The 57,671-nt window shown below is 43.9% G+C and carries 52 protein-coding genes (2 of these 52 running past the window's edge); 43 read left to right on the top strand and 9 right to left on the bottom strand.

The genetic code is table 11. The annotated features are described in order from the left end of the window. On the top strand, positions 1-1,120 hold the 3' portion of the coding sequence (locus EWE74_RS16545) for a RagB/SusD family nutrient uptake outer membrane protein (protein ID WP_165384749.1). It extends 251 nt beyond the left edge of the window; only the last 1,120 of its 1,371 coding nucleotides appear in the window; the start codon falls outside the window, past its left edge; its stop codon occupies positions 1,118-1,120. Positions 1,121-1,195: 75 nt separating this feature from the next. Here the strand turns inward: EWE74_RS16545 and EWE74_RS16540 are convergent, their stop codons facing one another. Further along, a complete protein-coding gene (locus tag EWE74_RS16540; protein ID WP_130142761.1) occupies positions 1,196-1,612 on the bottom strand; it encodes a hypothetical protein in 417 nt (138 codons plus the stop codon). A 372-nt stretch (positions 1,613-1,984) separates the two neighbouring features. Next, positions 1,985-2,977 carry a helix-turn-helix transcriptional regulator gene (locus EWE74_RS16535; protein ID WP_130142760.1) on the bottom strand — a complete coding sequence of 331 codons (993 nt, stop codon included), beginning with the start codon at positions 2,975-2,977 and terminating at the stop codon, positions 1,985-1,987. A gap of 435 nt (positions 2,978-3,412) precedes the next feature. Between EWE74_RS16535 and EWE74_RS16530 the strand changes: the two genes are divergently transcribed. The 7 genes from EWE74_RS16530 (at position 3,413) to EWE74_RS16500 (ending at position 8,499) form a co-directional block, all read left to right on the top strand. Beyond that, positions 3,413-4,519 (top strand): LytS family sensor histidine kinase, encoded by a 1,107-nt coding sequence (locus EWE74_RS16530; protein ID WP_130142759.1) that lies wholly within the window; start codon positions 3,413-3,415, stop codon positions 4,517-4,519. After that, positions 4,467-5,285: a LytR/AlgR family response regulator transcription factor gene (locus tag EWE74_RS16525; RefSeq protein WP_165384748.1), complete on the top strand. Its 819-nt coding sequence runs from the start codon at positions 4,467-4,469 to the stop codon at positions 5,283-5,285. The genes EWE74_RS16530 and EWE74_RS16525 overlap by 53 nt, the downstream gene beginning before the upstream one ends. A gap of 3 nt (positions 5,286-5,288) precedes the next feature. After that, positions 5,289-5,639, top strand: a complete 351-nt coding sequence (locus EWE74_RS16520) for a hypothetical protein (protein ID WP_130142757.1) — start codon at positions 5,289-5,291, stop codon at positions 5,637-5,639. Between the two features lie 783 nt (positions 5,640-6,422). Beyond that, positions 6,423-7,058 carry a fibronectin type III domain-containing protein gene (locus EWE74_RS16515; RefSeq protein WP_130142756.1) on the top strand — a complete coding sequence of 212 codons (636 nt, stop codon included), beginning with the start codon at positions 6,423-6,425 and terminating at the stop codon, positions 7,056-7,058. Positions 7,059-7,133: 75 nt separating this feature from the next. Continuing rightward, positions 7,134-7,520 (top strand): hypothetical protein, encoded by a 387-nt coding sequence (locus EWE74_RS16510; protein WP_130142755.1) that lies wholly within the window; start codon positions 7,134-7,136, stop codon positions 7,518-7,520. After that, positions 7,439-8,026 carry a CHAP domain-containing protein gene (locus EWE74_RS16505; protein ID WP_130142754.1) on the top strand — a complete coding sequence of 196 codons (588 nt, stop codon included), beginning with the start codon at positions 7,439-7,441 and terminating at the stop codon, positions 8,024-8,026. Before EWE74_RS16510 ends, EWE74_RS16505 begins: the two co-directional genes overlap by 82 nt. A 2-nt stretch (positions 8,027-8,028) precedes the next feature. Then, a complete protein-coding gene (locus tag EWE74_RS16500) occupies positions 8,029-8,499 on the top strand; it encodes a hypothetical protein (RefSeq protein ID WP_130142753.1) in 471 nt (156 codons plus the stop codon). Positions 8,500-8,842: 343 nt separating this feature from the next. Here the strand turns inward: EWE74_RS16500 and EWE74_RS16495 are convergent, their stop codons facing one another. Together EWE74_RS16495 and EWE74_RS16490 are read right to left on the bottom strand one after the other, a co-directional pair. Continuing rightward, positions 8,843-10,090, bottom strand: a complete 1,248-nt coding sequence (locus EWE74_RS16495; protein ID WP_130142752.1) for an ATP-binding protein — start codon at positions 10,088-10,090, stop codon at positions 8,843-8,845. 101 nt (positions 10,091-10,191) lie between these two features. Beyond that, entirely contained in the window at positions 10,192-10,341 is a 150-nt protein-coding gene (locus tag EWE74_RS16490) for a hypothetical protein (protein ID WP_206365283.1), read from the bottom strand. Between the two features lie 132 nt (positions 10,342-10,473). On the opposite strand from EWE74_RS16490, the gene EWE74_RS16485 reads away from it, so the two are divergent. Genes EWE74_RS16485 through EWE74_RS16475 form a run of 3 tightly spaced genes read left to right on the top strand, consistent with a single transcriptional unit; the run spans position 10,474 to position 14,926 of the window. Beyond that, the gene (locus tag EWE74_RS16485; RefSeq protein WP_130142751.1) at positions 10,474-13,431 is read left to right on the top strand and encodes a sensor histidine kinase; all 2,958 of its coding nucleotides are present in this window, start codon (positions 10,474-10,476) and stop codon (positions 13,429-13,431) included. Continuing rightward, on the top strand, positions 13,428-14,264 hold the full coding sequence (locus EWE74_RS16480; protein ID WP_130142750.1) for a hypothetical protein: 837 nt from the start codon (positions 13,428-13,430) through the stop codon (positions 14,262-14,264). The genes EWE74_RS16485 and EWE74_RS16480 overlap by 4 nt, the downstream gene beginning before the upstream one ends. Further along, entirely contained in the window at positions 14,264-14,926 is a 663-nt protein-coding gene (locus EWE74_RS16475; protein WP_130142749.1) for a response regulator, read from the top strand. Before EWE74_RS16480 ends, EWE74_RS16475 begins: the two co-directional genes overlap by 1 nt. A gap of 5 nt (positions 14,927-14,931) precedes the next feature. On the opposite strand, the gene EWE74_RS16470 is transcribed toward EWE74_RS16475, so the two are convergent. Next, entirely contained in the window at positions 14,932-15,609 is a 678-nt protein-coding gene (locus EWE74_RS16470; protein ID WP_130142748.1) for a hypothetical protein, read from the bottom strand. A gap of 185 nt (positions 15,610-15,794) precedes the next feature. Between EWE74_RS16470 and EWE74_RS16465 the strand changes: the two genes are divergently transcribed. The 4 genes from EWE74_RS16465 (at position 15,795) to EWE74_RS16450 (ending at position 21,026) form a co-directional block, all read left to right on the top strand. Beyond that, a complete protein-coding gene (locus EWE74_RS16465; protein WP_130142746.1) occupies positions 15,795-16,595 on the top strand; it encodes a tyrosine-protein phosphatase in 801 nt (266 codons plus the stop codon). Next, positions 16,588-17,040: a hypothetical protein gene (locus tag EWE74_RS16460; RefSeq protein WP_130142744.1), complete on the top strand. Its 453-nt coding sequence runs from the start codon at positions 16,588-16,590 to the stop codon at positions 17,038-17,040. The genes EWE74_RS16465 and EWE74_RS16460 overlap by 8 nt, the downstream gene beginning before the upstream one ends. Before the next feature lie 281 nt (positions 17,041-17,321). Continuing rightward, complete coding sequence (locus EWE74_RS16455) at positions 17,322-19,808, top strand: TonB-dependent receptor (RefSeq protein WP_130142742.1); 2,487 nt, start codon at positions 17,322-17,324, stop codon at positions 19,806-19,808. Positions 19,809-19,823: 15 nt separating this feature from the next. Continuing rightward, entirely contained in the window at positions 19,824-21,026 is a 1,203-nt protein-coding gene (locus tag EWE74_RS16450; RefSeq protein WP_130142740.1) for a hypothetical protein, read from the top strand. 69 nt (positions 21,027-21,095) lie between these two features. Here the strand turns inward: EWE74_RS16450 and EWE74_RS16445 are convergent, their stop codons facing one another. The 4 genes from EWE74_RS16445 to EWE74_RS16430 form a co-directional block, all read right to left on the bottom strand. Further along, positions 21,096-22,793: a PepSY-associated TM helix domain-containing protein gene (locus EWE74_RS16445; protein WP_130142738.1), complete on the bottom strand. Its 1,698-nt coding sequence runs from the start codon at positions 22,791-22,793 to the stop codon at positions 21,096-21,098. Positions 22,794-22,798: 5 nt separating this feature from the next. After that, the gene (locus EWE74_RS16440) at positions 22,799-23,080 is read right to left on the bottom strand and encodes a hypothetical protein (RefSeq protein WP_130142736.1); all 282 of its coding nucleotides are present in this window, start codon (positions 23,078-23,080) and stop codon (positions 22,799-22,801) included. 11 nt (positions 23,081-23,091) lie between these two features. After that, positions 23,092-23,424 carry a hypothetical protein gene (locus EWE74_RS16435; protein WP_130142734.1) on the bottom strand — a complete coding sequence of 111 codons (333 nt, stop codon included), beginning with the start codon at positions 23,422-23,424 and terminating at the stop codon, positions 23,092-23,094. A 66-nt stretch (positions 23,425-23,490) separates the two neighbouring features. Next, positions 23,491-27,453 carry a hybrid sensor histidine kinase/response regulator transcription factor gene (locus tag EWE74_RS16430; RefSeq protein ID WP_130142732.1) on the bottom strand — a complete coding sequence of 1,321 codons (3,963 nt, stop codon included), beginning with the start codon at positions 27,451-27,453 and terminating at the stop codon, positions 23,491-23,493. A gap of 155 nt (positions 27,454-27,608) precedes the next feature. On the opposite strand from EWE74_RS16430, the gene EWE74_RS16425 reads away from it, so the two are divergent. From EWE74_RS16425 to EWE74_RS16290, 28 genes are all read left to right on the top strand, one after another. Next, positions 27,609-30,578 (top strand): SusC/RagA family TonB-linked outer membrane protein, encoded by a 2,970-nt coding sequence (locus EWE74_RS16425; RefSeq protein ID WP_206365282.1) that lies wholly within the window; start codon positions 27,609-27,611, stop codon positions 30,576-30,578. A 1-nt stretch (position 30,579) separates the two neighbouring features. Then, positions 30,580-32,109, top strand: a complete 1,530-nt coding sequence (locus EWE74_RS16420; RefSeq protein WP_239018688.1) for a RagB/SusD family nutrient uptake outer membrane protein — start codon at positions 30,580-30,582, stop codon at positions 32,107-32,109. 18 nt (positions 32,110-32,127) lie between these two features. Continuing rightward, entirely contained in the window at positions 32,128-33,327 is a 1,200-nt protein-coding gene (locus EWE74_RS16415) for a sialidase family protein (RefSeq protein WP_130142730.1), read from the top strand. 17 nt (positions 33,328-33,344) lie between these two features. Beyond that, positions 33,345-34,484 carry a cellulase family glycosylhydrolase gene (locus EWE74_RS16410; RefSeq protein WP_130142728.1) on the top strand — a complete coding sequence of 380 codons (1,140 nt, stop codon included), beginning with the start codon at positions 33,345-33,347 and terminating at the stop codon, positions 34,482-34,484. A gap of 13 nt (positions 34,485-34,497) precedes the next feature. Further along, positions 34,498-36,303, top strand: coding sequence for a tetratricopeptide repeat protein (locus EWE74_RS16405; protein WP_130142726.1), 1,806 nt, complete (start codon positions 34,498-34,500; stop codon positions 36,301-36,303). Between the two features lie 65 nt (positions 36,304-36,368). After that, complete coding sequence (locus EWE74_RS16400; RefSeq protein ID WP_130142725.1) at positions 36,369-36,893, top strand: winged helix-turn-helix domain-containing protein; 525 nt, start codon at positions 36,369-36,371, stop codon at positions 36,891-36,893. 78 nt (positions 36,894-36,971) lie between these two features. Continuing rightward, positions 36,972-37,448, top strand: coding sequence for an adenylyltransferase/cytidyltransferase family protein (locus tag EWE74_RS16395; RefSeq protein ID WP_130142723.1), 477 nt, complete (start codon positions 36,972-36,974; stop codon positions 37,446-37,448). A 14-nt stretch (positions 37,449-37,462) separates the two neighbouring features. Continuing rightward, positions 37,463-38,869 (top strand): nucleotide sugar dehydrogenase, encoded by a 1,407-nt coding sequence (locus EWE74_RS16390; RefSeq protein WP_130142721.1) that lies wholly within the window; start codon positions 37,463-37,465, stop codon positions 38,867-38,869. Positions 38,870-38,891: 22 nt separating this feature from the next. Next, the gene (locus EWE74_RS16385) at positions 38,892-40,274 is read left to right on the top strand and encodes a nucleotide sugar dehydrogenase (RefSeq protein WP_130142719.1); all 1,383 of its coding nucleotides are present in this window, start codon (positions 38,892-38,894) and stop codon (positions 40,272-40,274) included. Positions 40,275-40,290: 16 nt separating this feature from the next. Continuing rightward, positions 40,291-41,469 carry a GHMP family kinase ATP-binding protein gene (locus EWE74_RS16380; RefSeq protein WP_130142717.1) on the top strand — a complete coding sequence of 393 codons (1,179 nt, stop codon included), beginning with the start codon at positions 40,291-40,293 and terminating at the stop codon, positions 41,467-41,469. A 15-nt stretch (positions 41,470-41,484) separates the two neighbouring features. Then, positions 41,485-42,222, top strand: a complete 738-nt coding sequence (locus EWE74_RS16375; RefSeq protein ID WP_130142716.1) for a nucleotidyltransferase family protein — start codon at positions 41,485-41,487, stop codon at positions 42,220-42,222. 26 nt (positions 42,223-42,248) lie between these two features. Beyond that, the gene (locus EWE74_RS16370; protein ID WP_130142714.1) at positions 42,249-43,277 is read left to right on the top strand and encodes an NAD-dependent epimerase; all 1,029 of its coding nucleotides are present in this window, start codon (positions 42,249-42,251) and stop codon (positions 43,275-43,277) included. A gap of 3 nt (positions 43,278-43,280) precedes the next feature. Then, positions 43,281-44,516: an MATE family efflux transporter gene (locus EWE74_RS16365; RefSeq protein ID WP_130142712.1), complete on the top strand. Its 1,236-nt coding sequence runs from the start codon at positions 43,281-43,283 to the stop codon at positions 44,514-44,516. Beyond that, positions 44,509-45,048, top strand: a complete 540-nt coding sequence (locus tag EWE74_RS21500) for an acyltransferase (RefSeq protein WP_130142710.1) — start codon at positions 44,509-44,511, stop codon at positions 45,046-45,048. The genes EWE74_RS16365 and EWE74_RS21500 overlap by 8 nt, the downstream gene beginning before the upstream one ends. Beyond that, on the top strand, positions 45,045-46,193 hold the full coding sequence (locus EWE74_RS16355; protein ID WP_130142709.1) for a glycosyltransferase: 1,149 nt from the start codon (positions 45,045-45,047) through the stop codon (positions 46,191-46,193). The genes EWE74_RS21500 and EWE74_RS16355 overlap by 4 nt, the downstream gene beginning before the upstream one ends. Beyond that, positions 46,183-47,289 carry an acyltransferase family protein gene (locus tag EWE74_RS16350; RefSeq protein WP_130142707.1) on the top strand — a complete coding sequence of 369 codons (1,107 nt, stop codon included), beginning with the start codon at positions 46,183-46,185 and terminating at the stop codon, positions 47,287-47,289. The genes EWE74_RS16355 and EWE74_RS16350 overlap by 11 nt, the downstream gene beginning before the upstream one ends. A 4-nt stretch (positions 47,290-47,293) precedes the next feature. Next, positions 47,294-48,685: a glycosyltransferase family 39 protein gene (locus EWE74_RS16345; protein ID WP_130142705.1), complete on the top strand. Its 1,392-nt coding sequence runs from the start codon at positions 47,294-47,296 to the stop codon at positions 48,683-48,685. A gap of 6 nt (positions 48,686-48,691) precedes the next feature. Continuing rightward, the gene (locus tag EWE74_RS16340; protein WP_130142703.1) at positions 48,692-49,807 is read left to right on the top strand and encodes a right-handed parallel beta-helix repeat-containing protein; all 1,116 of its coding nucleotides are present in this window, start codon (positions 48,692-48,694) and stop codon (positions 49,805-49,807) included. A gap of 52 nt (positions 49,808-49,859) precedes the next feature. Beyond that, complete coding sequence (locus tag EWE74_RS16335; protein ID WP_206365281.1) at positions 49,860-50,426, top strand: acyltransferase; 567 nt, start codon at positions 49,860-49,862, stop codon at positions 50,424-50,426. Continuing rightward, a complete protein-coding gene (locus tag EWE74_RS16330; protein ID WP_130142701.1) occupies positions 50,423-51,634 on the top strand; it encodes a glycosyltransferase family 4 protein in 1,212 nt (403 codons plus the stop codon). The genes EWE74_RS16335 and EWE74_RS16330 overlap by 4 nt, the downstream gene beginning before the upstream one ends. Then, positions 51,631-52,755, top strand: coding sequence for a glycosyltransferase family 4 protein (locus EWE74_RS16325; RefSeq protein WP_130142700.1), 1,125 nt, complete (start codon positions 51,631-51,633; stop codon positions 52,753-52,755). Before EWE74_RS16330 ends, EWE74_RS16325 begins: the two co-directional genes overlap by 4 nt. 1 nt (position 52,756) lies before the next feature. Next, positions 52,757-53,365, top strand: coding sequence for a sugar transferase (locus EWE74_RS16320; protein ID WP_130142699.1), 609 nt, complete (start codon positions 52,757-52,759; stop codon positions 53,363-53,365). A 65-nt stretch (positions 53,366-53,430) separates the two neighbouring features. After that, entirely contained in the window at positions 53,431-54,441 is a 1,011-nt protein-coding gene (locus tag EWE74_RS16315; RefSeq protein WP_130142698.1) for a 3-oxoacyl-ACP synthase III family protein, read from the top strand. Positions 54,442-54,445: 4 nt separating this feature from the next. Then, a complete protein-coding gene (locus tag EWE74_RS16310; RefSeq protein ID WP_130142697.1) occupies positions 54,446-54,676 on the top strand; it encodes an acyl carrier protein in 231 nt (76 codons plus the stop codon). A gap of 1 nt (position 54,677) precedes the next feature. Then, positions 54,678-55,421 carry an SDR family NAD(P)-dependent oxidoreductase gene (locus EWE74_RS16305; protein WP_130142695.1) on the top strand — a complete coding sequence of 248 codons (744 nt, stop codon included), beginning with the start codon at positions 54,678-54,680 and terminating at the stop codon, positions 55,419-55,421. Further along, positions 55,399-56,043, top strand: coding sequence for an acetyltransferase (locus EWE74_RS16300; protein ID WP_130142693.1), 645 nt, complete (start codon positions 55,399-55,401; stop codon positions 56,041-56,043). Before EWE74_RS16305 ends, EWE74_RS16300 begins: the two co-directional genes overlap by 23 nt. A gap of 97 nt (positions 56,044-56,140) precedes the next feature. Then, entirely contained in the window at positions 56,141-57,280 is a 1,140-nt protein-coding gene (locus EWE74_RS16295) for an aminotransferase class I/II-fold pyridoxal phosphate-dependent enzyme (protein ID WP_130142692.1), read from the top strand. A 196-nt stretch (positions 57,281-57,476) separates the two neighbouring features. Beyond that, positions 57,477-57,671: the beginning of a polysaccharide biosynthesis/export family protein gene (locus tag EWE74_RS16290; RefSeq protein WP_239018687.1), read on the top strand. Its footprint extends 501 nt past the window's final position; only the first 195 of its 696 coding nucleotides appear in the window; it begins with the start codon at positions 57,477-57,479; the stop codon falls past the right edge of the window.

Genomic DNA, 57,671 nt, shown 5'->3' with positions numbered 1-57,671 from the left:
ATGGTACCGGGAAAACCTCTTCCAGGGTGAACAGTCTAATGACTGGAACAGAGCATTTCAGCGGATATTATATTGTAACCAAGTGCTGGATGGGCTGGCAGGGCTTACACCGTCAGAAGGAGATACCGAAGCATGGAACAATGTAAAGGGAAGCGCACTTTTTTACAGGGCTTATGCCTATTATCAACTGGCACAATTGTTCTGTGAAGTTTATGATGCGGAAACGGCCGTAAATTCATTGGGACTTCCACTACGTAAGGAAGCCGATATAACGGTTACGGTTGGGCGGAGTAATTTACAGGATACGTATGATTTTATGCTGAATGATCTCAAAACGGCCTATGATCTTCTTCCTTTAGAACCCCTAGTATACGAGCGACCATCCCGATTGGCCGTACAGTCTTTGCTGGCAAGGATCTATTGGAATCTAGGAAAATATGACGAGGCTTTAGATGAAAGTGTACAGGTATTGCAGACTAAAAACATCTTAATTGACTATAATTCTGTGGAACCTAATCCGGCGCCTGTCAGTATATTTTTACCTATTGCCAAAAACAATCCTGAGATTATTTTTGATGCGACGATGTCCATGCCCCAGATAGCATCTATCGGAGCCGTCGCGGTGAATGAAACACAGATAGAATTGTACGAAGAAGGCGATTTACGAAAAAATATATACTTTAAGGAGTTTAACGGATTCACTATTTATCTGGGATCCTATTCGTCCCGAGGAGCTCCATTCAGTGGGTTTTCAGTTGGGGAATTGCTATTGGTAGCAGCCGAATGTGAGGCAAGAAAAGGCAATCTCGAAAGGGCCTTGCTATATCTAAACAGGTTGCGAAGCCATAGGTTCGGGTCGAGTTCTTTTACGGAATTAATCTCGGACGATCAAACGGAAATACTGGAGTGGATTTTATTGGAACGAAGACGGGAACTGGTGTTTAGAGGTGTCCGTTGGGAAGATATCAGACGTTTGAATAAGGAAATGCGCTTCCCCGTTACCATTGTTAAAACTTTTCTGGATGAAAAGATAGAAATTTTTCCGGGAGATAGTAGGTATGTGTTTCCATTGCCAGATAATGCGGTAGATTTAGGTGGGTTAGAACAGAATAATAGGTAATTAAGCGGATATCAATTTGGTGCCCCAAAAACGCATTGGCTTTTTGGGGCACCATGAAACAGTTCCGTTCATTCACTAAGGGTTACTGGGATTTCTAGCGTGTCCGGATGCTGTAGCCGATAGTGAAGCCATGGCGCTTTGCACGTCCAGGTCGATAACATCTTCCAGTTCTTCAGAATCTATATCGGCATCAAACTCCAGTTGGTAAGCGCAGAACTGTCCGCTTGTATTCTGTTGAGCACAAGCTCCCAGATCAGCAGGTTCGGGAGGGGTTGACGTCGATACTTGGACAATTCGGTAGTTCGAAGGCGTGTCTCCACCCGAAGAACTTATTTTCGCAACGTCAAACCAGACCTTTTGAGTCACAACTTTAGAGGAGATCTCTTTGTTTTTAGATTCCTTCTCCATTCCATTCACGAACAAACCAATCCCTAATACTAATGTTAATATTGCTGCACTGGCACGTAACCAGTAATTTTTTAAAATGCTCATAAGGCAATTTGTTTTAATGTTTTAACTAATTTATGTTTAATCTTGGCTAAACGGCATGCCCTTGCCACAAAATAGCACCCGTAGTGCCCTAGGCATTCATTTTCGCTCCCGCCTACCGGGGAATACCGCAAATTTTCTTCTGTAATGTGTTGTGCTCATGATTCTATCCTTACCTAAATTACATTTCAAAAGTAAAGGGTATAATCAAGTGCGTGTTAGGCAAAAGTTGACATCAGTAAAAGGCAAAAGTTGACATCAAGGCTTCATATTTCGCAGATGGAAGTCTCCTTTGAGTGAAGGATTTTTGATCCAGCGTACACCCAGTAAACCACGATGAATAGTAAAGGAAATCGTGTCACCGACCTCAACTTTCTACCGCCGTCGGTACTGTGCCGGCGTCATCCCCGTTTTTCGTTTAAAGAAGCGGTTCAATTCGCTGACGCCCGGAAATCCACAGAGATGGCTGACCTCTTGCGGCGAATACCGTTCGTCCAACAAGCCGCGTATTTTCTCCGTAACAAGGGCATCGCGGTAGTCGTTCAATTTTTGCTGATAATACTGCTGATGCAACCGGCTAAGGTATTCGTGGCGCACATGCAGCTGCCCAGCGACGTCCCGGATGCGTACTGCGTTGCCGTGCTCGGCAATACGGCCCGCCAGTAGGTCGCGGCAGCGTTGTATAAGCAATTCGGGATCGGAGGTACGTTCATAGGCATCATATATTTTTTCTTTTGCGAGTTTCAACAAGCCGATCAGCTCCTGGAGAACAAACTTTTCATTTTCGATATCGCCCTTTTTGATATGTTGGCAAAAGCGCCTGATCTGATTAAGCGTGGGCTCACCGGCAGGGAAATCGATGCTCCCTACCGCTTCGGGAAGATTTGCCCGATAGGCTTCGAGGACATCGTGCAGAAAGCTGAAAGGGCGCTCGTTACCGTCGCGGAACAGGCCGCCGTCAAAATAGAAGCCGAAAAGACAATAGGTTCCCGCCTCAAATTGGAGCTGATACCGACCGCCGGGCAAATAAGCGCAGCGGCCATGCTCTGGTGGAAGCTCGGTGTAGATTTCGCCTGTATCGTTGCACAGGGCGACCGCTGCATCACCTTGAAGGAGATAAAACACGTGTAGGTCTGCCATGTCCGCCCGGACAGGAATAGTCCGTTTTTTCAGCAGGGAAAAGTCGTAACTGTATAGGTAGCAGTCTTTGGCATCGAATTCTTGCTCGACGGCATAATCAGCTTCTCCCCGATAGTGATACACGGTTGCATGACGCATGCTGATCATCGGGTCGGGAGCATCGCTTGGTGCCACGCGCCCCGGCATGCCAAAATGGGTAAATAGGTTCAAGTATAGGCTTTTCAGCATGGTTTATCTATCCGTTTTTCTAGGGCTAGAGTACTAAAAATTGTGTTCTTGGAACGAAAAAAACCGTGAAACCGCCCGAAAGGGGGGGTGAAACTGCCGGAAAGGGGTGAAAATAAAATTTATCTGCTTAAAATGGCCTCCACGCGACCGCTTGGACTATTCACGGTTTTTTTTGACGTTACTGCCTAAAATAATTCAGATTTGCCTTCGTGATCACACGCCTAAGGGCATAGCGATCTATCTGGGAACGATAGATGCTTTTGATAAACCATAAAGACAAAAAATGGATCCGAGGACGTTTTCTTGCAAATAAAGGAAGATTTTGCTAAGTTTAAGGTAAATTAATCTACAGATCGTATAGTAATACGTTCTACACGTGATAGCCTAATAGATAATCGATAGCAGTTTGACGATTACTTTCATTTAGCGGTGCTTATGGCAATAGCTCACTTTTTAAGACCATTTCCAGTAATTATTCATGTTATTTTATGGATTGTATATCTTCTATGGATTGGTTCTGTAAACGTCTTGTGTCATGGAGTTGGTCATATATGGGTTATGTTGGGTATGTTGCCGGTTATGTTGGGAATTTTCTACCTGAATTGGTATGGTTTAAGACGTTTCTTTTTGAAAGGTGCCAGGTGGAAAGATGTCGTCTTCTCGGGGTTATATTTACTTGCGCTACTCTTTGTTGGCTACCAGATATTGTATGGCTATCCAAATGAATTTGCAAGGAAGATACGGAAGGATCCAGATACGCAGACCTTCAGTTTAACAATGTATGTTATAGAAGTGGTAAGTTTTTATTGGACGTTTGCCTATAAAGGGCTAGGAATGGCTGCCATAGAAATATTGTTTAATCTGGCGCGTGCCCGGATCGCGTATCTCCAGGGCAAACACAAGGATAGATCCAACCACAGAAAAAAGGTACGGATGAAAAAATGGATATCCCACTTTTTAGGCAATATGACGCAAAGCTTGGTAAGGTCTGCAAAACAGGGAAAGGCGACTGCCAGCATGTTGGAATCTTACGCGATCATCTGGGCTTTTGGGATTCGGATGATGGCGCGTGAAACGAAGTTCTTCATTCCCTTGGATACCGAATTGTATCATCTAAGACGTTTAAAGGTTATATATCCCATAAGCTCGTTGGACATGAAGCTCCGGGGGGATATCAAGACAATCGATGTGCTACCGATGCTCCTGCTAAATATCTATAAAAATATGTACAAACATGGTGAATTTGGAGATAATTCCGGAACGCTTTTCCACGTGAGCTGTCATGCAGACCGTCTGACGATTCGCACGGAGAATAGGGTGGCGGCCCGCTCGAGGTGGATATTTGAGCGTGGAGGTACGGGACTTGTGCAGCTGGAGGGTATCCTGCAACAGCATTATGGCACCGCAGCCACGATGATGCACAAACAGCAGGAAGATATATTTTATTTACAAATCGAAATTTTATTTACATATGGACGTGTACAAAGTGATGTCAAACCTAGCGGACAAAAAGAAGAAACTGCGGGTAGTGGTATTGGATGATGAACCGGAATCTGTTGAGCATATGGTTAGCTTAATAGAAGTAACGGATGGATTTGAGTTGGCTTTTGTCTCGAACAGTCCATGGGAAGTGCTGGGTCGGCTCAAAGAGGATGCTGTCCACGTTTTGTTCCTGGATATGGAAATGCCGACAATGCATGGCCTGCAGCTTATGCAGCAGCTCGATTTTATAAAGAAGATAAATCCCCTGGTCGCTCATCTTCAGGTGGTGGTCTGTACCGCTCATGAGCATTTTGCCCGCGAGGCTTTTGACAACAGGGCGACCGATTACCTGACAAAGCCGGTCACTTTTTCCAGATATATGCAGGCCGTGAATGTAGTGAAAGAAAGATTGCTCCCGATGAGCCCGAACGTCTTGGACCGTGCGAATGAATGCCTGATCATGTTCAGTGAAAGGGGTAAAGCCGTCGCGCGGGTCAACTTTAATGAGATTATAGTTGTGGAAGCACAAGACGACAAAAGCTGGGTCTGGATAAATTCCACGGACTACTACGAGACCTCTGAGGGACTGGGTGATGTGTTACTACGGCTACCAAAGTCCAATTTTATAAAGGTGCACCGAAGCTATGCGATTTCCCTTTCCCATTTTCAAGGCATTGTTGGTGAATCGGGGAGTAAACACAAGTTCGTTGTCCTGAAAGGTACGGATGCTAAAATTCCGTTGGGCGAACAGGGCAACCATCCTTTATTTGAAATGTGGTTAGGTGAAAATGCCGTCCGTGGTAAGAAAATCTCGAAAAAGCGTTAAGGTATGCTGATCCAGCTGTTACAGGAAATAGCGACCACGCTGAACCGCATAGAGATGCATTTGCGCTCCTCCGATCCCAAAACCGAGGAGACGCCCGTTACGCCCCCAACAGTGGAAATGCCTGAACATGTCAGCATTGCCTGGATTATTAAGTACTTGGACGTGGCGCGCTCCACCTTCTATCGGAACATCAAAGACCAACTGTTATTTCACGTGCGCAAAATAGGTAACCGTCCATTTTATCTCAAAGCTGACGTAAAAGCGCTTATGGTAAAGCACGAAAAGAGCGCATGGACGTTTTCTAAATTAGCCAAAGAAGCTAAAAAGACTCCCCTAGACGGAAACGGAAGTTGATCATTCGGTTCCCCTTATTGTAAAAACGTGAGCACGTTTTTGTCTTACGTGTCCTCTTTTTATAAATAAGTGATCCCGTTTGGAAAAAATGTTTTCCGTTATCGTAGAAACCTACTCCCGTTTCTGGGAAAAGGGGACACATTTGGCTGAAATGTAATCCCTTTTCCGTATAAAGTGTCCCCGTTTGTGGTAGATGTGTCTCCTTATTGTATTTTTGTTTACCCTTTCTGGAAAATCGTGTAACCCTTTTTAGTACATGTGCTCACGTTTTTTGAAAAACCATCTCCGATAGTAAAATACGTAATCCCTTATGTAAAATAAGGGATTCCCTTTAGACCATAGGTGATCCCCTTTCGATGAAAGGTGTGCCCTTTTGCCTACAACGTGAACACCTGTTGCAGATCCGTTTTCCCATATGCCGAACAGGTGTTCCCTTTTCTCCAACATGTGATCCCTTTTCTCCAACATGTGATCCCTTTTTTCAAAGATGTGATCCCTTTTCTCGAAAAGGTGTTCCCTTTCTTGTGTTTTGTGTTCCCTTTTCGTAAACAAGGGAAATCGAAATGCAAAAAAGGTTTCTGTTTAACGGCCGTTTTAGGAGTGGACTGTCTCATTTTGACATTTGGACTGTCTCAGTTTGTCTCAAAAACATATTGCCTGTTCCACTTTGTCCCAGTTCTGGTTTGGTATGCGGTATCAGGCTATGTTTGCTCCAAGATGATATCCGGAGATCATCGAAATAAAAAAATGTTGAACCGGGGGAAACCCCTTAAAGAAAAAAAAATGAGAACAAAGAGAGTATTATTGGATTATTCCGAACTGTATGACCACGAGTTGAATACCTTGGCCGGCAGAGTGTTGGATTGTTTGGATGGGCATCCCGTGCTTACCGAACCGCCGGTAACCGTGGGGATACTCGAGGAACAAGCAGCTGATTTTCGGACGAAATGGCAAATAGCGTCTAATGGAGGAAGCTCGTTACAACGCGCGGAAAAAAACGATGCTAAGGCCGTATTATCACGAAGCCTGAAGGACATTGCGTTTTATGTAAACAAAGTGGCGGCGGGTTCCCGATCGGTGTTGTTGAGCTCTGGGCTTTTGCTGGAAGCGGATCCTAAGCCATCGCGAGCACCGCAGCAGGTTACGGGAGTAACATTGGCTGACGGAAGGCAAAAAAACCAGTTGTTGTTAGGATTCCAGTCTTTACGCGGTAAAGCCCTGTTTTATGAGTATGAGTTTGCTGAAGAGCTGGATGGGGATGGTATGCCAGATTGGAGACCCGCATTCCTAACGAGCGACAGCCGGGGAAATGTCTACGCGCCTACAATTCCCGGAAGAACTTACTATGTCCGTGTGCGTGCGCGCAATAAAAAAGGGATTGGCGATTGGAGCGAAACCGTATCCATATTGGCAAGATAGAGCCGCTGTACACTAGTTAGAAATGATAAGAGCCCCCCGAAAGGGGGCCTTTTAAGAAAGAAAACACTTTTTAAAATGAAAACACTACAAACAAAAACACCATGGCTTATCGAGGATATAGCCTTGGAACTTTCGGTAAAACACAAGATAGGGCTGGCAATGCTTGCGCTCGTGGGCATATTTATTTTTGCCGGCACCATATTGCAGGTCATCGATCCGACGGCAGCGGTACTGGATATCGGTATCCTATCGGTGCTGTTGATGGGACTGCTTGGCGGAATGGCAGCCGTGTTCTGCAGTCTTTGGCTACAGGAAATCCTCTGGCAGCGGTTCAAATTCTTCCGTAAAAAACTCTTCTATCACCTTGAACAACTAACATCATGGCAACAATGTATCCTTTATTTCTCGGTATTCTTTTTATTGCTGTATGCAGCCATCTGGATGCTGTCGATCGTACTGTAAACCCGCCAGCTTCTTTGCACCAGGAAGTTGTCAGTCGTCTGCGGCGTTCGCGGATTATCGAAATCGCTGCAGCCGAGATTGGGGTGCGGGAGGCCACCGGCAATAACGATGGGGGGCGTGTGGAGGCGTATCTGGCCTACACCGGCTTACGCAAGGGGCATGCCTGGTGCGCGGCGTTTGTCTCCTGGTGCTATGGGCGGGCAGGTTTCGCCGAACCCCGCAACCCCTGGAGCCCGGCACTGTTTCCCAATGCAAGGACATATTGTAGGGGTGGTGCCTGCGACGATCTGAAAATAAGTGCGAAGGTAAAACCTGCCGACATATTTGGTATCTATAGCCATAGTGCGAAGCGGATCAACCACGTAGGGCTGGTGTGGCGTATGGAACGAAATTATATCCTTACGATAGAGGGCAATGCAGAGAACAGGGTGCTGTCAAAAAGAAGGCATCTATCAACGGTTCAAGCGCTATCAAATTGGATTACGGATGGGAATAAAAATCATTAACAATGAAACATATACTCATTTCATGCATCATCATAAGCTTGGTCTCCTGCCGTTCATCGCGGGAGAAAACACGCTTGGAAAATAGCTGGAACAGTTTGTCGGAAAGCCGTAAAGGCATTCGGTACGGTTTCGAGCTTATCGAAAAAGATAGCCAAAACCGGATGTGGTATTTTGCTACGGACAGTATGCTGTCTTTTCATCCCGATTACGGATTGTTTAGCAAGGGAGGGCAGCTCTATATCCATGAAAGTCGAATCGGCCTGCAGCAGTTGCAGGTCGAGGTTGACTCGCTCGAGCAGAAGCGGACGGAAATAGCCACGAAGACACGGGAGGTTGAATCGCGAACCCGGTACAGCACTCCATGGTGGTTTTGGGGATTGGGTGGGTTAAGCATTATCGCCGCAATAGGTGCGACAGTCAGTTACCTGGTAAGTAGATTGCTGGATGGTAGGCGATCGCGCCGACGGCGTTGACCAATGGATAAATCATAATATAGAAAAAAGCTCTCGGAATTCGTTTTCCGGGGGCTTTTTTAATTTCGATGAGCATGCCAACAAAGACTTTACGGGAAACAAGCGCTCTGTGTAGATCGCCTGAAATTGTTCTCCAATAATTCCAGCTCCTTATGTCTATTGTAGAATTTCATTCTGAATGTACTTAACCATAATTAATGTAATGGACAGATAGTTGCCGGCTTGTAGATACACTTCTTTTGACGTTGACGAAAATTATGCCTGCCGAATTCGTTTTGCACCTTGACGATTCTTTTTCCGTTCCGTTGATGTTTCCAATTTTTCCTGCAGACGGTCGATGTATTCAAATATCAGTTCGGTATCCGTTCTCAAGCAACCAGTTAAAAACATTCAGATGCTTTACGCCGTTACGGTCTTGCGTAAATGAGTCGGTGGTTAGTAAATATTTCGGGTAGTTGTCATTAATTTTCTCCAAAGAGCCAAATTCTCGTTCTACGGTCTTCTCATTGGACATTTCCCAAGCTACTTGATAATATTCAATATCACCTTTGGGGGTTCTACAAACAAAATCTACTTCGGTATTTCGGGCTGTACCTGTCCAGATTTTATTGCCTCTACGTAACAACTCCAGATAAACGATGTTTTCTAATATATGCCCTCTGTCGGTCGTACGTTCTTTACCAGTTAAAACATTAAGCAAACCTGTATCAACCAAATAGTACTTTTCCTGCGTAGCCAATTGTTTTTTACCTTTCAGGTCAAAACGGTTTACTTTATAAAACACAAAACTTGCTGTCAAATATTCCAAATACTTTTCTACGGTGGTGTTGTGCGTAGTTTGTCCATCCTGTTTCAAAGTCTTTGCGATATTTCCGGGCGAAAGCGGGTTTCCGATATTGGATGCAACGAATTTAACAATGTTTCCAAAAGCCCGTTTGTCGTTAATCTGATGACGTTGGGTAATGTCTTTTTCAACAATGGTGGTGTAAATGGCTTCGAGATATTCGTGGATAATATCGTAACCACCTTCACGTAATTCAACCCCTTTGGGCAAAGATGTTTCGTTGATGTAATCAAAGAAAAGAGCTTCGTAATTGAGGTATTTATTCGATGTGTCAATATCTCTTGCCGTTAAATATTCTTTGAACGAAAAGGGTAAAATAGAAATTTCGATGTATCGTCCGCTTAGTAGAGTTGCCAGTTCACCCGACAATAAAAAAGCATTTGACCCTGTGATGTAAACGTCTATATTCGGTTTTACAAACAATCCATCCACCAAACGCTCAAACTCGTTGACGTTTTGAATTTCATCTAAAAAAACATAGCTTGGTTTTGATCCATCTAAAGTCCCGATAATGTGTTCATACAAACCATCTAAATCGTTGAGAAATTTACGCAGTTCAAAATCTTCAAAATTCAGAAATACGATTTGACTGGCAGGTACACCCATTTCCACCAAGGTTTGACGGTAGAGTTCAAATAAAGTACTTTTTCCGCTTCTGCGTAATCCACTAACTACTTTGATAAGGTCTTTATCTTTATAAGTCAATAATTTCGCTAGATATTCTTTACGGTTTGTGTAATTTCTCATATGCAAAGATACTCAATTAATCATTAAAACTTGTGATGTTTGCAAGTTTTAATGATTGCGCGCTTTCTCAACGCCCTCCATCGCTAGGACAAGAGACCAAGCTATAGTCCTCGTTGCCTGATATTGCGTTCAACCGGAAGATCCTTGACCAAAATACGATGAATATCTTCTATTCTTGCTGTGGTCAAGGGTACAACGTAATCGGGATTATCAATGATGAAGTTCAAGGCTTCTTTATGATTCAAGAGCATAGTGGCATCGTCTTTCGGTTTTCCAGCAGCAGTCTCCTTATCCTTTTATTTTTTTGACAAGGATCGCCCGCTCTACGCCTGTGATTTAAGAATAAATTTTTACCTTTGGCGGCATAAATACATCAGTTCCCAATGAACTACCTATCTACCTATAGTAAACACCTTCTTATAGGCGTATGGCTAATGCTGTGCGGCTTTGCAGACGTTCGGGCAGAGCTGCCCTACCGGCATGTGCAGGTGCTGAAGGGGGTAGACGACCAGCACGTGATGTTCAGCGTGGCGGAAAAGGATCCTTTTGGATCGATTTGGCTGGTGTCGGGGGGGGAACTGTATCGTTATGACGGTGTGCATGTCATTCCTTTTTCAAAGCTCTACGACGAAAAATTACCGTTTGATGAGGTGCAGACCTTAGCCATTGATCCTTGGGGGCGCATATGGCTGAATACGAGAAATGGAATCCTGATCTTTGATTTAAATACCTGGCGTTTTTGCTTCCACGAACATTTTGCCAAAACACTGACCGAGAGAAAAGCACTCGCATTCGGCCAAACCGACAAGGAGTTTCTGGTGGCAACCGACATTGGCGAAGTATGGCAGATCAGCCGGGATAGCAGCACATTGCTATTCACCTTCGTAGCCGATAAACATCGTGGGCGGCATACGGTAGGAAACTTATTTACCCTGGATGATGATTGTATTTGGTTAGCCGCCAGTGGCAAATTATATGCGTACAACCGCCATACGGCGAAATGTCGTAGAACAATAATTCCGGAAGATATAGATGATTGTATTGAAGACCTGTTGCCCGTGAAAGGTGGGGTGCTTATTCGGAACTACCGGGATGGCTACTATCTCTATGACGGGGAATTCCGGTTGACGGCCATACAAAGTGCGTACGATAACGATTTCACCAACTGGAATCATTGGGGCTTTGTGGAGGATGACCGGGTCATGCTATTCAACAATCACGGCGAATACCTCGAACTATCCCGGGATACGGCCCTCACCGTGCGGAAAAGGGGCTTCCACCGTCTGGCGGAACACGTGCTGTACAAACGGCTGAACGCTTGGAGACGGCTTGGCGATGAATGGCTGCTGGCTACGGACGAAGGCTTGTATGCGCTCTTTCCCTCGTCGTTTGCTTTTGAACATGCGGCATATGGAAGTGCTAGGGGGATGTTTCGGCAAAACGACCACTATTACTTCGGCGGTTATGGCTTTCTCCATCGCATGCCGTTACAGGGAAGCGTGACGGCCTATCGAAATGCACCCGAAAGAAATTACTACGCCAGTTATATGTGGCATCAGGACACAACCTATCTCGCCTTGGAAACCGGCTTTCTGGGGCGGATGGTGGATGGTCGATTAACCGTTTTGCAGCCGACGGTACCCAAGGAATATGCGCATAAGTTCTCTGATCTGAGCTACTGTCTAACGGCATATAAAGGGGCTAGTTTGCTGGTGGGGACATCGAACGGGATATGGCAATATGATCTACAGACAAACCGGGCCACACCCTTACGAGATAGCAATGGTACGTTTTTCAGTGATAAAAGACGGGTGCTATCGATCCATTATCTACAAGGTAGACTAACGTATTCCACGGAAGACGGATATTACAGGTTTGACGGACATCATCCTACCAAAGGCTACCCAGAAGGAGGACAACAGTTAATGATTTATGACCATGTTGTCGACGAGGGGAAGGTGTATTTGGCCACAAAAGGACGTGGTATTGTCGTGTTAACGGATTCGGGAAGCCGAAGCATTGATGTGCAGCAGGGACTCGGCAGCAATACGGTATATCAGCTGTTTGCGTTTGACGGAATCTTATTTGCCGGAACACATCGCGGGTTGTCGCTCGTCAGTGATAACCGTATTTTTAACTATCGCACCAATGATGGTCTACCCTTTGAAGAGTTTAATCATCAGGCGATCTTTTATGATACCGTAGCGCAACGCTTGTTTATGGGCGGAATAGGCGGTTATATCTTCTTTGATCCGAACGAAATGGTAAAGGCCGCTAACCAGCGGGATGTGATCCCGGAACCCCGGATTGTGGCGCTGCGCGTCGGCTTGACCGGGAACAGGTACCAAGATTATTATGCCGCCGATGCCTTGCGCGATACCATGGTGTTATCCGAAGATGCTCTGACCTTTAACATGGATTTTGCACGCCCAAACGATTATAGACATAGCTATCAGGTGTCTTATAAAATTGATCCGCTCATGGATGGATTCCAACCAATGGCTTCGTCTGGTCAGATTACCTTGGTAGGATTGCGCCCGGGCGAGTACCGGGTGCATGTCAGGACATGGTCGACGAATGGTGGTTTTGAAAAAACCTGGACGTGGCTGCTGATCAAGCAGCCGGCGTTTTTTGAAACACAGGGTTTCTATGCCTTGGTATTGTTGAGTATTGCGGGGCTCGTGTCCTTTGTTATCCTGCAACGTGCGAAAAGAATGAAAGATGAAAAGGCATTACGCAAGCAGATTTCCCGCGATCTCCATGATGAAGTGGGAGGCCTCTTAACGGGTATATCGATGCAGGCAGACCTCTTGTCGATGGACGTGGTGCAGGATAAACAGTCCAGCGCGGCATCCATCGGAAAGTACAGCCGCGAAGCGGTGCAAATGATGGACGATATCATTTGGGCGATCGATGTGCGCAATAACTATCAAGGGAGTCTGCAGGAGCGTATGGAGTATCTCGCCTTTCAGATGTTGGACCCGAAGGGAATCCGGGTGCTTTTTGATAGCGATACCAAAACAGATCGTGAAATCCCACAAATTGTACGACAGAATACCTATCTGTTATTTAAGGAGATCTTACATAATATTGTGAAGCACGCGCAGCCTGAATGGGTATCGATCACCGTAAGGATGCATGCGAAACAGCTGCTGATGGATGTCCGTAATAATGGGGTGAAACAGCCGGCGCAGGAAAATATGCGCAGAAAAGGCCAAGGAACACGCAATATGGAAACGAGAGCGCGGCAAATGAACGCCAACTTGATTATTACACAGGACAACGACCTATATACCGTGCAGTTAAAGGTGAATTTACGGAATCTAATATGGAGAATATGACAGATTTTATAGCGGAATTCGGCATTCGGCAGGAGGAATGGCAAAGCTGGGGTATGTTCTTTGCCTTGTTGGGATTGTCGCTATCGGTCGCTGCTATTATAGGTTTTTGCTATTATGCGATCCGCTTTAACGACCGGCGCGTCCTGTTGATAACCCTGCTCGCTATAGCGTCTTTCTGGCACGCGTTCACCTATGCGCTCATTTTCACAGGCTTTATTCGGGCGGTACCGGAATGGTACAACAAGGGCATTGGCTTGTACTATCTCATCGCACCTTGTGCGTATTTTTTTGTTTTATTTTCTCTCTTTCCGCGGCTCAAATGGCCCCGATATCCGTGGCTGCATCTGTTGCCGTTTGTCTTTGGTGTCATAGACGCTATCCCCTATGCCATGGCTTCCATCGAAGAGAAAAGGGCATTGCTGGAACAGGTGGTATATGATATGCAGCTCGGGGTACGGCATGAATACGGCTATATCGAGCAGAAGTGGCATTATATCGCGAAGTTTTTCATGGCCTTTATCTACGTGATAGCGCAATGGAGACTAATCTATGTGCACGATATGGAATTCTCGTCCATTTCAGTTGCTGTTCGGCGAAATATCGTATATTTTAGTCTTGTCTATTCGGGGCAGCTCCTGCTGCAAGGAGGAATGGTAGTGAGTTTATTGTCCAATTCTTCGCAGAGCAGTTTCATCATGCAGAATATGGATCAATTGACGACGATTAGCTTCTTTTACCTGACACTCAGCTGTTGGTTGTTTCAGCACATGTGCCGGTTGGGCCTGCGCAGTGATGAAGTTGGGGTGATGAGGTACGCAAAAATGAATGGATAATGATGGAAATTAAAAATAGGGACGACGATGCTCCCAAAAAATATCGTTTGGCTATCGTAGAAGATCGCGAGCCGGTACTGGCAACGTTAAAGCTTTTTTTTGAAGCGAGTGCATCTTTCGACTTGCGCATTACAGCGCGCTCGTTCGAAGGGTTTACCGACGCCTGGAAAAATGAAACGCTGGATATCGTGTTGAGCGATATTGGCCTGCCCGGCAAATCGGGTATCGAGACAACTTGGTATATCAAAAGACGGATGCCGGAAGTACAGGTGGTGATGTTTACGGTGTTCGAAAACAAAGATGCCGTATTTCAGGCACTGCGTGCGGGGGCATCGGGCTATCTGCTGAAAAGCACGCCGCTACCGCAGATGGAGGAGCATCTGCTGGAGGTACTCTCCGGCGGATCGGTCATGAGTCCGCAGGTGGCCCGGCTGGTGTTTGACCATTTCAATCCCGTGGCGGGCAAAAGCCAGTATGAGAAGACGGCCCAGCTGACACCACGTGAAATTGAAATTATGACGATGCTGCAGCAGGGTGCCTCCTATAAGGAGGTGGCTACACAGTTATTTGTCAGCGTGGATACGGTAAAATACCATATCCGCAATATCTACCAGAAACTGCAGGTGTCGAGCCGTGCAGAACTTATTTTGAAGTATAAATAGACGGCCTATTTACGCGTATTTCTGGAATAGGTCGCGAAAAATCCCTGAAGACGATCGTTCGTCAGGCCCACAAGGAGACTATTAGATTTGTCCGTATAATAATGGACGTTATTACTGGAGCCCAAAAATTCGTATCGTTCGGCATAGAAGATCTTTCCTTCTTCTGTTCTGGCGTCGCTCCAAAATAAACTGACCGAGGTAAAGAGATCACCCTCGAAAAAATAGCGCGCACGAGACGTGTAGTCGGACGCGTCGGTATACACCAGTAAGTCTGACGCTTCATGGAGCAACTGTCTTTTTTCAAAATCTTTCACCACAGGTAGGGTTTCCCCAAACGCGATATAAGGCTCTATAACCCCCACGATGTTTGGCTCTACGACGACCCGCGCGGTGACAAACTCCCCAAGGGCTCTCCCGGTAACGGTTGTTTCCCCAATATGACGGGCTTCAAATTTACCGTCCCGTCCAACGACGCCCACAAATTCATCGCTGGACGACCATTCCACGTCGGAGACATTTCGGATGGAGAAATCAAACGTACCGTCATAACGCATAGTTACTTCTGTTTGATTAATAGTTAATGGAAGGTTGTCGTTTTTGCCGCAGCTGATGAGCAATATGGATAAGGCGATGCATAAGGTTAGTAATGGATTTTTCATGATATAATTTCTTTTGTTTCTCATCTGTTTTTGATTTGGTAGTTAAATCTGTTACAAATTAAGAAAGAGAGAAGGGTACATTTCCCACCCATGTGGGTAGTTTTGACCGGCCAGCAAAAAACCACCCACATGGGTGGGAAACTAGGAATTAGGGTTGTCTATGTTTGTATCAACATCTACTTATGAATTACATTTATTGAAAAACAAATATGCTATCTATTTTTAGTCGTAAACGCAGATATAACGATCTCAGCTGGCTGGAGGTCGATGTGCATAACCACCTGTTGCCCCGCTTGGACGACGGCAGTGCCTCGGTATCACAGAGTTTGGAGTTGCTGGCGGCGTTGACTAATCAGGGCATAAAACAATTTATCGCCACCCCACATATCTGGGATGGCATCTATCCGAACAACAAAGTCAGTATACAACGGTCCTGGGAAGAATTGCTGCAAGATGCCGATCTCCCGAGAAATCAGGTTCGCTACGCGGCCGAATATATGGCTGGCGAACAGCTGTTGGAAGATATTGATAATCCTTTAGTACCCTTGCTTTGCTTAGCAGGAGGGTATCTTCTGGTCGAAATGCCGCTTGCTAGTGAGAGTCCGTTTATTATGGATATCATCCGGAAGTTGACCGGCCGTGGTATCACCCCGATCTTAGCGCATCCCGAACGGTATATATACTACCAGCACGCCCCCAGTATCTTAAAAACATATAAGGATATGGGCTGTCTATTGCAGGTAAACCTGCTTTCCTGCTACGGTTATTACGGGCCCAGAGAACGGAATGTGGTGAAATACTTGGCCGGAAAAGGTATGGTAGACCTCGTCGGAACAAACGTACATGACCAGCGGCATGTGAAAGCCATGGAGCATTATGTGCGAAAAGAGGATGTATCCGGTTATTTTTTGGAAAAACTGCGTAATGCAGAGTTTCTCCTCGATTTAGGCTCAGACACGCGCTCGCGTAGAAAGATGCATGTCCATAATAAATACAGAACGGATGTATAGATCTGTTCAAACCCAGATGCCCTATGTGAGAACCTCGCTCATGCTGACGGATGCAATATGCTCGAATATAGCTTTCGTCGGGGCATTCTTCTGGGTACAATCCCATAGTCTGGTGACGGAAGAGGCCGTTTGGACAGACTTTTATGCCTTGTGGGTGCTGTTCAACCTAGTCAACGCTATCGCGGCACTGCACCTGCGTTTGTATGCAAGGAGTACCCTAAAGCGTTTGAACAAGCTCATGTACGCCACCTGGAAATCTGTTGTTACATTACTGCTGGTGTTTACGGGATGCACGCTGATCGAACATCGCTTCCCCGGTGTCGGTTATTTCTTGGTCGTCTTGGCCTCCCTGGTCATTGTATACGTCGCAGTATCCCGCTTTCTCCTCGCTTACCTGTATAGACGCCACGCCCGCGCCTCTGTAGAAACGTTATCGAAATATTAGTCCTGTCTCTCCGTTTTGCACGGTCACCGTGCAGAAAATGAATGTTTTTTCTGCAAAGAATATTTGGAAATATCCTATTAATATTTACCTTTGCCTCGTTATTTGTATTTAATCTAAATAGATGTGGGGCAATGGTAAGAACAAAATAATATAATCTAGCATAGCAACGACCCGAGAAGACGGCAATCTTTTCCGGCGTTGTTGGAGAGAAGAGGTCTGGCGGCAACCAGACCTCCGGACGGTAGATTACTCTACCACACTTTAATCGTCAAACTAAAGTAATGCAATATAATAAATTTTATACAGCCATGCTATTGGCTGTCGGGATTTTTGCATATAATCCTGCAGCAATTTTGGCTTCTACACCAAGCCATTCTAACAAAACTATTTTTCTACAGCAAGGGAGCACGCACCGTATAGTGGAGACTTTCATCTCGGGATATGTAAAGGACTCCTTCGGAAAAGCTATCGAAAATGCGACCGTTACCATTGTGGGATCGAATATCCAAACCAGCACCGATATAGATGGGTTTTACAAATTGGAAATCGGACAAAACCGCGACGTTCATGTGGAGGTGACTGTCGTAGGTTACGTGACGCAACGTGTGCTATTGAAGGACAACGAACTGTACAAAGACTTTCAGCTAAAAATAGACGATCGTGTTATTGAAGCCATTAGTGTAAAAGGCCAAACCGAAAACCAACGGCGCGTTCACGAAATAAAAAGATCGGGATTCAACGTGAGTGTTATTGATATGAACCAATATGCGAACCAAACCGCGAATGTCAATCAAATCCTCCGTACCGCACCCGGTGTTACGTTTAGAGAAGATGGCGGTTTGGGTTCAAATTTTGTTTTCCGCATCAATGGTTTGGCGGCTAAAATCTATATCGATGGTGTGCCGATGGATGATTTTGGCTCGTCCATGTCGTTGAATAATATCCCTGTCAACTTAGTGGACCGAATCGAGATCTATAAAGGCGTTGTTCCTGCATTTTTAGGCTCGGATGCCCTTGGTGGAGCGGTCAACATTATTACGAAGCAACGAAATAGGCACTTTCTCGATTTTAGTTATAGCTACGGCTCTTTCAATACGCACCAATCTTCTTTGGTTGGAATGTATACGAACCCGAAGAATAAACTTTCGATCCGTACCAATGCCTTCTACAACTATTCGGATAACAATTACAAAATGTACACGGAAAAAGAATACGGTGTTGTCTTTGAAAAAGTGGTCAATAATAAATTTGTCCCTATCGACGAAGTCAAACGTTTCAAGGATCGGTATTATTCCGCTATGGGGCAGGTAGAAGTGGGTTTGCGCGATAAGAGCTGGGCAGATCAATTCTTTGTTGGATTGACGTATTCCGCAAATAACAAGGAGAATCAACTTGGTGCTACGATCAATACAGTGTATGGTGGCAATTGGCGGGAATCAACCTACATCATGCCGACGATCAGTTATAAAAAGCAAAATTTCATCGTGGACCGGTTATATGCGGATATCTATGCAAACTACGGCTATGATGTATCGCGTGTCAGAGATACGGCTAGCTTTAATTATGAATGGGGTGGAGCTCCCATACCGAACACAACAGGACAAGCGCCAAATGAGCCCGTTCACATCCGCTACAACACAAACAGCTTGCTCGGTAGGTTGAATTTCAACTATGATTTTGATGAAAGTCGGAATCAGAGTTTAAACCTAAACTATAATGTCAATACCAATGACCGTCAGTCTTATGACATTATTTTAAATAATAACACGTCGGGATTACCAAGCGACATGGTCAGGCATATCGTGGGTTTGGCCTGGCAAAGTCAATGGCTGGATAAGCGTTTGGTCAATAACATTGCCGTCAAATACTATGGGCTGGATACGTATAAGCAAGAAGATCAGCGCGTATTTGGCGAATATGATGAGGTGTTAAGTGGCGACATTGTTTCGCAATCAAAATATTTTGGCTACCAAGGCTATAGTTTAGCTTCCCGTTACCGGATTTTTAAAGATGGCGGGGTAAAATTCTCGGCGGAACGGGCATATAACATGCCGTCGATGAATGCGCTATACGGTGATGGTCAAAACTACTTGGCCAACTGGGACATTAAACCCGAACGTAGCGATAACCTCAATGGCGGGTTTTATTACAATACGTTCCTGAACGACGATCATTTTATAAATTTTGATATCTCTGGTTTTTACCGCTTGGCACAGGATTACATCAATGTAAGGGTCGTGGCCGACAACGAACGGGATAAATATCAATATTACAATATTCCGGGCGTGAAATTGTATGGAGGTGATATCGAGCTGCGGTACGGTTATAAAGACATGATTACCGCATCCCTCAACGGCAGCTATGACAAGGCTATCGACAATCAACAATATACGGATGACACCAACCAGCAACAGAGCATAACTTACGGGTATCAGATACCGAACCGTCCTTGGACATATGGTAACCTGGATCTTGGCTTTGCACAGAACGACTGGTTCGAAAAAGGTAGCCGTACGCAAATAACCTGGAATACGCAGTATACCAAATGGTTCTATCTAAGCGATAGCCATCTCGGTTCGCTGGCTTCCAAAAATTATATCCCGACACAATTAGTCCACTCGTTGATCGTCAGCTATTCGTGGAATCGCAACCGCTATAATATTTCTGGCGAGGTCAGGAATTTATTGGATGAACGCGCGTATGACAACTTTCGCCTGCAAAGGCCAGGGCGGGCATTTTATATGAAATTTAGAATATCATTATTATAATTTAACATCATCAATATGAAGAAAAATAGACTATTTGGCTATGTTGCCCTTGCAACAATCCTATTCTCCGCGTGTGAAGATAGCCCGAATGTTCCAGATGTACCCGGCGTAGAAGACTCCGAGTATGCCGTATGGGTAGCCACTGAAAACGGATCGTATCTACTGACGACCGACGAGATTATGAAAGACACGTTGTTGTCTCCGCAGAATAACAAAGGGATCGATATCACCGGTTACCTTCCGCAGGCGCGTTACGCGGGATACGCCTATTTCTTTAATGGCTACTATTACATGTCCAATGATGGTACGCGTTTCAGCAAGTTACAAATCAACGAAAAAGGAGATGAACTCGTCGAGGTGGATAATTATGCGTTCCCAGGATACTTCTATCTTGGAAAAGTCGCGAGCCAATTGAGTACAACAGACGAGATTGTTTTCACGTCAACAGGTGCCAGCGATCCTGACCCGGAAAAGAAAGTATTTGAAAAAGATATTTACTTTATGAATACAAAGGATATGACGATCAATAAGACATTAAAAGCTCAGATTCCAACCTTGGATTACACGGTGTACAAACCAGATGGAACGGTCGATCCAACCATTCTTAATGTCACCAGTGCACGCATTAGCGACGGGAAAGCTTATTTCGGACTGTTCTATTATACGTTCGATTACAAGCCGGTAAACCAAAATGCGTATGTGTATATCTGTGATTATCCGAGTATGGAAAACGGACATATTATGAGCGATGATCGGGCAAGTTACGTAGCGGGTCACTGGCAACGCGAAAATTATTCGTTTTTGGATGACAATAATAACCTATATGTCTTGACAAGAGGTAAAACCGATGGTACCTACGCGCTACTTCGTGTCAATAACGGCGCAACGGAATTTGACAAAGACTACATCTTCGACTTGAAAGATTATGCCGTAAGAGGTGGTGACCTTTCTTGGTTAGGCGAAGGTAAGGCGTATATAAGACCTTATGTGATCGATGTAGCCAGCAAAAAAATCGTGGCAAACTTAGATGAGATGACAGGAGGCGAAGCAAAGAGCTCCATCAATCTCATACAAGATGGCAACCTATACACCGGCGTTAAAACAACCGCATCGAAATGGTTTATCTATGAGTATAATATAGCGACAAACACGGTTAAGCGAGGTGCTGAAATCGATCCTGGTATCACGCAGGTATACCATATCAACAAATTGAAGTAATTATCTATTGTTTGTTTCATGTGAAAGGGGGGCTGTACGTGTACAGTCCCCCTTTTCTGTTTTGCAATTTTATTCCGTAACAGGTTTCTTAATTATTTTCGGACCACGTACAGGTGCTGCCGAAACCTTACCGACATTTTTTTTGGCATTGTCCTGTTTCCCGCCATCCCGTTGTATCTTCACAAACGCTAGCAGCGCCACAACCGAAATAGCTATCCACAATAGATCAAAAAACAAGATATCGGTTTCGCCGGCAGCAAAGGTCTTCCAAATCCAGTTACCGCCATACAGCCCGTTCACAACCGGAATACAAAAACCCAATAGTGCACCTAATAGAAGTGTTTCCTTATTGGTGGCACGCAGATTTCGCCGGATAATATAAAATACGGAAAAGGCCAACCAGCTATAGAAATATACGGAATAGATAAAATCCTGATTCACCTCCGGATACACTTTTACAGCGATAAAAGTCAGTGCCGTCACGGGAAGCATGGTCAGGCAGATTGCTAAGAAGACATTACTTGCCCAAAAATTGAAGACGCGTTTACGTTTCGGTACATTATTCTTATCCCGCGCCACCAACCAGATCAGAATTCCGGAGATGATGACAACGCAGCCCATGATGCCTAATATGAAAAACGTAATTTTCACCGGATACCCCCCGAAATCGCCAAAATGCAGGTGGTAGATGATACTGGACACCTTGTCTTTGTAAGAAGACGCTGTATGCGGATCCTTCTCAAAGACCAATGCGTTGTCGTGAATGCGATATATCGCTTTTCCTTCTCCGGAGAAATTGAGTTTCGGATCCGGCTTGGCATGGACGATAAGGTGCATGCTTTCATCCCCGTAATTCTTGATGAAAATACGACTGAATGTAGCGCCGTTCCATTTTTGTTTCAATTCCGCCAGATAGGGTTGGATGTTGAAATCCTGATCGATAGGTTGGTATAGGTATTCGTAGGTCTGGCTATCCGAAAAACCTAAATCGAGGTAAAGTTCTTCCTGTTTGCCATCGTATAGGTAGTTGGTCAGCGGCTTTACGAGCACCCAATTGACGATCAGGATAATGCCGGTTAACGCAAAAATAAATTGGAAAGGGAAGCCAATGACACCCAATGCGGTGTGCATGTCGGTCCATACGGTTTTCCATTTGCTCCATGGACGGAATATAAAGAAATTGGATACGATTTTATCCCAATGCAACAATAACCCCGTAATAAGTGCGAAGAGAAATAAAAAAGATACGAGTCCAGCCACCGTATAGCCAAACGGCATGCCGATACGGATCGGAACCTGGTTCAGTTGGGCGAGGAAGTGCAACCGGTATAGAAATTCACCCATATCGTAACTTTCTGCATAGGTGCTCGCTTTTTCCTGGTGAAAATCATAATAGAAGAAACTTGCATCGCCGCCGCCCCGACGGCCGCGTCTTTGCCCTTCTGCGGGAGCCTGTTTCGGCTTGCTGACCGTGGTATCTTTGGATACGCTCATGTTTACGGAGGCCCCGAGCGAATGAGGCTGTAAGTAGAAGGTAATGTCCCTCCCTTGTAGATTATGGGTTTGCCGGAGCGAATCCAACAGGAAATCAAAGTCTTTTCCAACCTCCTTATTCGCCTCGTACGAGACGCCGTGTTGCCAAGCCTGTATCTCTTGCTTGAAAAAAGAAAAGGAGCCCGCAAAAAAGATTACATACAGGAGCGCACAGATAACAATCCCACTGATGGTATGCGTGTTGAAATAGATATTGTAATGACGTATGTTCATTGGTTTTAACCGTGTAAGAAATGAAAAAGGAGATAAAAAACGATAGCCATGACCGTGTAGATAAGCCAGACCCACCAGCCGTTCTTGGCTAGAAAGGCATATAGCAAGAGAACCGCCCACAGGACGTAACCCGATAAATAGGCGGTGATGACGACATCTTTTTCCTGAAAAACACAGGTCAGCATCAAATGGAAACTAATCATCACCAGATAGCCTCCCACAAAACCGCCCGTAATTTTTAGAAAGCGCTGGAAAGGACTGCTCAGGTATTTTTTATTTGCAGGCATAAAACAATAAACTAAAAGATGAATGTTTCGAAAACGATAGAGAAAGCAAAGAGCCCCAGCAGGTGTGTCCAGCGGATATAGTTTAATGGGTTCAATAACACCACAACACTGAGTGCCGCCATAATATAACCGCCAAACGCAAAAGTCCCGGATCCGAAACCTTGATCGAGGATAATGATGGCCCAGGAAAACATAAAAATCACCGAAGCGATGATTTTCGCTTTTTTGGCCGGTTGTGCGAGCCGTAACAGGCGCGGCGGAACCTTACCTACCTTCGCTTTTTTGGAGGTAATATAAAGCAAATAGCAGCCGACAAAGATGAAGAAGAAAAGCAAACTATACATTCTTTATTTAGATTTGATTTAAATAAAGGCAAAGATAGTTTATTTTGGAAAAAAAGCAACAAATCCTTATTTTTTTAACGAGGCTACATATTCGGAAGGCGTCATGCCAAACTGTTTGGCAAAGCTCCGACCAAACTGTGCCGACGAGTTAAAGCCGGTAATGGAGGCGATCTTTAAAATTTTAAAATGACCTTCTGCCAGTAACGAGGCCGCATGCTTGAGCCGCGTGATATTGATGAGCTCATGGGGCGATAGATTCGAAATGGCTTTTGTTTTCCGATACAGCGTAGATCGGCTCATATGCATAACATCGGCCAGAAAATCAACATCCAGGGTGGTGTTGGCCATGTTCTTGACGATCGTGTCATTTATTTTTTCCAGAAAAGCTTCATCGGCTTTATTATAGGCCATACTTTTGATATGGGCCAGGGGAGATTGTGCATAGTGGTTTTTAATTTTATCCCTTACGGTCAGGAGATTCACTATTTGCGTCAACAGATGGCTTGGCGAATAGGGCTTTTCGATGTAGGCATCCGCACCGACTTCCAGCCCCTCAATCTTCGCCTGCAGGCTATTTTTCGCCGTCAAAAGCACGACGGGTATATGCGCATGGTTGATATTTTTCTTGACGGTGGCACACAGTTCGAAACCATCCATACCCGGCATCAGCACATCGCTGATAATCAGCTGTACACTGATCTCCTCTAGTAAATCCAGGGCGGCTTGTGCATGATCAGCGGTATAGACGATAAAATCTCTTTTGAGGATGTTACTGGTAAACGTTCTGACCTCGGCATCATCTTCCACGAGTAAAATAACGGGGAGATTGGGTTCGTCGATGCCTAAGTTTAATTCTGGTACGTCCACTTCTTCCGCGGTGGACACCTGGCGGTCAATGGTATACTGTTGTTCTTGCTCTCTGGGAAGGGAAAGTTCAAAGCAAGTTTGTCCGTTGCGGTCGGGATGTAAGATCAAGGTACCCTTATGCAATTCGGTCAGTGATTTGGCCAACGACAGGCCGATACCTGATCCGGCTTTTGTTTTGGCGCTTTCTAACCGATAAAAAGGTTCAAATATTTTCTCCCGGTACTTATACGGGATCGGATCCCCATCGTTCATCACCGTAATCTGGAAGGTTTCCGCATCTGCTGAAGTTTTGATATGGACCGTGGAGGCGGCGTACTTCAACGCGTTATCCATGAGATTGCTCACGATCTTGGTCAGTGCTTCCGCATCGGCATAGACCCGTAACGGGGTTTGTTCTATGGCGACATGCAGCGAAATCGCCCGTTCGGCAACAGCTGGTTGAAAACGAGTACATATATCCCGCACGAGCGCGTTCACATCCAGTTGAACAAAGCTGAGGTTAAATCCCTTCTGCTCCGTTTTTCTAAAATCCAGCAATTGACGCGAAAGTTCCAAAAGCCGGTCGGTATTCTTTTTCATGATCGTCAGGTGCTCGCTGAATGGTGCCGCATCGGGGCTATGGTGGAGCATGTCTTCCAACGGGCCGTTGATCAACGTGAGGGGTGTCCGGATCTCATGGGTTACTTGCGTAAAAAAGTTAATTTTTGCGCGGTATAGCTCCTTCTCTTTCTGCGTCTCCCAGCGTTCTATCTTTTCACGGTGCTTGATCAGCACCCGTTTATGGTACTGTCGTATGATCGCCCAGGTTACACCCGCCAACAGAAGTGTATAGAAAAGGAGTGCCGGGGTGCTGGCCCAAAAGGGTGGTGCGATGATAATCTCCAGCTTCGTCACGGGGGCATCCCCGCCTTCACCGCCATTGGAAGCTTTGACCATAAAGGTGTATTTGCCTGGAGAGAGATCTGTAAAATATGCTTTTCGGTTGGTTTTGAGGTAGGTCCAATCATCATCAATGCCTTCCATACGGAATGCGTATTGGATCATATCCGGTGCGGTGAATCCCAGCGCCGCAAAATCAATACTAAAGTTCGACTGGGTATGGCTTAACCGGATGGCCTGAGAGAAGTTAAGGGGAAAATCGGCTTCCTGATTGTTGATTTGAAACCCGGTAATATAAACGTTAGATATCGCATGGTTCTCGCGGAAAGATGCCGGGTCAAAACGGATCATACCCTTCAAGCTTCCAAAATACATCGTGCCGTCCTGGTCTTTAAACGCCGAACCATAATTAAACTGATTACTGAGTAACCCATTGGATTTGCTGTATGTCCGTATGTGGCCGGTGGACGGATTAAACCGTACCAGTCCTTTCGCGGTACTGATCCATAAATGCCGTTGATGATCTTCCAGTATCTTATAAAAGGTATTGGTCGGGAAATTATCGTCTGTGGTATAGCGCTTGAAACGGGTTGATCCCCGCTGCAGCATACAGAGACCATTTTCGGTCGTTACCCACAGATTCCGGTCGCTATCCATAAACAACCCGTTGATTTCATTGCTACTGATGCCGGTGCTATCCTGTCCGTCGAACAGGTAGCTGCCGGATCGGTTCGTACGGGGGTTGAAGAAATGCAGGCCATCGCGAAGCGTTCCAGCCCAGACGGTACCATCGTCCTCCTCGAGCAGTGCGGTATAATGTTTATTGCCCGGCACTTCATTTAATAGTAGAAAATCATCGGTATCGGCATGGTATCGATACAGTCCGAAAGCCGTGCCCACCAATAATTCGCCTTGCTTGGTGGCGAGTAAACTTTCTATAAAATTATGCTTGAACTGGTTGGGTGCAGGACCGGCTTTATACCGTTTGATAACTTTCGACGTATGGATATCAAGTACGTCTAAACCATGCTCAAAGGTGCCTATCCACAGCTGGTCGCGGTATATGGCCAGTCCGTGGATGTTGGAGTGCGAAAGACCGTTGTTCGCTGTCGTCAGATTTTCAAACGTGTTCGTCTGGGGATTGAATTTGTTGAGACCGGCATCCTCGGTACCAATCCAGAAATTTCCGTTTTTATCCTGTACAATCTCCCGTACGGCATCGCCCTGTATACTATTCTCGCCCGACTTGGGGTAGTAGGTCGCAAAAGGGGTGTATGGCTGCGGGTAATAACTCAATCCGCCAAAATAGGTGCCACACCAAATACCGCCTTCTTTATCCTTGGTGAGTGTATACACGGCATTATCCGAAAGCGAATACGGATCATGGAGGTTATTCCGCAAATGGGTATACTGCTGATTTTTGATATGATAAACATATATACCCGACTCCGTTGCCATCCAATATTCGTCCGTACCCGTTTTTAAAAAGTCCCGTGCAAAGACGAGGGATTGATCGACATTTTTTATCGGGATATCGGTTGATTGCCGGGTCGCCAGATCAAATAACTTAATACCTTGGCTGGATGTGGCGACAAATAACCGGCCATCGCCGGTGTCCTCGATCTTTTCGATCCAGCGGGTTACGACCGGCGTGGTTTCATCAAAAATAGCGAAATTTTCAAATCCATCGTTATCCTCCTGATAGCGCTGCACAAAACCGCGCGCGGTAGAAACCCATACGTCATTATCCTTGGTGATCGTAATCGACGTGATTTCGCCATACTCCCCGTGCTCGAAAGCGGTTACCTGTTGCTGTTGGGGAGTATACCGTTGTAACGCGTTAGCGGCTAGGAACCAAATATTCCCTTTCCCATCAGTCTGCAGATGCGTAATATCTTTATCTTTTGTTTCGGGTACGGCGGCAAAGCTATCCTTGTGGGGATCATACCGGTAAAGGCCTTTCAATGTGCCCACCCAGATCAGGCCATTTTCATCTTCCAATAACGAATGTATAAAATTATGGCCTAAGCTACCAGCTTGTTTCGGATCGTGCCGATATACCCGAAAATGATATCCGTCAAATCGGTTAAGGCCATTTTTGGTGCCAAACCACATAAAACCGTACTGATCTTGTAGGCTACACATCACGGTGTTGTGGGATAATCCGTTCTCTACGTGGTAGTGTCTAAAGTTAAAAGACTGACCAATTAAAGAGAGACTAACCATCAGGAGAGCCCAAAACGTACATAAGGTTTTCATCGTTTGCTGGTAGCCGTTCATCATCGATTAAATTTTAAGCAAAATAATGCAAAAGCTTTATAATTCCGCTCAAACAGCCTCAAAATAGGCATAATTGATACGTATTGCATACATTTTGAACCAATACGTGCTTCGATATTAACGTACTTCGCTGTTACCAATTTTAAATTTATAGTCATATGAACAAGATCATTATTGTTTTTATTGTATGTATGCATGTGTTTGCCTTACATGCACAGATTACAGGAACCGTCTGGGATAAAGACGGACCATTAAAAGGTGTTGCCGTTGCGGTGAAAGGTAGCAGCACGGCTACACAAAGTGACCAGGACGGTCATTTTCGTATTGCTGCCGACCCGGCTGCCGTACCGGTGTTGGTGTTTTCGCATATCGGCTACCTGACCCAATCGGTTACCGTATCCGGCACACAACCGCTGCAGGTGATCCTGCAAGTGGCAAATACGGATCTCGATGAGGTGGTCGTTGTCGGTTATGGTACCCAACGTAAACAGGACCTCACCGGCGCGGTGTCCGTCGTGAAAGTCGCCGATGTACAGAAAAGGCAGGCCACGACGGTTGCGGAATCCCTCCAAGGCTTAGCCACCGGTATCCGGGTACGCGGCGGCGGACGTCCCGGTTCGGAAGCGCAGATCCAGATCCGGGGGCTGAAAAATTTTTCGGGCACACCACCCTTATACGTGGTCGATGGACTGATTACGACGGCCAACCGGGATTTCAATCCGAGCGACATCGAATCCATCCAAATCCTGAAAGATGCATCTGCTGCAGCGATCTACGGCTCGCGGGCAGCAAATGGGGTGATTATCATCACCACCAAACGGGGGCAGCAGGGGCCTGCGCAGATCGAAGTCTCGGCGAAATCTACCCTGCAAACGACCCCGCGGTATAATCTGGCAAAGACCGAAGAATTTGCCCGGTTAAACTACATGGCTTATGACAACGCCAATGTTCCCCGGCAAGATCTGGACATGACGGTAGATACGGACTGGCAGGATGCGGCTTTCCGTACCGGAAAAGTGCAGGAGTATTCGGCGAGTTTCTCCGGTGGTGGTGAAGGGGGCAACTATTTCATTTCCGGTGGCTATTTCGATAACAAAGGAGCGGTTATCAGTACGGATTTTAACCGGTTTAATTTCCGGGTAAACACGGTCAGTAAAAAAGGAATCTTTACCATCGGTGAAAATTTAGCCATCAGTAACGCCAAAGCGGACGAAATGTCGGGCAACCCGTATATTGATGTGCTCCGCTTATTGCCAACGATTCCGGTCTATAATCCAGACAATCCAGGTGGCTATGGCTACGGTGATGAACGCCGCGCGCGTACCTTCGGGTCAAACCCGGTCGCTATTGCCGATCTGGATGATAGAACGAATGCGAATCTCCGCATCCGCGGTAACCTCTTTTCGGAATTGCAGTTGCTGCCTTCGTTAAAATACCGCTTCAACTTGGGGTATGAAACCAGCCGGGACCATCACACCTACTTAAGAAAGGCGGGCAGCTGGACATTAAACCAACCTCTAGACCCGTCACAATACCATGAGAATAGAGCGGAATCGTCGACGGTCCTTGTCGAAAACACGCTTTCTTTTGAAAAGGAATTTAATGCACATCGGTTGAACGTGTTGGCAGGGCAATCCTATCAGCGGGACCGCTATGCGCAAATGTGGGGAACCAAACGCAATATGTTGGAAAATCCGAACGGCGGTTATTATACGGTGCTTGATCAAGGGAACGAACCGCAAACGGGCGGATTCGCAAACCGGACAGATATCATCTCCTATTTCGGGCGCTTTGAGTACAATTATGCCGATAAATACTTGGTGAATGGTATTATCCGTACCGATGGTGCTTCCCGCTTTGGAAACAATTATAAATTCGGCACGTTCCCCTCTATTTCCGGAGCGTGGCGGATCAGTCAGGAAGATTTTTTCCAGGCTTCCTGGATCAACGATCTGAAGGTGCGGGCGAATTACGGAACCTTGGGTAGCAGCAACATTGGCCCGTACGATTATATCCCGGTCGTCAATACCTTCCCCACGATCGCAATGGGCCCTGGGCAGGTGATTTTACCGGGTGCAACACAGGTGAAGCTGGCCAACCACGATCTTCGCTGGGAGACGCTCATACAGCAAAACTATGGTTTTGACGCGGCGTTCCTGAACAACCGGATTAACGTCAGTGCCGAATATTTTATTTCCAAAACCAAGGATGTGCTGCTCCAATACCCCTTATTATTGTCTACCGGAAACGATGGTGGCAACCCTTTTACCAATGGGGCTACGCTGAGCAACCGGGGTATGGAGCTGTCGGTCACGTACCAGGAGAATACCAAACCTTTCCAGTATAGTGTGACCGCAAATATCAAGAAATTGCGGAACCGGGTAGTTGATCTGGGCTATGGCCAAAACCGAACATTCTCGGGGAATACCGTTACCGAGAAAGGCCAGCCGATCGGGATGTGGTATGTGCTCGAAACCGACGGCATTTTCCAAAATATCGAGGAGATCAACAGCTATCAGAATGCAGAGGGCCGGGTGATCCAACCGAATGCACAGCCGGGTGATATCCGTTTCAAGGACCATAACGGCGACGGTACGATCACCAATGCCGATAAAACCATTGTCGGCGATGCGTGGGCAGATTATGAGATGGGCTTAAATATGAACGCTTCCTATAAGCAATTCTCTTTCAGCATGGATTGGTTTGGATCGTTCGGGGCGACGGTGTTTAACGGCCCGCGGAGCGTAATGGATATGTTTTCCGACAATACGAACTATCGTGCCGATATACAACCTTGGACACCAGAAAACCCGAATACAGACGTGCCACGTGCTTATTATGCGAGTACGATCAACGCGCGGGGGGATACCGACCGCTGGTTGGAAGACGGCAGCTTTGTCCGTTTAAAATATATCGGTGTTAGCTATCGCCTGCCGAGCAGCTTATTGGACAAGATTTATTTCAGCGAAGCACAGGTGACCCTATCTGGACAGAACTTACTCACGTTTACCAAATATACGGGGCTTGATCCGGAGTTCAACAACAGCAATATTTTTCAGAAAGGACACGATTTCGGCGTATTCCCGAATCTGAGAACGGTTTCATTAGGTGTACAATTTAGATTTTAAAATGATGAAAAAGAGCATATTTATTCTCCTGATAACAGTATCTTGTTTGCTTTCGTGTGATAAAAGCTTACTTGATCAAGACAATCCCAATACCCTCACGGAATCGCAATTCTGGGCGACAGAATCCGATGCGCAGCGTGGCGTAAACGCCATTTACCATATGTTTTATCAGCCGGGTACCTGGTCGCGGTGGATTTATTTCCGCTTGGACCTCACCTCTGATGAAGGTTTTAGCAAAAGCCCTTGGATAGAACTGGCCGACTGGACACGGTTTCAATATGTCAATTATAATTTTCTGGAGGGAAACGTCATCACCTATAAGGATACGTATAAAGCGATATTCCGGTGTAACCAGGTGTTGACCCATGTGCCCACGATTGCATTTGCGGACGAAAACAAGAAGGCACAGCTGCTGGCCGAAGCGAAATTCCTCCGCGGTTTTTACTATTACTACGCGGCCCTGCTCTGGGAAAACTTTCCAATCGTGACCACCTTGCAAAGTCCGACCGATATGCCGGAGGCTAGCACCTTGGCGGATGTTTGGGCGTTGGTAGAGACCGATCTGTCAGAAGCCGCCCAAGCGTTACCGCTACAGTGGAATGGAAATGACATCGGCCGGCCTACCAAGGGTGCTGCGCTAGCCCTATTGGGAAAAACCTATATGCAGCAGCATAAATGGAACGAAGCGAAATCGGCTTTAGATTACTTTATCACCGGCGAGGGAACGCCTTATTATGATCTGGTGGCGTATCAAGATAACTTCCGTGCGGAAAATGAGAACAATAAGGAGTCTGTTTTCGAAATTCAGTTCTCCGACGCGAATAAAACCGCCGAGGGCGATATCCCGAGCTCGACGATGAGCACGAACCGTGCGCAGTTTTTTGCACCCCGCTCGATCGGCTGGTCGGACGGACAGGCGCGCTATTGGCTCGTGACCGAATTCAAGAAGGAAAAAACCGTGGACGGAGAAATCGATCCACGTTTACGCTACTCCTTGTTTTACCCCGGCTTAGAGGCAGATTTTGGCGATAAGGTCTACGGCAGAAGCTGGCAATGGGATGCCGATGAAGCGTGGTTTCGGAAATATGCACGGGATTATAAACAAAATCACGACGATTACTTCAACGAGGTCAATAACCGGGTGATCCGTTTTGCGGATGTATTGCTGTTATACGCCGAAGTTTTAAATGAACTTAACCAAACGGCCAGTGCCTATCCGTATGTAGATCGGGTAAGGGCACGTGTCAACCTCGCACCTTTAGCGACGGCACACCCAACCATTGGAAACGATAAAGACCGCTTCCGGGAACGGCTGAAAATGGAGCGCGCTTTGGAGTTATGTGGGGAGAGCGTCCGCTGGGCAGATTTAAAACGATGGGGAGATCTGGAAACGCAGGCGGGTATAAACCGTGTGGCTGAACGGGATCCCGATTTCAACAACTTTGTGTTGGATAAGCACATACGTCTGCCTTTACCGGAGGTAGAAGTCGCCAATAACCCTAATCTTACAACGAACAATCCGCATTATTAACATTTTTTAGATATCGCTATGACTTATTGCACTTTATTCAGACGTCTCGTCCAAAATACGTTTATGTTTCTTTCTTTGGTGGCCTGCGGGAAAGACAACCCACCCACGGTGGAGCCGCCGCCGGACCAGCCGGATCAGGAGGAGATTTATATTCAATGGGACCAACAAACACGCCGGAAAGTTTCGTCCGGCCCGAATACCCGGTATGCGGGCTATGCCCGGATTATCCAGCTGCCGGACCAATCCTTACTTGGAATTTATGAAGCGGATGGCAGCGTCGTGTCCGTGAAAAGTAGGGATCTGGGCAATAGCTGGTCGGAACCTGTGGTTGTTGCGGCCCGTGGCGAGGGGACGAATATGTGCGTGCCGGATTTACTCTTATTAAACGATCAGAAAACCCTACTCGCACTTTATAACGGTAGACCTTTCGCGATTTCCCCCGACCGGAAATTCGATATACGCATAAAGAAGAGTACGGATGGGGGACAGACCTGGGCGGACGAAAAAGTGTTATACGAAGCCGGATATGAGTTTGAAAACGGCTGCTGGGAACCAGCGGCCCTGCAATTACCTAATGGTGAGATACAGCTCTTTTTTGCTAACGAAGGGCCTTATACGCAGTCTAATGAGCAGAATATCTCCATGATCCGTTCGCAGGATAATGGTGCCAACTGGACAACGGATCCGGTAATCGTGAGTTTCCGTCCCGGCAGAAGGGATGGCATGCCGGTTCCTGTATTGCTGAACAACGGGAAGGATATCGTGGTCGCGATAGAGGATAATGCGATTCAAACCTTCAAGCCGTATATCTTGCGCAATAGCCTGGAGGAGAACTGGGCGACGACGATCGGTGCAGAAAGCCCAAACCGGAGCTATGCCTTACTACAACCTGTGGCAAATGAAGTTTATGCCGGAGCGCCTTATATCAGGCAATTAAGCAGCGGGGAGACTATCTTGGCTTACCAAGGCACCGAAGGCCGTACCCACGACATGAATTTTGCCGATATGAAAGTCGTGATTGGCGATGATCAGGCCAAGAACTTTACCAGCAAATCGGTGCCGTTTTCGATTCCGGGCAATAAATCCTGCCTATGGAATAGCGTCACGGTACTGCACGACAATACGATCATCGCGGTAACCAGCACCAATGCATACGGAACGGGTAATACCGAGGTGTGGATGGTTAAGGGAAAAGTCATTAATAACACGAATAAATAGCACATTAAATGAAGATCATGCAGAAAAACAGGATTTTTTTTATGGCGGTATTGCTGAGTATACTGCTGAACAGTTGTACGGAAACACAAAAAAAAGAAACGGAGCCAGATCGGGCGGTTTGGACAAAAGAACAGGCGAATGCTTGGTATAAGGATCAGGAATGGCTGGTGGGAGCTAACTTTACACCAAGTAACGCCATTAACCAGTTGGAGATGTGGCAAAAAGAGACCTACGACTCGGTCACCATTGACCGGGAATTGGGCTGGGCGGAAGCCTTGGGTATGAACACAGTACGGGTTTACCTGCACGATGCGCTGTACGAGCAGGACTCCGTGGGTTTTCTTGACCGGATCGACCATTTTCTAGGCTTGGCAGACCGGCACAACATCAAAACGTTGTTGGTTATATTTGATTCTTGTTGGGATCCGTTCTTTGCCTTGGGGGAGCAGCGGGAACCGACCCCCTTTAAGCATAATCCGGGTTGGGTACAGAGCCCTGGACAGCTGGCGTTAAAGGATTCCACGCAATATCCGCGATTGGAGCGCTATGTGAAAGGTGTCATCAAGCGGTTTGCAAACGATTCCCGGGTTTTAGGATGGGATATCTGGAATGAGCCGGATAATATGACGGGACCTTCGTACGAAAAAGTGGAGACCCCGGATAAGGTTGATCTCGTGCTTCCTTTACTGGAAAAGTCTTTTGCTTGGGCAAGATCGGCTAATCCGTCGCAGCCGATTACCTCGGGTGTGTGGATGGGCGATTGGTCTTCAGAGGAAAAGATGAAGCCGATCGAGAAATTGCAGGTCAACGAGTCGGATATCATTACGTTTCATAACTACGACAGTCCGGAGGAATTCGAAGAACGGATCCAATGGCTGCAACGTTACGAAAAGCCTATGCTCTGTACGGAATATATGGCCCGTCCTAATGGTAGCACCTTTGCCGGATTTTTGCCTATTGCTAAAAAATATAACGTCGGTATGATCAATTGGGGTTTTGTAGATGGCAAGACCCAGACGAAATTTCCGTGGGATTCGTGGACTAAAACCTACACTGCGGAACCGCCGGTTTGGTTTCACGACATTCTGCGAAATGACGGAAGTCCATATGACTCCGCCGAAACGGATCTCATCAAGTCCTTAACAGGCGCAAAATAAAATTTTGACTTGCATGCAAGTCGGTTATGCGTTCGGCATGACTTGGCCACAAGTTATGCTGAACGCATCTTTCCCTTTTTGCTTTCAGCGTTTCTTTCAAAAAGTAAGTGATATTTTCTATCTTGCGGGAATTATTACCTTTGGAATGCAACGATTACGATTAACGCTTTTAGTCCTATTAACAATGGTCTTTACAACCTGTGGACAACCGAATCACGAAACGCTATTTACGGAAATTAACAGTGTATTGAATACGCATGGTTCCTTGTCGGCAATAATCGCTCGCAATACCCTTGAAGAAGCGATATTGGCGGTCATGCTAAAAGTAGAAGAAACCAAGCAAAGGGCAAAGGATCATACCATCGTCGATCCCAAGATAACATTGGCTTTTGAGGAAGCCGATTCTATGGCATCCACCTTAAATGTGCCCGCATTATCGATCTGGACAAATACCCAGATCGGTTTCTATTACTACAGCATGTCGTATCTACAGGAAGCATTTCCTTACTTTCTAAAATCATCGCAAGCCATGTCCAGCACAGCGCCTGCTACGCTGATTGCACCGTCCGACTGCTACACCAAAAACGGTTATTTTTTTGGAAATATCGGCGATCATTTACACGCCATTACTTATCTTAACCAAGCGCTGTTGCTTGCGGATTCTTCTGCATTTGCGCAGTTACATTTTGCTATTGGAGGGGAGTATAGTGCTTTGGAAGAGTATGACAAGGCGGAAGAGCATTACCTTACCGCCAAGGAACTCGCTGAAGATATCGATCCGGTTCGTTACGCAAAAGTATTGGGGGAACTGGCTTTTTTGGCCATGCGTTCCGCTGATTTTCCATCGGCGGAAGCGTTGTTGCTGGAAGATATCCATCTTTCACGGCTCCACCATGCAGACCGAAATTTAATGTTCGCGCAAATCCGGCTTGCGCATCTGTATGTGGACACCCAGCAATGGGAGGCTGCGCAGGCGCTGTTGGGAGAAGCGGAGGCCTATACGCGGAACAAGGCTAACCTCAGCGGCTTCTACGCAGAAGTGTTACAGCTCAAATTAGCTGTTGCCCATGCCCTTCACGATACCGTTGCGCAACTTGAGCTCTATCCGAAATTACAGGAGGTCCAAAATCGATTAAAAAATACCGATGGCGAAAATGCCGTGATGAAAGTCAATCTTGCCCTGCAACGTTCCAAGGCCGAGCGGGATGCTCTCGTGCATGCCACCAAGCTGCAGCGGTCAAAGATGAATGTGTTTGTCTTAACGGGCACATGCCTGTTATTATTGGTCATGGCTATACTGCTGTTTCGGAGTAAAAAACAGGCGCTCAAGCTGCAACATGTTAAGTTCGAACGCAGCTTATTCCGTTTCCAGTTGGATAAAATGAAATCCGAAAAGAAATACGAGTCTGCCCAGCAGACTATACAGGCCTATCTTACCTTTCTGAAAGAGCGAAATACAGCGATTGCGGAATTGAAAGGCGTGGTAGCTGACCTGAGCAGGTCGAATTCGGCGGATGCGGTAGAAAGAAAAGAAAGGTTGGAGCAGCTATTGGATGAACATTTGATGACGGAGGAGAATTGGCAACGTTTTAAGACTACTTTTATAAAGGAGTATGGTTCATTTTATGCCAAAATCACCGCAATGCTACCGCATCTTACCGAATCACAGCTGCGTATTGTCCTACTACAAAAGCTTGGTCTCAATAATCATGGTATGGCCAATCTATTAGGGGTGGGGCAAGAATCCATCAAAAAGGCTAAGCAGCGTCTCCGGAAAAGATATGGGGACCAGTATGACCAGGTTTTCGTAGAAGTTTAACAAAATAATAACTTGCATTTTAGTAAATCATCGAGTACCTTTGTTGCTCAATAAAGGGAAAACGTATGCTAGGTGCATTGATCACTTCCAAAACAAGATTAAAACTACTGATCAAATTTTTTGTATCGGCAGGTAACACGGGTTATCTACGGGGCATTGCCGAAGAATTTGATGAATCCACCAACGCCATCCGGAAAGAACTGAATCAATTAACAGAAGCGGGATTTTTAGAACGGAAGCAGGAACAGAAGAAGGTGTTGTACCGGGCGAATATCGATCATCCGCTATTTAATCCTGTTCAGCGTTTAGTACACTCTTTTTTGGGGGTAGATAAAGTCGTGGATCAGGTGATGGAGCGTGCAGGCGACGTACGGGAGGTGATGCTGGTAGGGGCCTATGCGAAAGGACAGGAATCTGACCAACTGGACGTCGTGGTGTCGGGCGAAAACCTCGACAAAGAATATTTACAGAAACTCTCCGAGAAAACCGGAAAATTAATCAACAAGGAAATCAGGATAAACTTCGAAAAGCCCAGTAGTGGTGCTTCTATTGTGGTGTATCAGAAAGGGCGTGAAAATCTACTTAATTAACACTTGGCACTTTTATTGCTTATAGGGGGCAAAGTCTACCGGGGCAAAAAACATTGAACAGCAGATAAGAATAACATTATGGAAAAAAAAGTTGTTAAAAAAAGAGAAGATTATAATCCAGGCCCTCGCGTTGGGATTACTTTTTCCACTTTTGATCTATTGCACGCCGGGCACATTATGATGTTGGCCGAGGCAAAGCGCCAATGCGATTATTTGATTTGCGGTCTGCAGATGGATCCGACGTTAGACCGTCCGGAAAAAAACGCACCTACGCAAACGGTGGTTGAGCGTTATATCCAATTGCGCGGCTGTCAATATGTAGATGAAATCGTGCCCTATTCAACGGAGCAAGACTTGGAAGACATCTTAAAATCATTCAAATTGGATGTCCGTATTGTCGGTGATGAATACAAGGACAAAGATTTTACCGGCCGTAAATACTGTGAAGATAAAGGTATCGAGCTGTATTTCAATAGTCGCGATCACCGCTTTTCCAGTTCGGGATTACGCCGGATTGTTTACGAAAGAGAAAACGAAAAAAACGGTAAAAAATAAGCCAAACCGCGTACATGCAAAATCAGACATCTGCGAGTAATAAGAAAATTGCCGTCATCGGTCAAGGCTATGTGGGGTTGCCCTTGGCGATTGAACTGGCGCATTATTTTCCGGTTGTAGGGTTTGATATCAATGAAGAGCGTGTGCGCGAGTTGACGAATGGAATCGATCGAACGCAGGAAGCTGATATCGAAAAACTAAAAGCGGTTTTGATAGGCAGCACGATGCTAGAAACCTCGACTTTAGACGGGGTTTCGGTTCACCAATTTAGTGACTCCCAGTGTGACGAAACGCAATTCAACAATCCCCGGGAATCTGCCGTATTATCCTTTTCTAGTGATATAGCCGATATTCAAGACGCACAAATTTTTATTGTTACCGTTCCCACGCCTATTGACCAACTTAATACGCCTGATCTCCGTCCGTTAAGAAAAGCTTCGGAAATGTTGGGCAGGGTCATTAAGCGCGGTGATATCGTGATCTATGAGTCTACGGTCTATCCCGGCTGCACGGAAGAAGAATGTGTGCCTGTTTTAGAAAAGACTTCCGGCTTAGCGTTCAACCGTGATTTCTTCGTCGGTTATTCGCCAGAGCGTATTAATCCGGGCGATAAAATCAATACCTTAACGACGATTACCAAAGTGACCTCGGGTTCTACACCGGAGATTGCGGAGGAAGTCGACCGGCTGTATAAGACCATTATTGCCGCGGGCACTTACAAAGCGCCGAGCATTAAAGTAGCGGAAGCATCGAAGGCGATCGAGAATGCCCAACGGGATGTCAACATTTCGTTTGTAAACGAGCTGGCACTTATTTTTGACCGGATGGGCATCGACACCAATGATGTGTTGGAAGCTGCAGGTACGAAATTTAATTTTCTAACATATAAACCGGGATTAGTGGGCGGACACTGTATCTCGGTCGACCCCTATTACCTCACGCATAAAGCGAAGCAACTTGGCTATTACCCTGATGTGATTTTGTCTGGAAGGCGCGTCAATAATTCGATTCCCGCGTTTATTGCTTCCAAAGTGGTTAAGCTGATGGTAGCGAAAGATATTAGTATCCGTGGAGCGAAAGCACTTATTCTAGGCATAACTTTTAAAGAGAATTGCCCGGATATCCGAAATACGAAGGTGGTGGAAATCTACCGGGAACTTAAAGAATACGGTGTGGAGGTCGAAATATACGATCCTTGGGCAGATGCGGAGGAAGTATATCATGAATATGGCATTCCGCTTAAAGCAGAAGGCGTGTCGGACGATTCCGAAATACCGATTGCAAAGTATGAAGCTATTATTTTGGCGACAGCACATCAAGCCTTTTTAACAATTAATATTAATCAGCTCAAAAAAGAAAAAAGTGTCGTGTTTGACGCAAAAAGTATGTTGCCCCGAGCGTGGGTAGACGCAAGACTTTAACCTTAACTATACTACTAATAAAATGAAAGAGATAAAAAAAATCACCTGTATCGGAGCGGGTTACGTCGGGGGGCCGACGATGTCGGTCATTGCCCAGAAGAACCCGGATGTCGAAGTTACGGTCGTAGACCTGAACCATGCGCGTATTGCCGCGTGGAACGACGAAGACCTGGATAAACTTCCGGTATACGAGCCCGGGCTGGATGCCGTTGTGGGAGAAGCCCGCGGGCGCAACCTGTTTTTCTCCACGGAGGTTGACAGGGCGATCGATGAGGCCGATATGATCTTTATCTCGGTGAACACCCCGACCAAGACCTATGGTAAAGGTAAAGGACAGGCAGCTGACCTTAAATTTATCGAGCTGTGCGCGCGCCAGATTGCAGCCGTTGCGAAAGACGATAAGATCGTGGTGGAGAAGTCCACGCTTCCGGTGCGTACGGCCGAAGCATTGAAAAATATTTTGGAAAACACGGGTAACGGTGTGAATTTCCATATCCTATCGAACCCGGAGTTTTTGGCGGAGGGCACGGCCGTTACCGACCTGCACAACCCGGACCGTGTACTGATCGGCGGGGAGGATGCGGAAGCGATCGAGGCCCTGGTAAATGTCTACGCGGCGTGGGTCCCACGGGAGCGTATCCTGACGACGAACCTATGGTCATCGGAGCTGTCGAAACTGGTTGCGAATGCTTTCCTGGCCCAGCGTGTCTCTTCGATCAATGCGATCTCGGAACTGTGTGAGGTTACGGGTGCGAACGTGGACGAGGTGGCGCGTGCTATCGGTCAGGATTCGCGTATCGGCGGGAAGTTTTTGAAAGCGTCGGTCGGCTTTGGGGGTTCCTGTTTCCAGAAGGATATCCTGAACCTGGTGTATATTGCCAGGACATACAACCTGTATGAAGTAGCGGACTACTGGGAGCAGGTTATCATCATGAACGACCACCAGAAGACGCGTTTTGCGGAGAAGATCATCCAGACGATGTACAACACGGTGAACGGCAAGCATATTGCTTTTTTGGGCTGGGCCTTCAAGAAGGACACGAACGATACACGTGAATCTGCTGCGATCTACGTGGCGGACCACCTGCTGGACGAAGAGGCGCAGGTGGTGGTATATGATCCAAAGGTATCTGCCGAACAGATCTACAGGGACCTGGATTACCTGGGTACCCGTTCACCGGAGGACAACCGCCGGTTGCTGAAAGTGGTGGACAACGCTTACGAGGCCCTGGACGGTGCACATGCAGCTGCCGTACTCACCGAGTGGGATGAATTCAAGGGCTACGACTGGGCAAAGATCAAGGAAGGTATGAAACGGCCTTCGTTTGTATTCGACGGCCGGAAGCTGTTGGACAGAAAGGAACTGAACCGGCTGGGATTCGCTTATTACGCCATCGGCGAATAATATAAATACGCAAAAAATGCACAAAGACTTTAAAACGCTTTTTCCGGATACGCCGGATACGGATGTAAGACATGTATACAGCCCCTATCGGGTGTGCCCGGTGGGTGCACATATTGATCACCAGCACGGCCATGTGACGGGCTTTGCGCTGGACCATGGTGTCGATTTTTATTACGTTCCGACGGAAACGGGGGTGATCAACCTGTTCAGTACCGATTTCGAAGGGCAGGTACTGTTCGCTATAGAGACCATGCCCGGCAGGTATGATACGTGGGGCCGTTATATACAGGCCGCTATCTATACCCTGTCCAAAAAACATGAAGTTACCATCGGTGTGCAGGGGCTGATCTGCGGATCGCTGCCGGTAGGGGGGTTATCCTCTTCTTCGGCCGTGCTGCTGTGTTATATCATGGCGCTTGCCGATGTCAACGATATAGAAATCAGCGAGCATGACCTGATCGAACTGGCCTTTGCTGCGGAAAAGGAATATATCGGTCTGAGTCTGGGCAAACTTGACCAGAGCTGTGAAGTGCTGAGCAAAAAGAACCATCTGCTCTATCTGGATACAAAAGATGATTCCTACCGCCTGATCCCGCAGCCTGCGGAAATGCCCGACTTTGATATCCTGATCTTCTTCAGCGGACTGACGCGTACCCTGGTCAACACGGGGTACAATACCCGCACCGATGAGTGCAAAGTTGCCGCCTATTCGCTGCTGGCGTATGAAGGGATGCCCTACAGCGCGTTTACGGATACCCGTTTAAGGGATGTGGATACACACGTGTACAATAAATGGAAGCATAGGCTGCCGGATGCACTGGCAAAACGTGCTACGCACTTTATGACCGAATACGAACGGGTGGACCGCGCTGTGGAGGCTTTTGCCAAAGGGGATATTACGATGCTGGGCGCGATCATGTTTGAATCGGGGGATAGTTCTATCCGCTTCTGGGAGTCGGGCTGTCCGGAGATGATCGGCCTGTTCGAAGCCATCAAACAGGCTCCGGGCGTATATGGTGGCCGGTTCAGCGGGGCAGGTTTCAAAGGCTGCTGTGTAGCACTGTCCGACCCTGCATACCGGGAGGAAGCGATAGACTACGTCACCAAAAGTTATCTGTCTCAATATCCGGAGATGGAGGGGCAATATGAAGTCCGGGTCTGTAAAACGGCCGATGGCGTAAGAAGAGTCAGTTAGCAAAAAAAGAATCAGATGAAAACATTGATATTAGCGGCGGGTTATGCCACACGGCTGTATCCATTGACCAAGCACTTTCCGAAACCCCTTTTAGAAGTGGGCGGTAAGACGATACTGGACCGTTTAGTAGAGGCCGTGGATGGCATTGAGCAGGTAAATCAGCATATCGTGGTTACCAATGCTACCTTTCATCAGCATTTTGAAGACTGGAAGGCAGCCTCGGGCTATAAAAAAGATATTGTCATCTTAAACGATGGTACGACCAGCAATGATAATCGGCTGGGTGCAGTCAGGGACATCCTGTTTGCCATAGAGCAGCTGGGCATTAACGAAGACCTCCTGGTGCTGGCCGGTGATAATGTGGTGACTTTTTCCTTTGCCAATTTTGTGCGCTATGCACGGGAGAAAAGAACGAGCTGTATCAGCTGCCACGAAGAACCGTCGCTGGCCGCGTTGCAGAAAACGGGCGTACTGGAAGCCGATGAAAATATGCGGGCCATCGCCATGCACGAAAAACCGGAGAATCCGCCCTCGCACTGGGCGGTTCCACCATTTTACTATTATAAAAAAGAAGATCTTCCCCTCATCCAGCAGGCGATCGATCAGGGCTGTGGGTATGATGCCCCGGGCAACCTGGCCGCCTGGCTGTGCAGAAAGACCGAGGTGTACGCCTGGCCGATCAACGGCGAACGCTACGATATCGGCGATATGGCGGCTTATGAGCATGCGCAGGAAGTCTTTAAAGAAGTATAAATATTCATTATATAAAGAGAACAAACATGTCATATAAAAAAGTACTCGTTACGGGAGCCGCCGGTTTTATCGGTTTCTATCTAAGCAAGGCCCTTGTGGCCAAAGGGGTAGAAGTGGTGGGTATCGATAATATCAACGATTATTACGATGTGGGCCTGAAATACGCCCGCTTAAAGGAACTGGGCATCGACCGGGAAGCAGCCGGGCAATGGAAGCAGGAAGCGTTATCGGCGACTTCGCCCCTGTTTAAGTTTGTGCGGATGAACCTGGAAGACCGGGAAGCTTTACCACAGCTTTTTGAGAACGAAAGATTCGATGCAGTGGTCAATCTGGCCGCCCAGGCAGGGGTACGCTATAGCCTGGAAAACCCGATGGCTTATGTAGACAGCAACGTTGTTGGTTTTGTGAATATTCTGGAATGTTGTAGACATCATGCCATCGGTCATCTGGTGTATGCGTCCAGCTCCTCGGTATACGGCGAAAATGGTAAAGTGCCTTTCTCGGAGGATGACCGTGTGGATTATCCGGTCAGTTTATATGCGGCAACGAAGAAAGCGAACGAACTGATGGCGCATACCTATAGCCATCTGTACAAGATCCCGACCTCGGGTCTACGTTTCTTTACGGTCTACGGTCCGTGGGGCCGTCCGGATATGGCGCCGATCTTATTTGCGTCGGCGATTACCGAAGACCGTCCGATCAAGGTATTCAATAACGGTGAGATGAGCCGTGATTTTACGTATATCGATGATATCGTGCAGGGTATCATCATTACCTTGGATAACCCTCCGGTAAAGGAAAAAGAACAGCCGTTGTTTCAGGTGTTCAATATCGGAAATGGCTCTCCGGTTTCGTTGATGGAATTCATCGAGACATTGGAACAGCATCTGGGCAAAGTAGCGGAAAAGAATATGATGGGTATGCAGCCCGGCGATGTACCGCGCACGTGGGCAGATACGGCGCATCTGAATGCACTAGGTTATAAGAGTACGACGTCGATTCAGGAAGGGGTGGCGGAGTTTGTGGAGTGGTATAGGGGGTATAATAAACTGTAGTTTGTGGCTTTAAGTTTAAAGAAAAATTTTGGTTTTGCGCTCATTGGAAACCTTGGCTACGCAGCAAGTCAATATCTTATATTATTAATATTTATTAAGCTGTTTCCTATGGAAGACGTGGGGCAGTTTATTTATGCTGGAGCATTTACCACTCCTCTTATGTTGGCACTAGAAATGCAACTTCGAAATTTCTATATTACGGATAATGAATCGGAGCTTAGTTTTGTGGATTATACCATATTTAGGGTTGTGACAGCTACTCTAGGTGTTATCGTGTTGGGAATTGTTGCGTATATTCTTAAGCCAGAATTCTTATATATAATACTTGTTGTCGCTCTCATCAAAAGTTTTGAATCCCAATTGGATTTGCTATATGGCGTATATCAAAAAAATCACCAGTTAGACTATGTTGCTAAGTCACGAATTATCAGAGGGGTTGTTGCCATACTTGTTGTAACAAGCCTATCTATTGTATTTAAGAATATATTAATCTCTCTTATAGGCTATTTAGCCAGTTGGTTTCTTTTATACTTTTTTTATGAGAGAAAGCAAGTGATAAGGAGAGGATTTTTAAATAAATCCGATTTAAAACTGGTAGCTCCCAATTGGAAAAAAATGAAATTGTTAATAGGGCTATGTTTGCCCATGTTTCTTGCAATATTTATAGATAAATATTATCTAAATTATCCGAGAATAAGTGTCGAGAAATTTTTTGGAGTAGAAGCCTTAGCTATTTTTGGTAGTCTGTTGTATTTTAAATCATTAGGGGGGCAGTTTATATCGTCGTTAGCGCAGGCGGCGATACCCAAAATGGCGGATTTTGTTAAGAATAAGGCGTTTACTAAACTAAATGGCCTTTTATTTAAAATGATAGGAATAGGAGGAGGAATAGGACTGGCATTGACTATTTTTCTGTATTTTTTCGGAGAGGAGGTGTTAACTATTCTTTATACAAAGGAGTATGCAAAGTACACTGATGTTTTAACTGTCATTCTTTTAGGGACGACCATTACATTTAGCTATATCTTTATAGGTACGGCATTGACTTGTATCAGGAAACAATGGGTGAAACTACCTATTTCTATACTCTCCTTTGTAATACTTTTTAGCTGGGTAAACTTCTCTAGGTTAAATGGTATGATTGATATTGCATTGATTGTTCTTTATGTGGAGATTGCTAGTCTTTTTCTGTACTTTATTGTATATTTCACTTTTATAAAACGATTGAGGTATGATTAGAAGTTTATATTTGATGATTAGAGGTTTATATTTAAGGTATTTAGCGAAAAAGAACCCGATTAAATATGCCAAAAAGATGGGAGTAAAGATAGGTAAGAACAATCGCATTGTCTCATGCCGCCATGGTATGTTTGGTTCGGAACCATATTTGGTATCTATTGGAGATGATTGCCTTTTTTCGGGTGATATTCAGTTTCTTACACATGACGGCTCATTGGATATTTTTCGGAAAGAAATACCTAATGCATTTATATATAAACCTGTGAAAGTTGGTAATAATGTTTTTGTTGGGTTTAGGGTAACGATAATGCCGGGCGTCTCAATTGGGGACAATGTGGCCATCGGCGCCGGTTCGGTGGTGACAAAAGATATTCCTGCAAATTGTGTTGCTGCGGGTGTGCCTGCTAAAGTACTTCGCACTTATGATGAATATAAAGCGAAGATGATTCCACAATTGGATGCTATAAATGGATTAGACTCGGCGGAAAAAAAGGAATATCTAACGAAGAAATATAATCTAGATAAATCATGAGGGTCCTGACGATCATTAGCAAATTGGAGATGGGAGGGATTGAGAAAACTCTTTTGTCTTGTCTGCCTTATTTGATAGAGCACGGGGTGAAGATGTCAGTATTATGTTCTTTGGGAGGAGCTTTGGATAAAGATTATGAGGCGTTAGGTGTAGACCTTATCGATTTTGGGAAGCATAAAAAGCCCTTCAAAGATGCACGGTTTTTAAAAAAGGTACTTTCGGAAAGAGAATTTGACATCGTGCATAGTAGAGGGGGACATACAGCAGGTTTGTTCGCTAAGGTTTGTCATGATTTGGCTATACCTTTTGTTGTATCTCTACATAATGAGCGGGCTATGTTTCGGAACAATTGGATAGGTAGGCCACTTCTTGGTTCCGTACGTGCGTTATATCTGAATTATCATAAGCGACTGACGTTGAAGTACGCAACAAGGATAGTTGGACATTCTAAAGCAAATCTGAAGTATTTTACAAATGTGGTGGACGAACTGCCTTCAGAAAGCCAATTTCAGGTTCTTTATAACGGTGTTAACTTTTCAAAATTTCATAATTACCCATCATTGTCCGCAGATAAACAGGCAGAACTGGATGACCTTGTAGCTGGTGCTGATAAAGTATTTATTCATGTTGGTAGTTTTAAAGAACAGAAAAACCACCAATTTTTGATCGACGTGTTTAAGAGGCTGGATCCTATTGAAAATAAATATCGTTTGGTATTGTTAGGGGTGGGGCCCTTAATGAGGCGAATTCAAGATTACGTAAAAGAACAAGGATTAGTTCCCCATGTCCTATTTGTTGGCATGCAGACTAATATTGCGCCATACCTCCATTGCTCTGACCTTTTCATTTTTCCGTCACTGTATGAAGGTTTTGGAAATGTATTAATCGAAGCACAATATGTAAAGTTACCTGTCGCAGCATCTGCGATTGCACCTCACTATGAAGCTACAGAAAAAGGCTATCATGAGTATATGTATAATCCGACGGATGTTGATGACGCGACACAAAAGATTGTAAACTTACTTGAAGCTTCGGATTTAGTTAACAAGAGAGAGACAGGCCAGACATTTGCGAGAAGTTTTTCTATAACGAATATGGTTAATAATCTTTTTAACATTTATAAGACTGCTACTAATGCAAAGTAATGCGGCTAATAAAGAAATAAGATCCTTAACTGGAATTAGGGGGCTCGCAGCTCTCATTGTCGCAATTCATCACTTTATTTCGAAATATTATATTGATTATTTCGAAAAGCAGGCATCTGATTCTTTGCTGGGTTATATGCGTTTTAATTATGCGAATCATGGATATTTGATGGTTGAATTGTTTTTTATTCTTAGCGGCTTTGTGTTAGCGCTTTCCTATGACAAGCGTTTCGGAAATGCGGTTACGAACTTGGACTACAAACGATTTATGATTAAGCGATTTAATAGAGTATACCCGCTATATTTTTTTAGTACAATCATTTATTTTTTTGTATTCAATTTAGATAAAATAAATAGGCCGGAAATTTTGGTGGCGAATCTATTATTTTTCGAATTGTGGTTACCGAAGTCCTTTACGCTCAATAACGTGTCTTGGTCCTTATGTACAGAATGGTTTCTTTATATTATTTTTCCGTTTATTCTAATAAGTACAAAACACTTTAGAGAAAAGCCTGTGTTTCTGATTCTTTTAGCCACAGTGATCTTTATTCTTGCGCCCATATTGAATACACAAAAATTATACGACCAGCATGTGAATTATTCGATGCTTGAATTAAGAATGTCGAACGGAACAGGTGCATTTTTACGATGTTTAGGAAGTTATATCGTCGGACTTGCTATTTATTACGTATATATTTATAGAAAAGAATACGTTAAGTTATCGGGTAAATACTGGTACATTATTATTGGATGTATTTTAATTTTCTATGGTATTGATAGAAGTGATATACTGTTAAATATTTTATTTGGCCTTTTGATATTAGCGCTCACACAAAGCAATAAGTTAAGTGATTTCTTTGGCTCGAGAATATTGTATTTTTTGGGGATGATATCTTACTCTATCTATTTAAATCATATGATTTTTTTACGAATTTTAAATTTTTCGTTTAAAAAAGATATGTGGATAGAAAATGAATTTAATGTTTTTATTGGTCTTCTACTATTTTTATTAATGACAATTTTATCTTCATGGGTTTCTTTTAGGCTTGTGGAAGCACCTTTTAATAGTTGGCTCAATAAAAGAATTGCAAAGTAAAATTATGGTCTTAAAGCGTTTCTTTTTCTTTGGTTTTTTTCTGTTCGTTATCGTTTTTTTACTAACGGTATTTTATACTGTATACACGGGTTGGCTCTCCTTTTCTATTATGTGGGTTGCCCTGTTTGCAGGAAGTTTTTCCTATCTTAGAAGAGCATATAAAGATCAGAATACAGTCCTGAGTTTTGTCATCCCTTTCTGCGTATACAGTTTGTATATGTATATTACGAATTATCTCTTTGTCAAAGATCCTTACATAGATTTTTTTATGATGGTTGATTCGAAGAAGTTTTGGAGCTTTTCAGATTACCAACTCCAAAGTTTCTCCGATGTAGTTGATGCGCAGGGGAAGGATTATTTGATGACAATTCGATACACACTGTTTAACTTCGGCAATTTGTGTTTAAGTTTTTTTGCGCAAATTTTTGATGAAAATAATATTCTTGTGCAGAAGCTACAAAGTGTGTGGCTAGGGGCATTCTCAATCCCTTTTGTTTATCTCAGTTTAAAAAAATACTTTCCCACAAAGCAATCATTGGTCTACGCTCTGTTTTATGCCTTTTTTACCCATGTTTTTATTTATTCCGTCGTTTTCAACAGAGATCCACATGTCTATCTTTTATATACTATCGGGGCGTATATTATTACAAATCATAACACTGTTAAAAATGGCCTTGGAAAATTGGTGTTATTGTTTGTCTTGATTTGTGGATTTCGCTTGGAGCATGGGTTATTTTTTTCTGCTTTTATTCTACTATATCTTTGGGTACAAGCGAGAAGTAAGCCGAGATTAAAAGTATTGGTGATTGCATTAATCCCTATAGTAGGGCTTATAGCTTTTCCTTTTTTTTTCGGCAAGTATCAGGAAAACACGGATACCTATGAGGGGCACTTGGAACGGGTAGAACGAACGGAGGCCTCTGCCGCTGTATTGCTTAATAGTTTGCCTCCCGGTATTAAGGAAACCTTAATGGCGGTAAACAGTCAAGTCGCCCCTGCCGTTCCGTTTTGGAGATCTTGGTATCCTTCCTTAAATCAATCAACTTACAGTAGACATCCTGTAGAGGGATATTATACGCCATGGCGCTTTATAGAAAGTATCGCAAGTGTTGTTTGGGTATACGTTTGGAGCATAGTTTTGTGTGGCCTATTATTAAAGAAATATAAAGTGATTCCTCTAGAGTTAAACTTATTATTTATGGTTTCTGTAATTTTATTAATGATGGCTTCAACATCTGTTAACGCCCGTCGAACTTATTGCGTTTACCCAATTATATTTATATATTGTCTTTATATACGACAATTGTTGTCTCCTAAATTGAGGAGAAGGGTGATGCAATCTGCGACTTTGGTGTTAATTGGCATATATTGTGCTTATTATATCTTTAAAAACTGATAAGCTATGAAAATATTATATGTTACAATATTTGTCGTATGGTTTAGTTTAGGATGTGCACAGGATGCGGAAAGACAACATCAGCCCAGTGCTTATAATCAAAACAGTATCAATATAGAGTTTGACAATTATAGTGATAAGGCTAGTGACTTGGCAAAGTATTTACCTTCGGGTTACATCAAAGATGGATCTATCGATTACACGAGGTATTTACAGCAAGGTATTGATGAGAATGCTATTGTCTCAATGCCTGATTTTCCTGTTTTGATTAATGACCGCGGTCTTAGACTACGATCTAATTCGGTCATACTTTTTAATAAAAACTCAAGTTTAAAATTGATTCCGTCAAAGAAGGATACTTACAACATATTGGAAGTGCATAGAATCAAAAACGTAAAGATATTTTTTCCGAAAATTGAAGGGGATATTTTAACCCACTTAGGTAAGGCTGGAGAGTGGGGAATGGGGATTGGGATTAGAAGTTCAAAAAATATCCAAATTTATAATCCAGAGATCACTAATTGTTGGGGCGATGGTGTTTATGTAGGGGTTATATGGGATAAAGTCAATGGGAGAATTTATGATGAAAGCGAAAGCATTGGTATATATAACGGTTATTTCAACAATAATGGGCGTAATGGTATATCTATTGTGGGGGTAAAGGGCATGAAGGTCTATAATAACTTGATAGCAAATACGAGAAGAGTATTTCCGAAGTCAGGTATCGATATTGAACCTGGGCCAAAATTGACACAGGAAATCGTCCTAATGAATAACGTAACGTATAAAAATGGTGCTAGAGGGATTGATATTTTTCTAAGAAAGATCGCAAAAGGTAAGGAAAATACGACTTCTGCTAAAATAATCAATCATAAAGACATAGGGTCGCCGATAGGCATTCGTATAGCAGGATATAAAAGCAATAAAAGAATGAATACAGTAAAAGGTAATATTGAAGTAATATCCCCGAATTTGACAGGTAACCGGTTAAAGGCAATTGAGATAGAGCGGGATCAAAGATTCGCACCCATTATAACTATAAAGGATGTAAAACATGTAGAAGGATTTGATTATACTTTAAAAGGAGTGAATTCAAAAAAACAGATTAGAGTAATACAATAGAAGATCTTACTGTAAGATAAGGGATATATATTTTGGTTTTTCAAATTATTAAATGACAGGACGACAAATTTTTAAGGTGGCAAAATCACCATTATCAGTTATTTCTAAAATTGTAAGGGTTTTCCCAAACTTTATATTGCGGTTTGTATGGCATGTGATTTTTCCATTCAATGGTTATCTATCAAAAATGATTAGATATGTTATTCTAAAAGCCAAAGCGAAAAAAATAGGCGATAATGTTTCAATAGGCTGCAACACAATAATTAAGCGGTGGGACAATTTTTCTTGCGGCGATGACGTAAGTATTCACGAATATTGTATGATAGATTGCGATGGGGGCATTACTATAGGAAATCAGGTTTCTATTGCTCATTCTACTTCGTTAATAAGTGCGAATCATACTTGGATGGATCAAGACACGCCTATTAAATATAATCCTGTAACGACCCAAGGGATAGCCATAGAGAGTGATGTGTGGGTTGGAGCGGGTGTAAGAATTCTAGATGGTGTTGTTATTAAAAATCGCTCGATTGTGGCGGCAGGTGCAGTTGTAAATAGGAGTGTTGAATCAAATTCAATAGTAGGAGGTATTCCTGCCAAGCTAATAAAAAAAATATGAAAGTATTATTTGTTCATGATCATCGGTTCGCCTATATTGACAACGATTATTACTCTCCGGGAGGACTGCCTAATACAGTATGGAGCAGATACTTAAATTATTTTCAGGAAGTAGTTGTTCTTGGAAGGACACTGACGGAAAATAATAAAGAAAAGCTAACTATGTCCTCTCGAGATAGGGTTACATTTGAGCTTTTAAATTATCTTGAGGCACACGCAAATACATATCGATATAAATCTAGGGTTAAGCAGGACATAAAAAATATTATCGAGAAACATAATATTAATGCCGTTGTCGCAAGATTGCCGAGCGAATTGGGCTATGCGGTCATTGATGTGTGTAGAGAAATTAAGCTTCCTTATGCTGTTGAAGTTGTGGCGTGCGCTTACGATGCAATCGCTAACTATAGATTTACTCCTTGGTATAACTATAGAAATTTGGCAATAAAGATTCTAGCTCCTTTCTCTTACCGGAAAATGCGCCGTTATGTGGGCGGTGCGGAGCATGTAATATATGTAACCGAAAATTTTTTGCAGATTCGTTATCCTGCAAACTCAACGGCAATTGTTAGTTATGCATCAAATGTTGAATTGCCGAACTTTGAAGAAAATGTTTTGAATAATCATATTTCGTTGCTTGAAGAGAAAAAAAAAGAACTGAGATTTGGGATGATCGGTAATGTTGATGTGCTTTATAAGGGATATGATATAACGCTGAAAGCGCTGGCTTTGATTAAAGATGAAATTCCCCCTTTTAAGCTTTATCTTGTTGGGGGAGGGAAAGGGGATGCAGTTAGAAATATCGCAAGAGAGCTTGGGTTGATAGATAATTTAGTTTTTGTCGGAAAGTTGCGGAGTGGACCTCAAGTATTTCATTTTTTAGATAAGCTAGATTTGTATTTACACCCATCTCGTCAAGAAGGATTGCCTCGTTCTCTAATTGAAGCGATGGGTAGAGGTTGTCCCTGTTTGGGCTCAAAAACAGCGGGTATCCCAGAACTTTTACTCGTAGAATCATTGCACGATACTGGTGATCATAAAAAATTATCGGCGCAAATTTTAGAACTTATCAATTCGAAAGAAAAACAAATAAATGCTGCTAAAGTGAATTTTATGAAGGCTAAAGAATATAATATGGACATTTTAGCGGGAAGAAGAAATGTGTTTTTTAGTTCTTTTTACAAGTCGGTAATTGAAAAGAGTAAATGAAAAAAAAGATAATTGTAATTAGCAGTTTAACAATGTCATTAGTCAATTTTAGACTTGATTTACTGAGAAATCTTGTTGAGGATGGCTATGATGTTTTGGCGTTAGGGCCGGATACGGATGAAAGAAGTATTGAGATATTAAAGAATATAGATGTACGTTTTAGAACTTTTGTTTTAGAGAGAACAGGGTTTAATCCAATTAGGGATATCAAAACAATAAGGCATCTGAAAAGAATTTATAAAGAAGAAAAGCCCAATTTCATATTACCATATACGGTGAAACCTGTGATTTATGGAAACTTTGCGAAAATAGGCACTCAGATAAAATCTCTAAACTGGATTACAGGTTTGGGTTTTTATGGTTTAGAATCTCGGAACTGGAAAGATAGAATTTCAAAAATCATTATGACATACTTGTATAGACTTAGTTTCAGCAAAAATGATATCATAGTTTTTCAGAATAATGATGACGTCGAATTTTTTAAAGAAAAAGGTATTCTTAAACAGAATAGATATAGAATAACTCCGGGGTCTGGTATAAATTTGGAGAAATTTACCTCCTCCGTTCCCGATACATCATTGGTAAAATTTATTTTTGTCGGACGCTTAATAGAAGCCAAGGGAATTCGTCTTTTTATACGCGCCGCCGAAATTTTGAAAGATCAATTTCCAGACGTTGAATTTATCGTTATCGGTGGGCTAGATGAAGGAAACCCTAATGCAATTCAGAAGGAAGAAATTGATATATTAATGCAAAAAGGGATTGTAGCTTATTTGGGACACGTTGATAACGTTATAGAGCACGTTCGTGACAGTTCCGTTTTTGTTCTGCCATCTATGTATCGTGAAGGCGTTCCTAGATCTATATTGGAAGCTCTTTCATCAGGCAGGGCAATTATTACTACTGATAATGTTGGCTGTAGAGAAACTGTTTTAAAAGATTACAATGGTGTTTTAATTCCTAGAAATAGTATTGAAGATCTCATAAGTGCGATGACTTTTTTCTGTAATAACAGGAATAAGATAATCGAATATGGAGAGAATAGTCGAAAGCTTGCAGAAGATAAGTTTGATGTATCAATTGTTAACAGAATTATGTTGAATTCTCTAAAAGCGCTGTAGTATGTATAAGCAGTTTTTTAAAAGGTTGCTAGATTTTCTCGTGGCGTCATTTGGCCTCTTTCTATTAAGCCCAATTTTTATTTTAGTTACAATAGGGTTATTTATTGCTAACGATGGTAAGCCTTTTTTCTTTCAGCGTCGTCCAGGTAAAGGAAGAAAGATATTTAGTATCGTTAAGTTCAAAACCATGAACGATAAAAAAGATGCACACGGAATTCTTTTATCAGATGCTGAACGACTCACCCCTGTAGGATCCTTTGTCCGAAAAACATCTTTAGATGAAATTCCACAATTGATTAATGTATTAAAAGGGGATATGTCTTTAATTGGTCCTCGGCCATTATTGGTTCAATATTTGCCATTGTATAACGAATATCAATCACGCCGACATGAGGTGAGACCCGGTATAACAGGATGGGCTCAGGTGAATGGCCGAAATGCGATATCTTGGAAGCAAAAATTTAATTACGATGTTTGGTATGTTGATAATATGTCATTAGCATTAGATATTAAGATTTTCTTTTTAACGATAAAAAAAGTATTTGTCAGAGAGGGAATCTCTGCTAAAGGACAAGCTACAATGGAGCCGTTTAAAGGAGATGAAATATAATGTTTTTTTATTATGCTGGGTAATAATGTATTTTTGTAAATAAGGTTAGGGTTAAAATTAGAAAGATGGGATCTAAAATTAGAGCTATAGAGTATTATCTTCCGGACAATAAAGTGACTAATCTGGATTTGTTAAGTAGGTTTTCTGACTATGACTTTGAAAAGTTTGAAAGTAAGGTTGGTATAAAAACTCGGTATTGGGCTTCTCAGCATGAAACCGCTCTTGATTTGGCCGTAAAAGCGTGTGAAAAACTTTTTCTAAGAGTAGATAAAAAGATCATAGATTATGTCATCTATTGTACCCAAAGTCCCGAGTACTTGTTACCGACTACCGCTTGTATTCTACAAGATAGACTTGGACTTTCGACAAATATAGGTGCTATTGATTATAATTTAGGTTGTTCTGGTTTTGTGTATGGCGTAAGTTTAGCAAAGGCACTAATTGAAAGTGGGCAAGTCGAAAATGTACTGTTAGTAACAGCAGAAACGTATTCAAAATACCTGCATCCTGAGGATAAATCGAATATGGCGATATTTGGTGACGGTGCTTCTGCCACGTTGATTGCTGTCAGTGACGAAGATATGATAGGTGACTTTTTATTTGGGACAGATGGTAGCGGATCAAATAAGCTTATTATAAAAAATGGAGCAAGTAAATATGCATTTGATCCGAACGCAACTTTACTTACTTATGGTAGCGATAATCATTATACTGATAATCACCTTTACATGAACGGTCCGGAAATATTTAATTTCACTTCTGAATATATACCTAAATTTACAGGGAATCTGCTCCATAGAAATAATTTATCGATTGAAAAGGTGGATTATTTTGTCTTTCATCAGGCAAATGCTTTTATGCTAGATTTTTTGCGTAAAAGAATTAAAGCGGAAAAGGATCAATTTTATATTAATTTAGAAGATGGGGGAAATACAGTTTCCAATACAATTCCCATTGCTTTAAAAAGGTTACTGAGTGATATTGCTATTGATAAAGAATATATTATTGCAATTGTGGGGTTTGGAGTGGGATTATCTTGGGCTGGTGGAATCATTAAGATAAATAATAAATTATAATAGAATGGAAAAACAGGAATTTTTAAAGAACCTACAGGAAGTCCTCGAGGTGGAGCAAACTTTAACTGTAGAAACTAATTTGAAAGATCTTGACGAGTGGGATTCAATGACTGCGATGTTGCTGATAGGTTATGTATCTGACGAGTTTGGTGTTACCTTGACGGGAGATAATATAGGTGAGATTTCAACAGTACAGAGTGTAATTGACTTTATCGGCGAGAGCAAATTTTCTTAAGATGTTGGAGGTTGAGTCAAAAAAAAATATTTTAGTTACAGGTGCGACATCCGGGATAGGAAAAGGGCTTGTAATCTCCTTACTTCAAGATCCAGAGAATATTGTTTATGGGATAGGAAGAGACGAGGAAAAGATATCGGGATTGCTAGATAAGCAAAACTTTAAGTTTATTGCTTACGACCTGACTGATATAAACAGTATAGAAAACATGTTTCGGGATAAATTTGAAAATGTCAAATTCGACGGTTTCGTGCATTGCGCTGGGATGGAAGAAACAATTCCAATTACACTTTACTCTCCGGAAAAGGTTTTACAGATATTTCAAATTAATGTTTTCTCTGCAATTGAGCTCTTAAGGCTTCTTTCTAAGAAGAAATATTCCGAGAACAATGCTAGTTTTGTTTTGTTGTCGTCGGTAATGGGTGAGTTAGGTCAGGCGGGGAAAGTCGGTTATTGCGCTTCTAAAGCCGCCTTATTAGGCGTCGTAAAATCATTGGCGTTAGAATTGGCGAAAAGAGAAATTCGTGTAAATGCCGTTTCTCCTGGAATTGTTAATACCCCATTGACGTCTCAACTATTTCAACAGCTTGATGCCAAAAACGTTGATCGAATAAAGGATATGCATCCAATGGGAATAGGGAAAGTTGATGATGTGGCTGATTTGCTTTGTTTTTTATTATCAGAGAAGGCGAGGTGGATTACAGGACAAAATTTGAAGATTGATGGCGGATATTCAGTACAATAGCAAAGAGATAGTGATTCTTGGTGCAGGTGGGCTCGGACGTGAAATACATTCGTGGATCCAAAATGATAAGAATACCACTTATAGGATTTCAGGATTTCGTGATGATAATTTTTCTTCATTGGATATGTATGGATTGAGAGATATGCTTTTGGGTTCGTTGTCATCTGTTGAAGATAGAGAGAATGTGTTGATTGGCATAATGGATTGTGATTTCAAATCATCTCTCTTTGAAAATCTTAAGAAAAAAAATCAGATTGAAATTTGCGGTTACATCCATGAATCAGTTATTGTTGGTATAAGAAGTAATTTTGGGGAGGGGGTAGTTTTGTTCCCTAAAGTTGTCATCTCATGTGATGTAGAAATAGGAGATGCTACTTTTATTAATTTAGGTAGCCAAATCGGACATGATGTTAGAATAGGTAATTGTGTTAGCATAATGCCTAATGTAGATCTTGGCGGTGGGGTAGTAATTGAAGATAATGTTTTTATAGGAACCGGGGCTACTATATTACCTGGGGTAAAAATTCCCGAAAATTCTAGAATAGGGGCAGGAAGTGTAGTTGTAAAATCTATCAAAAAGAGCGGAACATTTTTTGGCAACCCAGCTAGAAAGATATTTTAAATAGACTCATCGCCAAATTTTAAGAAATAGAAATTGATTTTATTTAAATACTGAAGTTTAATGGTATAAAGTGTTTTTTGTAATAGCATAAAAATTCATGTCAGAAAAAATATGGTTGTCTTCTCCACACATGGGGGGTAACGAATTAGAGTATATCCACGACGCATTTGATGCGAATTGGGTGGCGCCATTAGGGCCGAATGTTAATGGATTTGAAAATGATATAGAGTCGTTTTTGAATGCGGATGTGAAAGTAGCTGCCTTATCTGCTGGAACTGCAGCTTTACACTTGGCGCTAATAGAATGTGGGGTAGAGTATGGTGATGAAGTTATTTGTCAATCTATGACATTCTCGGCCTCAGCTAATCCAATCGCTTATCAGGGAGCCGTGCCGATATTTGTGGATTCCGAGCCAGATACATGGAACATCTGTCCGAACCATCTACGGAAAGCCATACGTGATCGATTTGCTAAGGGAAAGAAGCCTAAAGCTATTATCGTAGTGCATCTATACGGTATGCCAGCTAAAATGAATGAGATTTTGTCCGTAGCTAAGGAGTTTGATATCCCTGTCATCGAGGATGCAGCCGAAGCGCTTGGTTCAACATATAAAGGTCAAGCCTGTGGAACATTTGGGCGTTTTGGCATATTAAGTTTCAACGGAAATAAGATCATAACAACTTCAGGTGGAGGTGCTATGGTATGTCATTCGCAACAAGACAAAGACAAAGCCGTTTTTCTTTCGACCCAAGCAAGAGACGAAGCTCCGCATTACCAACACTCGCAAATTGGTTATAATTATCGGATGTCTAACATTTGTGCAGGTATTGGTCGGGGGCAGATGGAAGTCTTAGACGATCGTATTATCGCTCGTCGTAAAATGCACAAATTTTACACCGAATTATTTCAAGGTATTGACGGAGTCTCGGTATTTACAGAGCCATCTGACGACTACTTTTCTAACCATTGGCTGTCAGCCATCCTAATGGATCCAGCTAAAAGTGGGAAAACAAGAGAAGATTTACGTCTGGCATTTCTTGAGGATAATATAGAGTCGAGGCCGCTTTGGAAGCCCATGCACTTACAGCCGGTTTTTGCAAACAGTCCATATTATGGAGAAAAAGTGGCACAGCGTTTGTTTAATGAAGGACTTTGTTTACCTTCTGGATCAAACTTAACAGGTAGCGAAAGGAAAAGAATAGAAAGGGTCGTTACCAAGTTTTTTACTAAATCATAACATACGCTATAAGAATGCAGCTGTGTTCATAAAAAAAACACTACTTTTGTGCAAATCTGCATATATTGTGGACAGATTTTTGCTTTAGCAAGTTCAACGAAATAAAAAATCTATGTCTAAACGTTTTTTTGGTGCAATTTTGTCATTGCTCACCCTAACAATTTTGTTTTGTACTTCTTGTGCGAGCAAAAAAAATATGGTTTATTTTCAGCCGGATTCAGTGGAGCTGCATACCATGTATGAACTTAACGCCCCAAAATTGCAACCCGGCGATATCCTAGCTATTTCTGTAACCGCGGATGATGTACGTGCGACAATACCATTTAACCAGGTTTCGCCGTACCAAGGTGGCGGTGGTACCATACAAGCAACAAATCCTTTTATTCCTACT

Source organism: Sphingobacterium corticibacterium (assembly GCF_004208525.1).
Taxonomy (GTDB): domain Bacteria; phylum Bacteroidota; class Bacteroidia; order Sphingobacteriales; family Sphingobacteriaceae; genus Sphingobacterium; species Sphingobacterium corticibacterium.
This window is presented reverse-complemented; position numbering and strand designations above follow the sequence as displayed.

What these genes read in the sequence shown, in the direction of transcription:
- EWE74_RS16330 (WP_130142701.1), top strand. Translation starts at nt 50,423, where the DNA reads ATGAAAGTATTATTTGTTCATGATCATCGGTTCGCCTATATTGACAAC.
- EWE74_RS16295 (WP_130142692.1), top strand. Translation starts at nt 56,141, where the DNA reads ATGTCAGAAAAAATATGGTTGTCTTCTCCACACATGGGGGGTAACGAA.
- EWE74_RS16395 (WP_130142723.1), top strand. Translation starts at nt 36,972, where the DNA reads ATGGAAAAAAAAGTTGTTAAAAAAAGAGAAGATTATAATCCAGGCCCT.
- EWE74_RS16525 (WP_165384748.1), top strand. Translation starts at nt 4,467, where the DNA reads ATGTCAAACCTAGCGGACAAAAAGAAGAAACTGCGGGTAGTGGTATTG.
- EWE74_RS16425 (WP_206365282.1), top strand. Translation starts at nt 27,609, where the DNA reads ATGAACAAGATCATTATTGTTTTTATTGTATGTATGCATGTGTTTGCC.
- EWE74_RS16455 (WP_130142742.1), top strand. Translation starts at nt 17,322, where the DNA reads ATGCAATATAATAAATTTTATACAGCCATGCTATTGGCTGTCGGGATT.
- EWE74_RS16490 (WP_206365283.1), bottom strand. Translation starts at nt 10,341, where the DNA reads ATGCTCTTGAATCATAAAGAAGCCTTGAACTTCATCATTGATAATCCC.
- EWE74_RS16415 (WP_130142730.1), top strand. Translation starts at nt 32,128, where the DNA reads ATGACTTATTGCACTTTATTCAGACGTCTCGTCCAAAATACGTTTATG.
- EWE74_RS16410 (WP_130142728.1), top strand. Translation starts at nt 33,345, where the DNA reads ATGCAGAAAAACAGGATTTTTTTTATGGCGGTATTGCTGAGTATACTG.
- EWE74_RS16495 (WP_130142752.1), bottom strand. Translation starts at nt 10,090, where the DNA reads ATGAGAAATTACACAAACCGTAAAGAATATCTAGCGAAATTATTGACT.
- EWE74_RS16335 (WP_206365281.1), top strand. Translation starts at nt 49,860, where the DNA reads ATGACAGGACGACAAATTTTTAAGGTGGCAAAATCACCATTATCAGTT.
- EWE74_RS16305 (WP_130142695.1), top strand. Translation starts at nt 54,678, where the DNA reads ATGTTGGAGGTTGAGTCAAAAAAAAATATTTTAGTTACAGGTGCGACA.
- EWE74_RS16345 (WP_130142705.1), top strand. Translation starts at nt 47,294, where the DNA reads ATGGTCTTAAAGCGTTTCTTTTTCTTTGGTTTTTTTCTGTTCGTTATC.
- EWE74_RS16515 (WP_130142756.1), top strand. Translation starts at nt 6,423, where the DNA reads ATGAGAACAAAGAGAGTATTATTGGATTATTCCGAACTGTATGACCAC.
- EWE74_RS16385 (WP_130142719.1), top strand. Translation starts at nt 38,892, where the DNA reads ATGAAAGAGATAAAAAAAATCACCTGTATCGGAGCGGGTTACGTCGGG.
- EWE74_RS16530 (WP_130142759.1), top strand. Translation starts at nt 3,413, where the DNA reads ATGGCAATAGCTCACTTTTTAAGACCATTTCCAGTAATTATTCATGTT.
- EWE74_RS16320 (WP_130142699.1), top strand. Translation starts at nt 52,757, where the DNA reads ATGTATAAGCAGTTTTTTAAAAGGTTGCTAGATTTTCTCGTGGCGTCA.
- EWE74_RS16445 (WP_130142738.1), bottom strand. Translation starts at nt 22,793, where the DNA reads ATGAACATACGTCATTACAATATCTATTTCAACACGCATACCATCAGT.
- EWE74_RS16370 (WP_130142714.1), top strand. Translation starts at nt 42,249, where the DNA reads ATGTCATATAAAAAAGTACTCGTTACGGGAGCCGCCGGTTTTATCGGT.
- EWE74_RS16540 (WP_130142761.1), bottom strand. Translation starts at nt 1,612, where the DNA reads ATGAGCATTTTAAAAAATTACTGGTTACGTGCCAGTGCAGCAATATTA.
- EWE74_RS16300 (WP_130142693.1), top strand. Translation starts at nt 55,399, where the DNA reads ATGGCGGATATTCAGTACAATAGCAAAGAGATAGTGATTCTTGGTGCA.
- EWE74_RS16355 (WP_130142709.1), top strand. Translation starts at nt 45,045, where the DNA reads ATGAGGGTCCTGACGATCATTAGCAAATTGGAGATGGGAGGGATTGAG.
- EWE74_RS16375 (WP_130142716.1), top strand. Translation starts at nt 41,485, where the DNA reads ATGAAAACATTGATATTAGCGGCGGGTTATGCCACACGGCTGTATCCA.
- EWE74_RS16390 (WP_130142721.1), top strand. Translation starts at nt 37,463, where the DNA reads ATGCAAAATCAGACATCTGCGAGTAATAAGAAAATTGCCGTCATCGGT.
- EWE74_RS16340 (WP_130142703.1), top strand. Translation starts at nt 48,692, where the DNA reads ATGAAAATATTATATGTTACAATATTTGTCGTATGGTTTAGTTTAGGA.
- EWE74_RS16510 (WP_130142755.1), top strand. Translation starts at nt 7,134, where the DNA reads ATGAAAACACTACAAACAAAAACACCATGGCTTATCGAGGATATAGCC.
- EWE74_RS16465 (WP_130142746.1), top strand. Translation starts at nt 15,795, where the DNA reads ATGCTATCTATTTTTAGTCGTAAACGCAGATATAACGATCTCAGCTGG.
- EWE74_RS16420 (WP_239018688.1), top strand. Translation starts at nt 30,580, where the DNA reads ATGATGAAAAAGAGCATATTTATTCTCCTGATAACAGTATCTTGTTTG.
- EWE74_RS16520 (WP_130142757.1), top strand. Translation starts at nt 5,289, where the DNA reads ATGCTGATCCAGCTGTTACAGGAAATAGCGACCACGCTGAACCGCATA.
- EWE74_RS16480 (WP_130142750.1), top strand. Translation starts at nt 13,428, where the DNA reads ATGACAGATTTTATAGCGGAATTCGGCATTCGGCAGGAGGAATGGCAA.
- EWE74_RS16485 (WP_130142751.1), top strand. Translation starts at nt 10,474, where the DNA reads ATGAACTACCTATCTACCTATAGTAAACACCTTCTTATAGGCGTATGG.
- EWE74_RS16475 (WP_130142749.1), top strand. Translation starts at nt 14,264, where the DNA reads ATGATGGAAATTAAAAATAGGGACGACGATGCTCCCAAAAAATATCGT.
- EWE74_RS16325 (WP_130142700.1), top strand. Translation starts at nt 51,631, where the DNA reads ATGAAAAAAAAGATAATTGTAATTAGCAGTTTAACAATGTCATTAGTC.
- EWE74_RS16535 (WP_130142760.1), bottom strand. Translation starts at nt 2,977, where the DNA reads ATGCTGAAAAGCCTATACTTGAACCTATTTACCCATTTTGGCATGCCG.
- EWE74_RS16440 (WP_130142736.1), bottom strand. Translation starts at nt 23,080, where the DNA reads ATGCCTGCAAATAAAAAATACCTGAGCAGTCCTTTCCAGCGCTTTCTA.
- EWE74_RS16400 (WP_130142725.1), top strand. Translation starts at nt 36,369, where the DNA reads ATGCTAGGTGCATTGATCACTTCCAAAACAAGATTAAAACTACTGATC.
- EWE74_RS16450 (WP_130142740.1), top strand. Translation starts at nt 19,824, where the DNA reads ATGAAGAAAAATAGACTATTTGGCTATGTTGCCCTTGCAACAATCCTA.
- EWE74_RS16470 (WP_130142748.1), bottom strand. Translation starts at nt 15,609, where the DNA reads ATGAGAAACAAAAGAAATTATATCATGAAAAATCCATTACTAACCTTA.
- EWE74_RS16350 (WP_130142707.1), top strand. Translation starts at nt 46,183, where the DNA reads ATGCAAAGTAATGCGGCTAATAAAGAAATAAGATCCTTAACTGGAATT.
- EWE74_RS16430 (WP_130142732.1), bottom strand. Translation starts at nt 27,453, where the DNA reads ATGATGAACGGCTACCAGCAAACGATGAAAACCTTATGTACGTTTTGG.
- EWE74_RS16460 (WP_130142744.1), top strand. Translation starts at nt 16,588, where the DNA reads ATGTATAGATCTGTTCAAACCCAGATGCCCTATGTGAGAACCTCGCTC.
- EWE74_RS16505 (WP_130142754.1), top strand. Translation starts at nt 7,439, where the DNA reads ATGGCAACAATGTATCCTTTATTTCTCGGTATTCTTTTTATTGCTGTA.
- EWE74_RS21500 (WP_130142710.1), top strand. Translation starts at nt 44,509, where the DNA reads ATGATTAGAAGTTTATATTTGATGATTAGAGGTTTATATTTAAGGTAT.
- EWE74_RS16315 (WP_130142698.1), top strand. Translation starts at nt 53,431, where the DNA reads ATGGGATCTAAAATTAGAGCTATAGAGTATTATCTTCCGGACAATAAA.
- EWE74_RS16500 (WP_130142753.1), top strand. Translation starts at nt 8,029, where the DNA reads ATGAAACATATACTCATTTCATGCATCATCATAAGCTTGGTCTCCTGC.
- EWE74_RS16310 (WP_130142697.1), top strand. Translation starts at nt 54,446, where the DNA reads ATGGAAAAACAGGAATTTTTAAAGAACCTACAGGAAGTCCTCGAGGTG.
- EWE74_RS16405 (WP_130142726.1), top strand. Translation starts at nt 34,498, where the DNA reads ATGCAAGTCGGTTATGCGTTCGGCATGACTTGGCCACAAGTTATGCTG.
- EWE74_RS16435 (WP_130142734.1), bottom strand. Translation starts at nt 23,424, where the DNA reads ATGTATAGTTTGCTTTTCTTCTTCATCTTTGTCGGCTGCTATTTGCTT.
- EWE74_RS16380 (WP_130142717.1), top strand. Translation starts at nt 40,291, where the DNA reads ATGCACAAAGACTTTAAAACGCTTTTTCCGGATACGCCGGATACGGAT.